52 protein-coding genes and 1 riboswitch (1 of these 53 running past the window's edge) are annotated in these 55091 nt (G+C 64.6%); of the genes, 26 read left to right on the top strand and 26 right to left on the bottom strand.

Annotated elements, in window-relative coordinates; translation table 11 throughout:
- The 4 genes in view from ACB033_RS17005 to hemC are tightly spaced (at most 46 nt apart) and all read right to left on the bottom strand, a layout consistent with a single transcriptional unit that may run on beyond the window.
- Positions 1–1078 carry the 5' portion of a heme biosynthesis HemY N-terminal domain-containing protein gene (locus ACB033_RS17005; protein WP_139726484.1) on the bottom strand. The gene continues 86 nt to the left of window position 1, outside the view, so 1078 of the gene's 1164 nt are visible here — the first part of the coding sequence; its start codon is at positions 1076–1078; the stop codon falls past the left edge of the window.
- A gap of 10 nt (positions 1079–1088) precedes the next feature.
- On the bottom strand, positions 1089–2165 hold the full coding sequence (locus ACB033_RS17000; protein WP_024942163.1) for a uroporphyrinogen-III C-methyltransferase: 1077 nt from the start codon (positions 2163–2165) through the stop codon (positions 1089–1091).
- The gene (locus tag ACB033_RS16995) at positions 2162–2896 is read right to left on the bottom strand and encodes a uroporphyrinogen-III synthase (protein ID WP_124250136.1); all 735 of its coding nucleotides are present in this window, start codon (positions 2894–2896) and stop codon (positions 2162–2164) included. The genes ACB033_RS17000 and ACB033_RS16995 overlap by 4 nt, the downstream gene beginning before the upstream one ends.
- 46 nt (positions 2897–2942) lie before the next feature.
- Positions 2943–3872 (bottom strand): hydroxymethylbilane synthase, encoded by a 930-nt coding sequence (hemC, locus tag ACB033_RS16990; RefSeq protein WP_010635311.1) that lies wholly within the window; start codon positions 3870–3872, stop codon positions 2943–2945.
- 322 nt (positions 3873–4194) lie between these two features.
- Here hemC and ACB033_RS16985 point away from each other — a divergent pair, with 322 nt between their 5' ends.
- Positions 4195–6729, top strand: a complete 2535-nt coding sequence (locus tag ACB033_RS16985) for a class I adenylate cyclase (RefSeq protein WP_139726483.1) — start codon at positions 4195–4197, stop codon at positions 6727–6729.
- 124 nt (positions 6730–6853) lie between these two features.
- On the opposite strand, the gene ACB033_RS16980 is transcribed toward ACB033_RS16985, so the two are convergent.
- Together ACB033_RS16980 and cyaY are read right to left on the bottom strand one after the other, a co-directional pair.
- Entirely contained in the window at positions 6854–7507 is a 654-nt protein-coding gene (locus tag ACB033_RS16980) for an alpha/beta hydrolase (protein ID WP_017786026.1), read from the bottom strand.
- Positions 7504–7818, bottom strand: coding sequence for an iron donor protein CyaY (cyaY, locus tag ACB033_RS16975; RefSeq protein WP_139726482.1), 315 nt, complete (start codon positions 7816–7818; stop codon positions 7504–7506). Before cyaY ends, ACB033_RS16980 begins: the two co-directional genes overlap by 4 nt.
- A 73-nt stretch (positions 7819–7891) precedes the next feature.
- On the opposite strand from cyaY, the gene ACB033_RS16970 reads away from it, so the two are divergent.
- From ACB033_RS16970 to ACB033_RS16945, 6 genes are all read left to right on the top strand, one after another.
- Positions 7892–8068 carry a lipoprotein gene (locus ACB033_RS16970; protein ID WP_139431278.1) on the top strand — a complete coding sequence of 59 codons (177 nt, stop codon included), beginning with the start codon at positions 7892–7894 and terminating at the stop codon, positions 8066–8068.
- A gap of 20 nt (positions 8069–8088) precedes the next feature.
- Positions 8089–9339, top strand: coding sequence for a diaminopimelate decarboxylase (gene lysA / locus ACB033_RS16965; protein WP_139726481.1), 1251 nt, complete (start codon positions 8089–8091; stop codon positions 9337–9339).
- Between the two features lie 65 nt (positions 9340–9404).
- Complete coding sequence (gene dapF, locus ACB033_RS16960; RefSeq protein WP_042009001.1) at positions 9405–10235, top strand: diaminopimelate epimerase; 831 nt, start codon at positions 9405–9407, stop codon at positions 10233–10235.
- Between the two features lie 79 nt (positions 10236–10314).
- Positions 10315–10995: a DUF484 family protein gene (locus ACB033_RS16955; protein ID WP_005308258.1), complete on the top strand. Its 681-nt coding sequence runs from the start codon at positions 10315–10317 to the stop codon at positions 10993–10995.
- Positions 10988–11965, top strand: coding sequence for a tyrosine recombinase XerC (gene xerC / locus ACB033_RS16950; protein WP_139726480.1), 978 nt, complete (start codon positions 10988–10990; stop codon positions 11963–11965). The genes ACB033_RS16955 and xerC overlap by 8 nt, the downstream gene beginning before the upstream one ends.
- 38 nt (positions 11966–12003) lie before the next feature.
- Positions 12004–12714, top strand: coding sequence for an HAD-IA family hydrolase (locus tag ACB033_RS16945; protein ID WP_139726479.1), 711 nt, complete (start codon positions 12004–12006; stop codon positions 12712–12714).
- A gap of 98 nt (positions 12715–12812) precedes the next feature.
- On the opposite strand, the gene ACB033_RS16940 is transcribed toward ACB033_RS16945, so the two are convergent.
- Together ACB033_RS16940 and ACB033_RS16935 are read right to left on the bottom strand one after the other, a co-directional pair.
- Positions 12813–13214: an STY0301 family protein gene (locus ACB033_RS16940; protein ID WP_139396871.1), complete on the bottom strand. Its 402-nt coding sequence runs from the start codon at positions 13212–13214 to the stop codon at positions 12813–12815.
- Positions 13215–13255: 41 nt separating this feature from the next.
- On the bottom strand, positions 13256–14782 hold the full coding sequence (locus tag ACB033_RS16935; protein ID WP_139726478.1) for a mechanosensitive ion channel family protein: 1527 nt from the start codon (positions 14780–14782) through the stop codon (positions 13256–13258).
- Between the two features lie 115 nt (positions 14783–14897).
- Between ACB033_RS16935 and ACB033_RS16930 the strand changes: the two genes are divergently transcribed.
- Positions 14898–15311, top strand: coding sequence for a hypothetical protein (locus tag ACB033_RS16930; RefSeq protein WP_017783688.1), 414 nt, complete (start codon positions 14898–14900; stop codon positions 15309–15311).
- Positions 15312–15320: 9 nt separating this feature from the next.
- Here ACB033_RS16930 and ACB033_RS16925 read toward each other — a convergent pair whose 3' ends face one another.
- From ACB033_RS16925 to ACB033_RS16915, 3 genes are all read right to left on the bottom strand, one after another.
- On the bottom strand, positions 15321–16091 hold the full coding sequence (locus ACB033_RS16925) for a gamma-glutamyl-gamma-aminobutyrate hydrolase family protein (protein WP_017764614.1): 771 nt from the start codon (positions 16089–16091) through the stop codon (positions 15321–15323).
- 362 nt (positions 16092–16453) lie between these two features.
- Positions 16454–17263, bottom strand: a complete 810-nt coding sequence (gene yidA, locus ACB033_RS16920) for a sugar-phosphatase (RefSeq protein WP_017779779.1) — start codon at positions 17261–17263, stop codon at positions 16454–16456.
- A 114-nt stretch (positions 17264–17377) separates the two neighbouring features.
- A complete protein-coding gene (locus ACB033_RS16915; RefSeq protein WP_017779778.1) occupies positions 17378–19048 on the bottom strand; it encodes a DUF342 domain-containing protein in 1671 nt (556 codons plus the stop codon).
- Between the two features lie 249 nt (positions 19049–19297).
- Here ACB033_RS16915 and ACB033_RS16910 point away from each other — a divergent pair, with 249 nt between their 5' ends.
- The 3 genes from ACB033_RS16910 to ACB033_RS16900 all read left to right on the top strand — a co-directional run bounded on the left by ACB033_RS16910 (position 19298) and on the right by ACB033_RS16900 (position 22466).
- Positions 19298–20272, top strand: a complete 975-nt coding sequence (locus ACB033_RS16910) for an HlyD family secretion protein (RefSeq protein WP_139726477.1) — start codon at positions 19298–19300, stop codon at positions 20270–20272.
- Complete coding sequence (locus tag ACB033_RS16905; protein WP_139726476.1) at positions 20265–21194, top strand: ABC transporter ATP-binding protein; 930 nt, start codon at positions 20265–20267, stop codon at positions 21192–21194. Before ACB033_RS16910 ends, ACB033_RS16905 begins: the two co-directional genes overlap by 8 nt.
- 177 nt (positions 21195–21371) lie before the next feature.
- Positions 21372–22466, top strand: coding sequence for an ABC transporter permease (locus ACB033_RS16900; protein WP_010635297.1), 1095 nt, complete (start codon positions 21372–21374; stop codon positions 22464–22466).
- A gap of 56 nt (positions 22467–22522) precedes the next feature.
- Here the strand turns inward: ACB033_RS16900 and ACB033_RS16895 are convergent, their stop codons facing one another.
- Positions 22523–23668 carry a competence/damage-inducible protein A gene (locus ACB033_RS16895; RefSeq protein WP_371140639.1) on the bottom strand — a complete coding sequence of 382 codons (1146 nt, stop codon included), beginning with the start codon at positions 23666–23668 and terminating at the stop codon, positions 22523–22525.
- Positions 23669–23726: 58 nt separating this feature from the next.
- Complete coding sequence (locus tag ACB033_RS16890; RefSeq protein ID WP_005308285.1) at positions 23727–24965, bottom strand: HD-GYP domain-containing protein; 1239 nt, start codon at positions 24963–24965, stop codon at positions 23727–23729.
- A 144-nt stretch (positions 24966–25109) separates the two neighbouring features.
- On the opposite strand from ACB033_RS16890, the gene metA reads away from it, so the two are divergent.
- A complete protein-coding gene (gene metA, locus ACB033_RS16885; RefSeq protein WP_005308287.1) occupies positions 25110–26057 on the top strand; it encodes a homoserine O-succinyltransferase in 948 nt (315 codons plus the stop codon).
- On the opposite strand, the gene ACB033_RS16880 is transcribed toward metA, so the two are convergent.
- Complete coding sequence (locus ACB033_RS16880) at positions 26058–26576, bottom strand: cyclin-dependent kinase inhibitor 3 family protein (protein ID WP_162519991.1); 519 nt, start codon at positions 26574–26576, stop codon at positions 26058–26060.
- A gap of 149 nt (positions 26577–26725) precedes the next feature.
- Here ACB033_RS16880 and ACB033_RS16875 point away from each other — a divergent pair, with 149 nt between their 5' ends.
- Positions 26726–27196, top strand: a complete 471-nt coding sequence (locus tag ACB033_RS16875; RefSeq protein ID WP_005308292.1) for an Lrp/AsnC family transcriptional regulator — start codon at positions 26726–26728, stop codon at positions 27194–27196.
- Positions 27197–27253: 57 nt separating this feature from the next.
- Here ACB033_RS16875 and ACB033_RS16870 read toward each other — a convergent pair whose 3' ends face one another.
- The gene (locus ACB033_RS16870; protein ID WP_054543974.1) at positions 27254–29218 is read right to left on the bottom strand and encodes an LTA synthase family protein; all 1965 of its coding nucleotides are present in this window, start codon (positions 29216–29218) and stop codon (positions 27254–27256) included.
- Positions 29219–29477: 259 nt separating this feature from the next.
- Between ACB033_RS16870 and ACB033_RS16865 the strand changes: the two genes are divergently transcribed.
- From ACB033_RS16865 to ACB033_RS16855, 3 genes are all read left to right on the top strand, one after another.
- A complete protein-coding gene (locus ACB033_RS16865) occupies positions 29478–29735 on the top strand; it encodes a DUF2442 domain-containing protein (RefSeq protein WP_139726473.1) in 258 nt (85 codons plus the stop codon).
- A gap of 245 nt (positions 29736–29980) precedes the next feature.
- A complete protein-coding gene (locus tag ACB033_RS16860) occupies positions 29981–31948 on the top strand; it encodes a TonB-dependent copper receptor (protein WP_139726472.1) in 1968 nt (655 codons plus the stop codon).
- A gap of 125 nt (positions 31949–32073) precedes the next feature.
- Positions 32074–33693, top strand: a complete 1620-nt coding sequence (locus tag ACB033_RS16855) for an alpha-amylase family protein (protein ID WP_162519990.1) — start codon at positions 32074–32076, stop codon at positions 33691–33693.
- Positions 33694–33743: 50 nt separating this feature from the next.
- Here ACB033_RS16855 and ACB033_RS16850 read toward each other — a convergent pair whose 3' ends face one another.
- A complete protein-coding gene (locus ACB033_RS16850; RefSeq protein WP_010635289.1) occupies positions 33744–34271 on the bottom strand; it encodes an MgtC/SapB family protein in 528 nt (175 codons plus the stop codon).
- A 24-nt stretch (positions 34272–34295) separates the two neighbouring features.
- Positions 34296–35738 carry a RimK family protein gene (locus tag ACB033_RS16845; protein ID WP_139726470.1) on the bottom strand — a complete coding sequence of 481 codons (1443 nt, stop codon included), beginning with the start codon at positions 35736–35738 and terminating at the stop codon, positions 34296–34298.
- Positions 35739–35924: 186 nt separating this feature from the next.
- On the opposite strand from ACB033_RS16845, the gene ACB033_RS16840 reads away from it, so the two are divergent.
- From ACB033_RS16840 to ACB033_RS16830, 3 genes are read left to right on the top strand one after another with little or no spacing between them, the layout of a single operon-like run.
- Entirely contained in the window at positions 35925–36383 is a 459-nt protein-coding gene (locus ACB033_RS16840) for a GNAT family N-acetyltransferase (RefSeq protein WP_005308308.1), read from the top strand.
- A gap of 17 nt (positions 36384–36400) precedes the next feature.
- Complete coding sequence (locus ACB033_RS16835; RefSeq protein WP_139726469.1) at positions 36401–36646, top strand: DUF3624 domain-containing protein; 246 nt, start codon at positions 36401–36403, stop codon at positions 36644–36646.
- Positions 36647–36702: 56 nt separating this feature from the next.
- Positions 36703–37449 (top strand): SDR family oxidoreductase, encoded by a 747-nt coding sequence (locus tag ACB033_RS16830; protein WP_139726468.1) that lies wholly within the window; start codon positions 36703–36705, stop codon positions 37447–37449.
- Between the two features lie 61 nt (positions 37450–37510).
- Here ACB033_RS16830 and ACB033_RS16825 read toward each other — a convergent pair whose 3' ends face one another.
- On the bottom strand, positions 37511–38983 hold the full coding sequence (locus ACB033_RS16825) for a C69 family dipeptidase (RefSeq protein WP_139726467.1): 1473 nt from the start codon (positions 38981–38983) through the stop codon (positions 37511–37513).
- A gap of 467 nt (positions 38984–39450) precedes the next feature.
- On the opposite strand from ACB033_RS16825, the gene ACB033_RS16820 reads away from it, so the two are divergent.
- Both ACB033_RS16820 and ACB033_RS16815 read left to right on the top strand, forming a co-directional pair.
- On the top strand, positions 39451–39903 hold the full coding sequence (locus ACB033_RS16820; RefSeq protein WP_005308316.1) for a hypothetical protein: 453 nt from the start codon (positions 39451–39453) through the stop codon (positions 39901–39903).
- Between the two features lie 167 nt (positions 39904–40070).
- Positions 40071–41246, top strand: a complete 1176-nt coding sequence (locus ACB033_RS16815; protein WP_082179402.1) for an iron-containing alcohol dehydrogenase — start codon at positions 40071–40073, stop codon at positions 41244–41246.
- A gap of 139 nt (positions 41247–41385) precedes the next feature.
- On the opposite strand, the gene ACB033_RS16810 is transcribed toward ACB033_RS16815, so the two are convergent.
- The 3 genes from ACB033_RS16810 to ACB033_RS16800 all read right to left on the bottom strand — a co-directional run bounded on the left by ACB033_RS16810 (position 41386) and on the right by ACB033_RS16800 (position 43700).
- Positions 41386–42015 (bottom strand): glutathione S-transferase family protein, encoded by a 630-nt coding sequence (locus ACB033_RS16810; protein WP_017783632.1) that lies wholly within the window; start codon positions 42013–42015, stop codon positions 41386–41388.
- A 109-nt stretch (positions 42016–42124) separates the two neighbouring features.
- Positions 42125–43393, bottom strand: coding sequence for an O-acetylhomoserine aminocarboxypropyltransferase/cysteine synthase family protein (locus tag ACB033_RS16805; protein WP_010635281.1), 1269 nt, complete (start codon positions 43391–43393; stop codon positions 42125–42127).
- 130 nt (positions 43394–43523) lie between these two features.
- Positions 43524–43700 (bottom strand): hypothetical protein, encoded by a 177-nt coding sequence (locus ACB033_RS16800; protein WP_017764594.1) that lies wholly within the window; start codon positions 43698–43700, stop codon positions 43524–43526.
- A gap of 100 nt (positions 43701–43800) precedes the next feature.
- Here ACB033_RS16800 and sgrR point away from each other — a divergent pair, with 100 nt between their 5' ends.
- Genes sgrR through ACB033_RS16785 form a run of 3 tightly spaced genes read left to right on the top strand, consistent with a single transcriptional unit; the run spans position 43801 to position 46710 of the window.
- Positions 43801–45534: an HTH-type transcriptional regulator SgrR gene (gene sgrR / locus ACB033_RS16795; RefSeq protein WP_371140638.1), complete on the top strand. Its 1734-nt coding sequence runs from the start codon at positions 43801–43803 to the stop codon at positions 45532–45534.
- 35 nt (positions 45535–45569) lie between these two features.
- On the top strand, positions 45570–45965 hold the full coding sequence (locus ACB033_RS16790) for a thioesterase family protein (protein WP_017783630.1): 396 nt from the start codon (positions 45570–45572) through the stop codon (positions 45963–45965).
- Between the two features lie 31 nt (positions 45966–45996).
- Positions 45997–46710, top strand: coding sequence for a hypothetical protein (locus tag ACB033_RS16785; protein ID WP_371140637.1), 714 nt, complete (start codon positions 45997–45999; stop codon positions 46708–46710).
- A 64-nt stretch (positions 46711–46774) separates the two neighbouring features.
- Here the strand turns inward: ACB033_RS16785 and ACB033_RS16780 are convergent, their stop codons facing one another.
- Together ACB033_RS16780 and ACB033_RS16775 are read right to left on the bottom strand one after the other, a co-directional pair.
- The gene (locus ACB033_RS16780; protein ID WP_371140636.1) at positions 46775–47518 is read right to left on the bottom strand and encodes a lipase secretion chaperone; all 744 of its coding nucleotides are present in this window, start codon (positions 47516–47518) and stop codon (positions 46775–46777) included.
- The gene (locus tag ACB033_RS16775; RefSeq protein ID WP_005308335.1) at positions 47515–48426 is read right to left on the bottom strand and encodes a triacylglycerol lipase; all 912 of its coding nucleotides are present in this window, start codon (positions 48424–48426) and stop codon (positions 47515–47517) included. Before ACB033_RS16775 ends, ACB033_RS16780 begins: the two co-directional genes overlap by 4 nt.
- 291 nt (positions 48427–48717) lie before the next feature.
- On the opposite strand from ACB033_RS16775, the gene ACB033_RS16770 reads away from it, so the two are divergent.
- Both ACB033_RS16770 and ACB033_RS16765 read left to right on the top strand, forming a co-directional pair.
- Positions 48718–49143, top strand: a complete 426-nt coding sequence (locus tag ACB033_RS16770; protein ID WP_010635274.1) for a hypothetical protein — start codon at positions 48718–48720, stop codon at positions 49141–49143.
- 21 nt (positions 49144–49164) lie between these two features.
- Positions 49165–49779: a superoxide dismutase gene (locus ACB033_RS16765; RefSeq protein ID WP_336289802.1), complete on the top strand. Its 615-nt coding sequence runs from the start codon at positions 49165–49167 to the stop codon at positions 49777–49779.
- A gap of 53 nt (positions 49780–49832) precedes the next feature.
- On the opposite strand, the gene ACB033_RS16760 is transcribed toward ACB033_RS16765, so the two are convergent.
- From ACB033_RS16760 to ACB033_RS16750, 3 genes are all read right to left on the bottom strand, one after another.
- Positions 49833–50771: a vancomycin high temperature exclusion protein gene (locus ACB033_RS16760; RefSeq protein ID WP_371140635.1), complete on the bottom strand. Its 939-nt coding sequence runs from the start codon at positions 50769–50771 to the stop codon at positions 49833–49835.
- Positions 50772–50937: 166 nt separating this feature from the next.
- Positions 50938–53685 (bottom strand): collagenase, encoded by a 2748-nt coding sequence (locus ACB033_RS16755; RefSeq protein WP_371140634.1) that lies wholly within the window; start codon positions 53683–53685, stop codon positions 50938–50940.
- 488 nt (positions 53686–54173) lie between these two features.
- On the bottom strand, positions 54174–54497 hold the full coding sequence (locus tag ACB033_RS16750; protein ID WP_005308345.1) for a hypothetical protein: 324 nt from the start codon (positions 54495–54497) through the stop codon (positions 54174–54176).
- 93 nt (positions 54498–54590) lie between these two features.
- A riboswitch (cyclic di-GMP riboswitch) is annotated at positions 54591–54676 on the bottom strand.
- Positions 54677–55091 lie beyond the last annotated feature (415 nt).

The following is a 55091-nucleotide window of genomic DNA, read 5'->3' as shown; positions in this document are numbered from 1 at the left end:
CGTGGTAGACGGCGGCATTCGGCGCCTTGGCGACCTCCTGCTCCAGCAGGCGCTGGGCGTCGTCCAGCTGACCGGCCAGCAGGTAGACCTGGGCCAGCGCGGCATCGACGTCCGGTTGATCCTGGATCTTCTGCAACAGGGTCAGCATCGGCTGGTAGCTGTCGAGCTTGAGCTTGGGCAGACGGGCCAGCAACTGGGGCGAGACCTGCTTGCGCAGCGCATCCAGCCACAGCTCGGCGGCTTCATTGTCGGCCCCCAGCTGGCGCAGGCGATCGCCATAGGCGGCCAGCAGATCCGGATCCTGGCGCAGCTTGCGCGGCAGCTCCTGCCAGATCGGGCGCAGGGTCTCGAGGGCGCCGCTGGCGGCGTTCAGGCGACCACGCCAGGCCTGCTGCAGCAGATCCTCTTCCTGTTTGGGGGTCAGCTTGCCCACCTTGTGCAGCACCGGAATGAGGTCGATGAGGGTGGTCCAGTCCTCGCGGGCCAGGTGCACCTGGCGCAGCTGGTCCAGCACCATGGGGTGGCGCGGGTTGAGGGAGTAGACGGATTCCAGCATGGCCAGCGCGGTGTCGTACTGGCCCTGCTCGATCTGCAGCTGGGTCTGGGTCAGGGTCAGCGCCAGCTCGGCCTTGGGGTTCTCCTCCTGCGCTTTTTGCAGGTATTGATCCCGGCGCACGTCATCGCCCCGTGCCTGGGCCGCCTTGGCGGCGCTCAGGTAGTTGAGCAGTGGGGTGTCGCTGTTGCTGGCGCCCTTGAGCATCAGCTTCTCGGCCTGGCTGTAGTGTCCCTCGGCCATGGCCAGGGTAGCGGCCACGGTCTGCTGGTTGGCCTTGCGACGCCGGCGCGAGCCATACCAGCCCAGCGTCTTGCGGCGCAGGCCGAATACCCGGCCCAGCACCCACTCGACAATGAGCAGCAGACCGTAGAACAGCACCGCCAGGATCACCGCGCTGGTGACCGAAGACTCCACCGTGTAGTTGCCCAGCGAGATCAGCACATAACCCTTGTTGCCGGAGGCCTGCGGGCCGAAGATGAGGCCGGCCACCATCACGGCCACCAGTACAATCAGACGAATCATGGTGCCCTCCTCAGTTGCTGGCCAGAATGCGCTGCAGGCGCTCGGTCAGCACCTCTTCCAGCATGGCCTGGGTCTTGAAGCGATCCGGGTAGTTGAACTGGATCTGCTCCCCCTTGAGCTTGTCCAGCTCGGACTGCATGTAGTGGGTGGCGCTGTTGTCGGTGTCGAAATACTGGGTCAGCCAGCGCTGGGCCTTGTCCAGGCTGTCGTCATAGAGAGCCTGCTGCTCACGGTAGACGGCGAGCTGGGCCTGCAGCAGCTTGGTCTTGAGGTTCTCGCGCAGGAAGATCTCCTGCTGCGGGGAGAGCAGGGCCTCCACCGCGCCGTCGCGACGGCGGATGGTGATGAAGTTTTCGGTGAACTTGACCCAGTTCTTCTTCAGGTTGCTTTCCCACTCGTCTGGGTTGGTGCTGACGGTCTGATCCGGCTCTGCCTTGGCTTCCGGCATGCTGACGGTGGAGAGCGGCAGCAGCTCGATCTGATCGGAGAGGGCGGCCAGTTTCAGGGTCAGCCCCTCGCGGTCGATGCGCGGCATCCCCTTGAGCTGGGCGATGTCTTCGGCCAATGCCTTGCGGATGGGCATCAGGCTGGGATCGTTGAGCGCCCTGATGCGCTCGTCGGCATTGCCGAGCAGGGTGATGGCGGAGACGAGGTCGTGTTCCAGCCAGAGCTTGCGACCGGCCATCCGCACCAGGTATTCGGATTCGGCCAGCATCCAGTCGTTGGGGCGCTTGTCGTTGAGATCCAGCACCCGGGTCTGCAGACCCTTGAGCTCGTCCTGCAGCAGTTGCTGCTGCTTGCCGAGGGCGGCCAGCTGTTCGCCATCCTTGCTGTTGCTCTGATCCAGTTTGGCCATGGCGTCAGCCAGCTGTTGCTTGAGGGCGCCAAGTTCGGCCTGCTGGGCCACCGCGTTCTGGTGGCCGTGCAGATAGAGTCCGCCGGTCAGGCCGAGGGCCAGCAGGATGGCGATACCGCCGAGCACTGCACCCGAGCCGCCCTTCTTGTTGTTGCTGACCTGCTGGCCGGGTTGCTTGTTGTCGGCCACGGAGGCCGCGGCACTCGGCTGGACTTCTTGCTGTTCAGTCATTCCATCTTCCTCAGTTCCAGAGCGGCCGTCAGGGCCTGGTTGGATGCACCCTGGGCAATCGTGATATGGGTAAAGCCCGCCGTCGCGGCCAGCTCGGCCACCCGCGGGCTGGGGACCACCAACAGGCGGTCGTGCAGCCAGGGCTGCTGCCGGTCCGGGACCAGTTCCAGCAGCCGTTGCAGCAGTTCGCCACTGGTGACGAGCAGGCTGTCGAGCCCGGCCGCCTGCCAGTGGCGGGTCAATGCGTCCCCGTCCAGTGCGGGGTAGTGGCGCTCATAGGCCGCACAATAGTGCACCAGTGCGCCGCGTGAGGCCAGCGTCCGGGCGATGAGATCCCGGCCGCCATTGCCGCGCAGGATCAGCACCCGCTTGCCATTCACCTGTTGCAGACCGGGCAGGGCCAGCAGCCCCTCGCTGCGCGGATCCTCCGGGCAGGCTGCCGTGATGCCGACGGCCGAAAAGGCGTCCGCGCTGGCCTGGCCGACTGCAAAGTAGTCAATATTTGGCCAGGTCTGACCAGTTTGCAACAGAAAATGATGAGTGAAATTAACTGCATGCATGCTGACGGCGATGACGATGTCGGCCTGGGGCAGCAGTTCGGGCAGGCGCTGCAGCTCGCCGCCCGCCACGGTTTCCAGCAGCGGGCAGCAGAGCGGTGCGTGGCCGTGCTGGCGCAGCAGTGCCACCAGTTCGGCGGCCTGGGCGGCCGGGCGCACCACCAGCGGGACCATCAGGGTTGGCTCCGGCATGGCGGCCATGCTTCGACCCGGCCCGCACTCATGCCCGGTAGACCTCGGCCAGGATGGCATCGGCACCATCGGCCAGCAGGCGCTGGGCCAGGGTGTGACCGAGGGCCTCGCCGTCGGCCAGCGGGCCGCGGATCTCGTCGCGGATGACGCGGCTGCCATCCGGACTGCCCACCAGGCCGCGCAGCCACACTTCCTCTCCCTCTACCAGGGCGTAGGCCCCGATGGGGACCTGACAGCCCCCCTGCAGGGCACGGTTCATGGCGCGCTCGGTCAGCACCCGGATGCGGGTCTCGGGGTGCTCGAGCGGTGCCAGCAGGGCGTGCAGCTCGTGATCGTCGAGGCGGCACTCGATGCCGACCGCGCCCTGGCCGTTGGCAGGCAGGCTCTGTTCCGGCTCGATGAAGGCGGTAATGCGGTGCGCCATCTCCAGCCGTTTCAGGCCGGCGGCGGCGAGGATGATGGCGTCGTATTCACCGGCGTCCAGCTTGGCGAGACGGGTGTTGACGTTGCCGCGCAGGTCGCGAATGACCAGATCCGGGCGTGCTGCGCGCAGCTGGCACTGGCGACGCAGGCTGGAGGTGCCGACCACGGCGCCTTGCGGCAGCTCGTCAATGGCGGTGAAGCGGTTGGAGACGAAGGCATCGCGCGGATCTTCGCGCTCGCAGATGGTGTGCAGGCCGAGCCCCTCGGGGAACTCCACCGGTACGTCTTTCATGGAGTGCACGGCGATGTCGGCCCGTCCCTCCAGCATGGCCGTTTCCAGCTCCTTGACGAACAACCCCTTGCCGCCGACCTTGGCGAGCGGGGTATCCAGGATCTTGTCACCCTGAGTGCTCATGGGGACCAGCTCGACCTGCAACTCGGGGTACAGGGCTTCCAGCCGGTCTTTGACGAAGTTGGCCTGCCACATGGCCAGGGGGCTCTTGCGAGTGGCAATTTTCAGGGTTCGGGCTGCCATATCAATCAGTTGTTTCATCTTTAGAAGGAAAACGATCTTACCACCCTTTGCAGGGGCTTTCATGGCACAGCCGGCAAAAGCGGGGCCAAGCTCAAAAACAGCGGCTGAAAATGATTTTCATTAAACTAAAATGCAAGGTTAATTTATTGAAATTTAAAAAAATTATTGCTTTCCAATGATACTGTTTAGTGACTTGTCATAAATAATCCGGCGATTGTGTGCGGGCTTGTTTACCACCGCTGTTTGCATTGTTAACATGATCACACTTTTTTGACGTCTCCCCGTTTTGGTGCGTCATTTATCACCTCGTATAGGCAGGGCATTGCTGGTAAAACTCGACACGCTGGTGGCGCGCTACGACGACATCAATCGTCTCAAGACGCAGCGGGCGTTAGGTCTCATGAGTCGCTACGGGCAGCAGGTCTTCCAGCTGTTACCCGTCATGCTGCACTTCAATCACCCCCTGCTGCCCGGTTATGTGGCGGGGGATGTGCCGCACGGCATCTGGAGTTTTACCGCCAACGAAGCCCAGCAGGCCTTCATTGAGGATCTCTGCCAGAACGCCAACTGCCAGAACGGCCTCACCACCCATGACAAGTCGATCCAGGGGCTCTACTCCATGGGCAGCACCTCGTCCATCGGTCAGTGCTGCCATTCGGATCTCGACATCTGGGTCTGCCACGTGGCCGGTCTGTCGCAGGAACGGCTCGCGCTGCTGGATCTCAAGTGTCAGCAACTCTCCAAGTGGGCAGAGCAGCGGGGGGTCGATCTCAACTTCTTCCTGATCCCCGAGGACAAGTTCCGCCAGCGCAACGACGCCCAGATGCAGGGGGAGAGCTGCGGCAGCGCCCAGCACCTGCTGCTGCTCGACGAGTTCTACCGCAGCGCCATGCACATCGCCGGCAAGCGGCTGCTCTGGTATCTGGTGCCTGCCGAGTATGACGATCACTACGACGACTACGTCAACGGCCTGTTTGCCCACGGCAAGCTGAGCCAGGATGACTGGCTCGATCTGGGGGGCTTCAACCGCATTCCGGCCGAGGAGTATTTCGGCTCCGCCCTCTGGCAGCTCTACAAGGGGATCGACTCCCCCTACAAAGCGGTGCTCAAGTCGGTGCTGATGGAGGCCTACTCCCACGAGTACCCCAACACCCGCCTGCTGTCGGTGACCAGCCGCGACTGGTTCCAGCACAACGAGGGGATGCACTACCGGCTCGACAACTACTGCCTGATGCTGGACAAGGTGACCAACTACCTCAAATCCATCGGCGACATGCAGCGGCTCGATCTGGTGCGCCGCTGTTTCTATCTGAAGGTGTGCGACGGCCTCAGCCATCCGAAAGAGGATCACTCCCCGGCCTGGCGCCGCGAGCTGATGACCCAGCTGGTGGACTACTGGGGCTGGAGCCGGGAGCGGCTGCAGCATCTGGATCACCGCCAGGAGTGGAAGGTGGAGGACGTCAAGGTGGCCTACGCCGAGCTGCTGGAGGCCCTGATGCAGAGCTATCGCAACCTCATCCAGTTCGCCCGGCGCAACAACATCAGCGAGTCCATCAACCCGGAAGACATCGGCATACTGTCGCGCAAGCTCTATGCCGCGTTCGAGAGCCTGCCGGGCAAGGTGCAGCGCATCAACCTCAAGATAGCGCCGGACTTGAGCGAGCCGGATCTCAGCTTCGTGCAGGTGCCGCACGGCCGCCTGAACCGCGCCGGCTGGTATCTCTACAAACATTCGCTGGAGCCGGTGGACATCATAGGGCGGGCGCCGCTCGAATATAACGGCTACATCAGCAAGCTGGTCTCCTGGGCCTACTTCAATGGCCTGCTGACGCCCCAGTCCCGGGTGCACCTGTTCAACCAGGGCTCGGATCTGCACATCGACAACCTGCACCAGTTCTGTCGCGATCTCTCCGGCACCTTCCCGGTCAAGTATCCCCGTGCCACCAACCTGGCCCTGAGCCGGCCCTGCGAAATTCGCCAGCTCTCCATCTTCCTCAACCTGGAGACGGACCCGACCAGCCACTGGGTGGGCCAGGTGATCGAATTCGACGCCAACGCCGCCGACGTCTTCTCGTTCGGCCGCAACCTGGAGTGCCTGGTGGGCTCGGTGGACCTGGTCTATCGCAACTCCTGGAGCGAGATCCGCACCCTCCACTTCCAGGGGGACGAAGCCGTGGTAGACGCCCTCACCACCATCCTCGGCAAGATGCACCAGGATGCCGCCGCCCCCGAGATGATCGAGGTGTTCTGCTACAGCCAGCACTTCCGCTCCCTGGTGCGCAGCCGCTTCCAGCAGCTGGTGGCCGAGTGCATCGAGCTGCGTCTGGCCCGCGACAAGCAGCAGCTGGTCAAGACGCTGGCGCTCGGCAAGGAGAAGTACGGCATCTTCTTCGAGCGGCGCGGGGTGTCGGTCAAGAAGCTGGAGAATGCGGTCGACTTCTACCGCCACATCTCCCACAACAAGCTGGATCACCTGCCGCTGCGGCTCGACAAGACCCACAGCCAGCACCTGCCCGGCATCGTCGACGCCTACGCCAGCGAGGGGCTGGTGCAGTTCTTCTTCGATACCCGGGATGCGGGCACCAACATCTATATCCTGGACGAGGCGAACCGGGTGGAGATCTACCAGCACTTCGCCGGCAACAAGGATGAGCTGGTGCAGGGGGTGAACCGCTTCTACACCTCCAGCCACGAGCGCTTCAGCGACGCGGGCCAGTTCAGCAACTTCAACCTGCCCCAGTACTACGAGATAGTGCAGATCAATGGCGAGCTGGAGGTGATCCCCTACCGCAGCCAGGGTCAGCTGCGCGATGGCGGTCAGGGGCGCGAGCTCGGCTCCGCCGCAGGCGCGGGGTAGGGCAGGGGCCCGCCCGGCGTGCGCGCAAGCGCCCCGGTCTCGGCCCCCTGCTGCACAGGATCATCGCCCATATTGAATGAAAACGGCCTGCATCTGCAGGCCGTTTGGCTATTCGGGAACTGGCTCAGCCCGCGAGGCGGGCCAGCAGCCACTGGCGGATGTCGTCGAGCTGCGGGCGGCAGATCTCGTGGCGCATGGGGTACTCGTGCCACTCGGGGGAGAGTCCGGCCGCTTCCAGCCGGTTCTTGGCGTCCCAGCCCATGGAGAGGCTCACCACGTCGTCATAGATGCCATGCATGTAGCAGATGGGCAGACTGCGAGAGGCTTCGCTCATCTCGCCAAGCAGGGCATCGGGCGCCGCCAGGTAGGTGGACATGCAGAGCAGGCCCGCCAGTTGCTGCGGCAGGCGCAGGGCGGTGAAGGAGGCAATCACGCCCCCCTGGGAGAAGCCGGCCAGCACGATGCGCTCGGGGGCGAAGCCCTCGGCCACCAGCTGCTCGATCAGCGCGGCGATGCGGGCCGCAGACTCCCTGACGTGGGACTCCACGGCGCGATCCGCCGGATCCTCGAAGCTTCTGATGTCGTACCAGCCGCGCATCTTGTAGCCCATGTTGATGGTGATCGGCCGCTCGGGCGCATCGGGCAGCAGGTGACGCACCGGCAGGTCGGCGGGCAGGGTCAGCGCATCCACCAAGGGGGCCAGGCCGGCGCCGGAATCCCCCAGCCCGTGCAGCCAGATCACCGCATGACGGGCATCGGCAGGGTGCAGATCGATCATGGGAACTGGACGGGCTCGCCCGCCTGGGTGCTACAGGCCTGGCTCAGCAGGGTCTTGAGCTCATGGCCGAAGCGGTTGTCGATCCAGCTCTCCCCTTGCAGCTCGAAGTGGAAGCCGTTCTCGCGGGTGGCGACCCAGATCTGGTGCAGGGGCTCCTGCTTGTTGATGATGACCTTGGTCTTGTTCTCGAAGCTCAGGGTCAAGACCCCGCCAGCGCGTTCGCAGTCGATATCCGGATACCCCTCGTCGATGGTGTCTTCCACATACTGGAAAAAGGTGTCGGTCAGGGCGTGATACTCGTGATCCTTCATCGGTTTATCCTGTTGCTTTTAACAATGTGAGTGCGATTATAGAGGGCCAAAAATTTTTTCGCAGCGAACCATTATGATTACCCAGCTTACCAAGTGTCTGCTTGCCACTCTTCTGTCTCTTGGTTTGGCCGCGTGTGGCCTGACGGGACCGCTCTACATGCCACCCCCCGAGCAGCCCCAGACCCAGAGCACACAGCAAGCACAGACGCCTGCGACCGCCGAGGCAGCCCCAGAGGCCGCGCCGCAATAATTTAGGAAGGAACCGCCCCCTTGGATCACTTTAACTACGACGCCGATGGCCAGCTTCAGGCCGAACACACCTCGCTGCAACAACTTGCCGAGCAGTACGGCACCCCGCTGTACGTCTACTCCCGCGCCACTCTGGAACGCCACTGGCACGCCTTCGACAAGGCAGCGGGCGACATCCCCCATCTGATCTGCTACGCGGTCAAGGCCAACTCCAACCTGGCGCTGCTCAACCTTCTGGCCCGCCTGGGTTCGGGTTTTGACATCGTCTCCGGCGGCGAGCTGTCGCGGGTGCTGGCGGCGGGCGGCGATCCGGCCAAGGTGGTCTTCTCCGGCGTCGCCAAGAGCGAGGCCGAGATGCGCCTCGCGCTGGATAAAGAGATCCTCTGCTTCAACCTGGAGTCGGAAGCCGAACTGGAGCGTCTGAACCGGGTGGCGGGCAGCATGGGCAAGAAGGCCCGGGTGTCGGTGCGGGTCAACCCCGACATCGACGCCGGTACTCACCCCTATATCTCCACCGGCCTCAAGCAGAACAAGTTCGGCATTCCCATCGAGCTGGCGCCCGCCATCTACCGCAAGGCTGCGGCGATGGAACATATCGAGATTGTCGGGGTGGATTGCCATATCGGCTCTCAACTCACTGAATTGAATCCCTTCATGGAGGCGGCCGACAAGCTGCTGCGGCTGATCGACGGCCTGGCGGCGGAAGGCATCCATATCCACCACCTGGACGTGGGCGGGGGCCTGGGGGTCAACTATGGCGCCGAGCAGCCACCGCACCCTACCGAATATGCCGAGGCGCTCAAGCAGAAGCTGGCGGGCCGGGATCTGACCCTGCTGTTCGAACCGGGTCGTGCCATCGTCGCCAACGCCGGCGTGCTGCTGACCCGGGTCGAGTACCTCAAGCCGGGCGAGAGCCGCAACTTCGCCCTGATCGATGCCGGCATGAACGATCTGCTGCGCCCCTCGCTCTACGGTGCCTGGATGAACATCATCGAGGTGGACAGCCGCGCGAGCCACGAGCAGGCGGTTTACGACGTGGTCGGCCCGGTCTGCGAGACCGGTGACTTCCTCGGCAAGGAGCGCACCCTGGCGATCGCCGAGGGCTCCTTGCTGGCGGTGCGTTCCGCCGGTGCCTACGGCTTTACCATGTCCTCCAACTACAACACCCGTCCGCGCGCCGCCGAAGTGCTGGTGGACGGGGCGCAGTCGTTCCTCATCAGAGAGCGCGAGCAGTTGGCGGATCTCTGGCGCGGTGAGCATTTGCTGCCCTGATGGTTGATGGATTTCTCTAAGCGTTCCTCCGGGTGAGAGCGTGAACAAGGGTACAGGAACGCACGATGTTGATAGATTTTTCCAAGATGCACGGCCTCGGGAACGACTTCATGGTGGTGGATGGCGTCACCCAGAAGGTGTTTTTCAGCAATGACGTCATCAAGAAGCTGGCGGATCGCCACTTCGGCATCGGCTTCGACCAGCTGCTGCTGGTGGAGCCGCCCTATGATCCCGAGCTCGACTTTCACTACCGCATCTTCAATGCCGATGGCAGCGAGGTGGAGCAGTGCGGCAACGGTGCCCGCTGTTTCGCCCGCTTCGTCCGCCTCAAGGGGCTGATCAACCGGGATCGCATCGCGGTGAGCACGGCGCGCGGTCGCATCGTGCTGCAGTTGGAGGGGGAGAACCAGGTCACGGTCAACATGGGGGTGCCCCAGTTCGAGCCGGGCAAGATCCCGTTTCGGGCCCAGAAGGCGGAAAAAACCTACCTGCTGCGGGCCCAGGAGCATACTGTGATGTGCGGGGCCGTCTCCATGGGCAATCCCCACTGCGTCATCGAAGTGCCCTCGGTGGCCGATGCGCCGGTGGAGGTCCTGGGTCCCATCATGGAGCGCCATGAACGCTTTCCCGAGCGGGTCAACGTCGGCTTCATGGAGACGGTCAACGCCAGCGAGATCAAGCTGCGGGTGTTCGAGCGCGGGGTGGGCGAGACGCTCGCCTGCGGCACCGGCGCCTGTGCCGCCGTGGTGATCGGCATCAGCCAGGGCAAGCTCAAGGAGCGGGTCACCGTCACTCTGCCGGGGGGCAAGCTGACCATCGCCTGGAAGGGGCCGGGTCAGCCGGTCTACATGACAGGGCCGGCCGAGCACGTGTTTGACGGCCAGATAGAGTTATAGGCACGGGCGGGGAGCCCCCGCACTGCCAAGCACTAATGTCGGGGCCCTTGGCCCCTTTTTCGGATGGACCAACCAAGTTATGAGCGAACTCAAACGGCAGGAACCACTGGTGGATGAAGCCACAGTGCTGGAGTACCTGGCCCGTTATCCCGAGTTTTTCCAGCGCCACGCGGCCATGCTGGACCGGATCCGCATTCCCCATGAACAAAAGGGCGCCATCTCCTTGGTGGAGCGCCAGCTTGACCGCCAGCGCGAGCGTATCGAGCAGCTGGAGCAGGAGATCACCGAGCTGATGGGGATTGCCAGCGAGAACGAGCGGATCTTCCGGGTCTATGCCGATCTCTACGGCGAGCTGTACGGCTGTCGGAGCCTGTTCGAGGTGAGCGCCGTGATGGGCAAGGCGTTCGTGCAGCGGCTGCGACTGACCGGCCTGCGGCTCTGGCTCAGCCCGAAAAAATTCCAGTTAAGCGGCCCCGAGCAGAAGTTCATGGCGGAGGGCAAACAGCTCGAGCAGCTGCTGGGTCAGCGCCTGCCGGGTCAGGATTATTACTTCGGCCGGCTCAACCAGAGCGAGAAGCAGGCATTGTTCGGTCACGACGTGCTGGTCAACTCGGTGGCCCTGATGCGGCTCGGCGATCTCGGCGTGCTGGCCTTCGCCAGCTCGGATCCGAGTCACTTCACTCCCCACAACGACACCCTGCTGCTGGGTCAGCTCGGCCGCCTGCTGCAGCTGCGCCTGCCCGAGCTGGCCCGTGGCTAAGGCGCCGGCCAGCCCCTCCACCAAGGCGGCGCCTGCCGCCGAGCTCCTGCCGGCCGCGCTGGCGGGGGAGCTCGCGGCCTTCATCGAATACCTGCGGGTCGAGCGCCAGCTCAGCCCCCACACCCGCAGCAACTACCAGGCCCATCTGGAAGCCATGGCCGCCGAGCTGGTGAAGCTCGGGGTCGATGACTGGGCCCGGCTCGAGGCGAGCCAGGTGCGCAGCCTGGTGACCCGGATGCACAAGGCCGGGTTCGCGCCCCGCTCGCTCGCCACCAAGGTCTCCGCCCTGCGCAGCTTCTGTGACTGGCAGGTGCGCCAGGGGCGGCTGGTCGCCAATCCGGCCCGCGGCATCGTCACCCCCAAGCAGGGGCGGCCGCTGCCAAAGAACCTGGACGTGGACGAGATGTACCAGCTGCTCAACATCACCGACGAGCAGGATCCGCTGGCGGTGCGGGATCGCGCCATCATGGAGCTGATGTACTCTTCCGGCCTGCGCCTCGCCGAGCTGGTGGGGCTCAATCTGGCGGACGTGAAGCTCGACGAGCGCCAGCTCAGGGTGACCGGCAAGGGCTCGCGGGAGCGGGTGTTGCCGGTGGGGCGGATGGCGGTGGAGTGGCTGCACAAATGGCTCAAGTTGCGCCCCCTGCTGGCCGGCGATGAGCTGGAGGCGCTGTTCGTCTCCAAACGCCGGCAGCGGCTGTCGGCTCGCTCGGTGCAGGAGCGGCTCGACGGCTGGGGCAACAAACAGGCGCTCAACGCCCATGTCCATCCCCACAAGCTGCGCCACAGCTTCGCCACCCACATGCTGGAGTCCTCCGGCGATCTGCGGGCGGTGCAGGAGCTGCTGGGGCACGCCGATCTCTCCACCACCCAGATCTACACCCACCTCGACTTCCAGCACCTGGCCAAGGTGTATGACAGCGCCCATCCAAGGGCGAAGCGGGATCCCGCTACCCCGGACGACGAATGACGGGGGCCGGGTAGCCGGCCCCGACAAGAGGAGAGACCATGCAGTTCTATCGCCGCTGGCAGCCGGTGGCCGCCATCTCGTTTGACCTCGACGACACCCTCTATGACAACGGCCCGGCCATCGAGCGAGCCGAGCAGTGGATGCTGGCCCACCTGCGCAGCGAATACCTGGCCACCGCCATGCTGGACAAGCCGCGCTGGCTGGAGCTCAAGCGCAACCTGCTGCTGGAACAACCGGCGCTGCGCGACGACGTCAGCCTGGCGCGCCGGCACGGCATCCAGGCCGCGCTGATGGCCGGAGGCATGGCCGAGACCCGGGCCGCGCAGGAAGCTGAGTCGGTGTTCGCCGCGTTTCTGGCCGAGCGCTCGAAGATAGAGGTAAGCGACCAGACCCATGCCCTGCTGGCCCGGCTGGCGGCACGCTACCCGCTGGCGGTGATCACCAACGGCAACCTGGATCTGGTCCAGGCTGGCCTCGCGGATTACTTCACCCTGGTCTGCAAGGCTGGTCTTGGCAGCAGAATGAAGCCGGCGCCGGACATGTTCGTGCAGGTGCAAAAGACCCTGAGGCTCGCCCCCGACCGCATTTTGCACGTGGGGGACCACCCGCAGACCGACGTGCTGGGGGCCAGGCTGCACGGCTTCAAGGCCGCCTGGCTCAACGAGCATCAGCAACCCGGAGAGCGGCTGCAACTGCTGCCGGACGTGGAGCTGGCCGCGCTGGGCGAGCTGGCCGACCTGCTGCTCTAGTCAGACCTCAACAGCCGCCAGTTCACAGCCGACATGCATCCCTTGTCGGCCGCTCATTCACTGTTGGTCGAAACCGTCACACGGTCATGCCGGAGCGGTCACTCGCTGCGGCAAATCAGACCACGGAGATCGTAAGGGGCGGGCTGGTTGACCCGGCAGTAGCTTAACCCGGCGGGCAGCGCCTGTTGCAGGGTGATGGCAGTCTCCCGGTAGTGGCAGACCAGATAGAAGGAGCGCGGATTGTGGCGATCCAGGCTCCAGTAGTGGATGGCGTGGCTGTCGCCGTTGTCCGGCTTGAGCTGGGCGCGCTCGTCGGGGTCGCCGTCGAACAGGGACAGGTTCTCCAGCCGGTGGCGAAGGGGCTGGTGCTGTTCCCCCAGCTCGTTGCGGGTGACGGCATGCCACCCCTGGGCCGTGCCCAGCAGTTGCTGGCGGGTCTCGATGGTGGCGGGGCAGTCAAATTGCAGGGTGGCGCTCAGGGCTAGCGCGGTCAGCAGCATGAAACACGTCTCGAATGGAAAGTATGGGCTCCCATGCTACGTCATCGCCCGCCAAACAGCGCCATCAGTTTGTCCAGCAGATCCCGTGGCGGGGCGATCTGCTTCATGGCCTCCGCCTCCCGCGCCAGCAGCTCCTGCTGCTCCTGCTGACGGGCGCTCAGCACCTTGTAGAGCGGCTCGAGCAGGGAGCCACGCTGGGCCACCAGCTCCTGGAACATGGCCTGATTGATGCGATAGGTTTCGACGGTCCCCTGGGCCCGCACCGTGAACGGGCTGGGCTCGCCGGTGAGCAGGCTCAGCTCGCCGAAAAAGTCGCCGGCATTGAGGGTGCCGAGCGTCAGCTCGCGCCCCTCCACCTCTACCAGCATCTGGGCATCCCCCTTCACCAGCACGAACAGCCAGCCGGAGATCTCCCCCTGGCTCAGCATCCGATCGCCGTTGACGAAGGGGGCGAATTTGACCTGATCCGCCAGCCGCAGCAGCTCCTCCTCCTGCAGCATGGCGAACAGCGGCAGGCGGCGCAGGGTATCGGTCCGCTCGGCGGTATGGCGCTTGTGGCGCTGATCCTTGTGATCCTGATCCGAGGTCATGAAGACGTTGAAGATGGGCGGGGTGAGGCGCCGGTCGTTGCGGCGCAGGGCGGCATCGATCAGGGTGCGCACCGCCGAGTCGGTGGGGTCGTCCACCGCCAGATCGGTGAGCCAGTAGCGCACCGCGTAGCGGGCGATGCCGTTCTCCACGTTCATCAGCAGGCAGTCCGGTTGCGGGCTGGCGGAGACGTTGCGGATCCGGGTCTCCCTCAGTGAGTGTTCCACCAGGGCGATGATCTGGGTGGGCAGGGTGTCCAGGGTGATGTCGAACCAGACCCAGCGGCGCCACTGCAGGGGGGCGTCGCGGCGCCGCCCGAGCACGGTGAAGCGCTGCTTGAGCAGGTGGCTGTTGGGGATCACCACAGTCTCCCAGTTGCGGGTCTCTATGGTGGTGGCGCGCCAGTTGATCTCCACCACCCGGCCCTGGGTGGTCTCCACTTGTAGCCAGTCGCCGATGGCGATGGAATTGTCGAGCTGGATCGAGACCCCGGCCAGCAGGTTGCCCAGGGTGTCCTGCATGGAGAAGGCGATGACGGCGGTGATGACGGCGGAGGTGGTGACGATCTCGCCGAGGGCCATGCCGGAGGCGTAGAGGCGGAACAGGCACCAGCCGATGTAGCCGACCGTGATGACGATGTCGGCGATGATGCGCGGGATGCGGACCTGGCACAGGGGCAGCAGAAACTGGAACAGCAGGATCCCCCAGATCTTCACCAGCACCAGCCCGGCCAGCAGGCTGGAGATCTCCACCAGCCAGTGGCGGGGCAGGGGCAGGCGAAACCAGCCCCCCTCGAGCTGGATCAGCAGGATCACCACCAGGCTTATCATCACGAAGCCGAGCTCGCTCACCAGCTCACGGCGGCGACCCGGGCTGCGCAGGAAATGGGTGAGGAGCAGGAACAGGGTCAGCAGGGTCCAGAACGGGTGGTCGCCAATCCACAGCATGGTAGGTAGCGCAACGAGGTTATCGCCAAACATAGCAGCCCCTTATCATTGGTTATTTCCAGCATAGTTGGTTTCAATCCGCTAAATGGATGCGGGGTCGAGGCAATTTCTTTATGCTGGGCACCTGTCTGACAAGGGAGTGGAGCGCGTGCGCAAGTGGAGCAAGGTGGCCTGGATTGCCGGGGCCTGGCTGCTGGTGGGTTGTGATCAGCTGGCCGACAAGTATCGGGTCGAGTTTCGTGATGGATCCTGGCGCGAGATCGCCATCACACCCTTTTCAGACGAGGCTCGCTGGCGCGAGGGGTGCGCCACTGGCGAGGTGCTGAGCGACATGACGCTGCCGCTCAAGCGCGGCAAGACGGTCAACGGCCGCGAGCAGCTCTTGATCGGCGGCGAGCTGTTCGAGCTGGACGACAACGCCCTCTATCGCAGCAACGGCATGGTGTTTGGCCACACGCCGGATCACATCCAGCGCGGGCTCAAGGGAATGGATGTGTGCCGTACCCTGCGCCCGTCTCGCGGTGCGCTGCCCAAGCTCAAGGCGCGCGGGTTCGGCGACTAGCCGGCGTCGTCAGACGCCGCTCAGGCGGGCCCGGCAGGCGTCGCCAAAGGCCTCGAAGATCTTGATGGAGTGAGGGTTCTGGCTCGCCTTCCACTCCGGATGCCACTGCACCGCCAGCAGGAAGGGGGAGAGGGCGGGGGCGTGGATAGCCTCGATCAGCCCGTCTTCGGCATGGGCCAGCGGCACCAGTCCCTTGGCCAGCGTTTTGATCCCCTGGCCGTGCAGCGAGTTGACCGGGATCGATGGCTGTCCCATCAGCTCCGCCAGCCAGCTGCCCGGCACCAGTGTCACCTGATGGCTCTCACCATACTGGTCGTCCACCGGATCGTCCGCATCCTCCCGATGATCGTCATAACCCGGCTCGCTGTAGACCTTCTGGTGGATGTCTCCCCCCAGCGCCACGTTGATCTCCTGCATGCCGCGGCAGATGCCGAGGATCGGCAGGCCGCGGTCGAGGGCGGCGCGAACCAGCGCCATGTCGAACAGATCCCTGTCTCTGTCTTGCTGCTTCTCCGGGGTGAGGTTCTCCTGGCCGTAGAGGGTTGGATCTATGTTGGATCCGGCGCCGCTCAGATAGACCCCATCCGCCAGATCCAGATATTGCGCCAGATCCTCGGTGCCGCAGCAGGTGGGCACCAGCAGGGGGACGCAGCCGCTGATCTCTACCAGTGGCTGAATGTATTTGTGGGTCATCACCTGATAGGCATGACCATTGCGGGGCTGGGCGCCCATGGTCATCAGTACGACGGGTTTACGCGGGGTGTGGGTGCTGCGAGTCATGATTCACCTTGGCTGTCCTTAGCGGTCCTGCGCCTTGGGCAGACCCTTGCCAGCGCAAGGGCATGCCTCAAGGCATGGTCGTGGGATCGGGGTCGTGCCGCAGTACCAGAATCGTCGGTCAGCCTGGGCAACGACAGCCTGGATCCTGACCCCAGTCTGCCAAGGCCGTTCAATATGTCAAACGAAATGATGCCAAAATGTTAAATATATTCTGCGCTCGGCTGGCTTGAGTCCCATTAAAAGGGGGCTGTAGCGAAGGGGAAGCGAGGGGAGGGTATTGTCGTGGTGGATATATTAAACATGTGGCCCCGCTGCCCGGACAGACCCAGACAGCAAAAGGGGCCCGCAGGCCCCTTGTCGACTCAGGCGTTCAGGATGAAATGCTCGATCACCTGGGCGACCCCGTCTTCATCGTTGCGCCCCGTGGTGTGCTGGGCCAGCGCCTTGATGTCGTCGGTGGCGTTGCCCATCGCGACCCCCAGCCCGGCGTACTCGATCATGTGGTGATCGTTGCCCGCATCCCCCACCGCGATGACCTGGGAGGCATCCAGCCCCAGGTGCTCGGCCAGAGCGGCGACGCCGGTCCCCTTGTTGCTCCGCTTGTTCATGAACTCGAGGAAGTAGGGGGCGCTGCGCACCACAGTATAGCGCTGGTAAAGCTCGGCCGGCAGCTTGGCGATGGCCGGGGAGAGCAGCGGCTCGGGATCGATCATCATCACCTTGAGGATCTGCTCGTCGGCGGGCAGGGTGGCGAAGTCGAGCAGCTTGATGGGCATGCCGATGAGGCGGGATTCGTGCTCGGTGTAGGGGCTGACCCTGGGGCTGATGAGCCCCTGGCTGACCGAGAAGCCGTGCACGTTGACGCCCAGCTCGTCGGCCAGGGCGGCGATGGCGCTGGCGTCGCTGCCGCTGAGCAGCTGGCTGCGGATGATGCGCTGATCGGCCACCTGCTGCACCAGGGCGCCGTTGTAGCAGATGACGTAGTCATCCTGGCCGGTGAGGCCGAGCTCGGCCAGATAGCGGCTCATCCCCTCCAGCGGGCGGCCGGAGGCCAGCACGACCGTGACTCCCCGGGCGCGGGCGGCGGCGATGGCCGCATGGGTGCGGGGGGAAATCTGGCCCTGGGAGTTCAACAGGGTGCCATCCATATCCAATGCGATCAGCTTGTACATCTCTCACTATCCTGCAGTCTGGCTGGCCCGCACTATGGGGCCAATGGGAGAGGGAGTGTAGCGAAATTCACCGTCCGGATCACGGCCGGAGGTGTACGACGGGGGCGGCGGTGCTCACTTGTGGGGTTCGTAAGGGGTCAGCTGCAGCTGATCCTCGCGGATGGCGAAGTGGATGGGGCCGTGCTCTATGTCGACCCGATAGTGGTGGTGGGCCATTTCCACCTCGACCCCAGGGAAAGCGTGCTGGGTGGCGATGATGTCCATCTCCGCCATCAGTTTCTGCAGCTCTTCCTGCGCCGCCTCCAGCTGCTCGTCGAGCTGCTTGCTCTCCTCGAGGCGCTGGACCCGGATCAGTTTGATCTTCTGCAGGGTCTGGGGATTGCGCTTGTCGCTCGGCAGCTGCAAGAGCTTGAGCAGCAGATCCTGCAGCTTGTCCAGCTGCTCCCGGCACTCCTGCTTGCGCTGGCGCAGCGCCTGCTCCTGCTCCTTGTGGGTGAAGTAGCCACCGAGGATCTGCAACCGGGTCTGGTTGTGGGCCGAGGCCCCCAGGATCGGCGCCATGATGAGGCGGTTGGCGATGCTGATGCCCCCCAGCAGGTGGCCCTTGCGCATGGCGCTGTCGCCCACCTTGAGGTCCTGGCCGCTGCGGCTGTAGCTGTGGCTGAGCTGGGTCAGGACGTGGATGTCGCCGCCGGCCTCCAGCTTGGCGTACTGGGCATAGCTGGCATGGATCTCCCCCTGGGCGTTGAGGTGGCAGAGGTACTCGTTGCTCTGCTCCAGCTTGCGGCCGATGACGCCGTTGCGCACCGTGATGGTACCGCCCGATTCGATGTAGCCCCCCTCCACGAAGCCGCCGATCACCACGTCGCCGCTGGTCTTGACCTTCATGCCGGGGGTGACGTCCCCCGCCACGATCAGCGCCCCCTCGAAGATGATGTGGCCGTGGCGGATATCCACCTGCTTGACGCTCAGCACGTCGTCCACCTTCATGCCGCTCTTCTCCTGGCGGGGCAGGCCCGGGCGACTGGCCAGCAGCAGATTGGGATCATCCGGCGAGATGAAGGTGCCTTCGCCGGCCACCATGGGGCTCTCCTTACCATGTTTGGCGGGCAGCTCCTGGCCGGTGACGGTGAAGCCCGGCACGCCGGTGGTGGCCGGGTGGCGGCGCATCAGCTGGGCGCCGGCCTTGACTGTGAGCATGGTGCCGAGGTCGCGCATGTCGACCCGGCCGTGATCCAGCTCCTGGGGCTTGAGAATGCGCTCGGCCGGGGTCTCCACCAGCCGCTCGAAGCGGGTGTCCTGACCGTTGACGGCGGCCTTGCCCTGCGCCACCGGCAACCTGAGCAGGGTGCCTGGCGTCGCCTCCTTGGCCGCCAGCACGGCGGCGGCGATGAGCTGGGGTTGCACCCCCTGCTTGATCTCGCTGGCCTGGATCGCCTGCTCCAGCTGTTCGCTGGTGAGGTATTTGCCGCCCCAGTCGGCGGTGATCTGGGCGGTGGCGCTCATCCGGTCCTTCTCCACCAGCAGCAGGACGCTGGCATCGTGGCGCTGGGCGATGGGCACCGGGTTGCCGGGCAGGGGGGCGGCCGGATCATTGAACAGGGTGTTGAGTAGGCTGATGGCCTGCTTGATCCCCTCCGCCAGCGGCTGATAGCGGCGGCAGTTGGAGGCCAGCAGCAGGGCCTGGATATCGTTTTCCGAGATGGGTTTGGTCAGCCCCGGCGCGATGCGCAGGCAGGCGTATTCCATATCGGCTGACAACAGTAACCACTCTGTGCTTAACACCGGATCCCTTCCCTCGCTGGCATCCCTGTCGGGATGGCTGCCTGTTTCCAGTTAATCGGCATCTTGTTAAAAATGCTGATGATCAACATAGTGCTGGTCTGCAGTATCCAGACATTTCTCCTTTTTGGTCAATGAGCTAAGCACAAATGGGTGAACTGGAGCGAGGAAATGAAAAGTAACAGCGAGTATGCTGACGGCACCGGGAGTCCGTCTGCAGGCCACCACTGGCCGTCGCCCACCGGGAAAGGAGTGTCAACCTTGCGTCATTGTCTGTTGCCCCTGGCCCTGACGGGCCTGCTCAGTGCCTGCCAGCCGCAGGCCCCCGCCACCGCCCTCGGCACCCTGGAGCGGGATCGGGTGCTGCTCACCGCCACCGCCGGCGAGATCATCCGCGCCCTGCCGGTGGCGGAGGGCAGCCAGGTGCAGGAGGGTACCCTGCTGGCCCGCCTCGATGACAGGCGCCAGCAGGCGGTGCTGGCCCAGGCGCGGGCGCGGGAGGCCCAGGCACGGGCCGCCCTCGCCCGGTTGACCAATGGCGAGCGGCCGGAAGACATCGCTGCCGCCAGGGCCAGCCTCGACAAGGCGCAGGCCGCCGTCAGGGAGAGCGAGCGCAACTTCGAGCGGGTCGACCGGCTGGTGCGCCAGAAGCTGGTGAGCCCGGCGGATCTCGACAAGGCCCGTGCCCAGCGCGACAGCGCCCTGGCCGAACAGGATGGCGCGCGCCAGCAGCTCGACAAGCTGACGCGGGGCGTGCGGCGCGAAGATATCGACGAGGCGCACGCCGCGCTGCAGGCCGCCACCGCCGAGGTGGCGCTGGCCGAACGGGAGCTGGCGGATCTCTCCATCGTCGCCACCCGCAGCGGCCGGCTCGACAGCCTGCCCTATCACCTCGGCGAGCGGGTGGCGGTCGGTGCCGTGCTTGCTGCCATCCAGGCAGATCAGGCCCCTTATGCCAGGGTCTATGTGCCCGAGCCCTCCCTCGCCGGCTATGGCGTCGGCCAGCCGGTGCGGGTGCAGGTGGACGGGGTGGCCGAGCCCTTCACCGGCCGGCTGCGCTGGATCTCGAAAGAGCCAGCCTTTACCCCCTATTACGCCCTCAACGAACGGGATCGGGCCCGGCTGGTCTACCTGGCGGAGATCGATCTGCCAGCGACGGCGCAGGATCTGCCGAGCGGTCTGCCGCTGCAGGCCGAACCCGCCGCGCAGGGAGAGGGTCATGAGTGAGCTGGCGATCCGGGCGCTGGGGGTGAGCCGCCGCTTCGGTAATTTTCTGGCGGTGGACGGGCTGGATCTCTGCGTGCCCAAGGGGCAGATCCACGGCTTTCTCGGCCCCAACGGCTGCGGCAAGTCCACCACCCTGCGCATGCTGACCGGCCTGCTTACCCCCTCGGCGGGGGAGGTGGAGGTGCTGGGGCTGAGCATCCCCCGCGAGGCCGAGACCCTGCGCCGGCGGATCGGTTACATGACCCAGAAGTTCTCCCTCTATGACGAGCTGACCGCCTGGGAGAACCTGGAGTTCATGGGGCGGATCCACGGCATGGGCGGCGCCGGGCTTGCCGCCCGTCTGCACGAGCTGCTCGCCACCTATGAGCTGGTGCCGCTGGCACGGCAGCGGGCCGGTGCCATGAGCGGAGGCCAGAAGCAGCGGCTGGCGCTGGCGGCGGCGGTGATCCACCAGCCGGCTCTGCTGTTGCTCGATGAACCCACCTCGGCGGTGGACCCGCAGAACCGGCGCGATTTCTGGGAGAAGCTGTTCGACCTGAGCGAAGGGGGCACCACCATTCTGGTCACCACCCACTACATGGACGAGGCGGAACGTTGCCACCAGCTGGCCATCATGGAGGCGGGCCGGGTGCGGGCCCAGGGGGCGCCACAGGCGCTGATGGATGCCATGAGTACCCGGGTGGTGGAGGTGCAGGCTGCCGATCTGCGGCTGCTCAAGCAGCAACTGGTGCAGCTGGCACCGGTGCGCTCCGCCGCCCAGCTCGGCCAGCGCCTGCGGGTGCTGGTGGACAAGGAGCTGGCGGAGCCGGTGGCCTGGCTGCAGCAGGCCTGTCCGGCGCTGGCTGGCGCCAGCCTGGCGCTGGTCAGGCCGAGTCTGGAGGATGTATTCGTCAGCTGCACCGGTCAGGAGCCTAGGGCATGAACGGCTGGCAAGGGCTCTGGGCCATGCCCCGGCAAGTACTTCGCCAGCTTGCAGGAGCGAATCGATGAACAGTCTGCGACGGCTCTGGGCCATTACCCAGAAAGAACTGCGCCAGCTGGCCAGAGACAGACTGACCTTTGGTGCGGTGGCGGTGATGATCCCGGTGGGGGGGAATCGATGAACAGTCTGCGACGGCTCTGGGCTATCACTCAGAAAGAACTCAGGCAGTTGGCACGGGACCGGCTGACCTTTGGCATGGTGGTGATGATCCCGTTGATCCAGCTGCTGCTGTTTGGCTACGCCATCAACACCGACGTGCGCCAGATCCCGGTGGGACTGGTCGACATGAGCCAGAGCGTGCCGGGTCGGCTGCTGGTGGAGGCGGTGAAGGCGAGCCAGGTGGTGCACATCAAGCAGCAATATGTCGGGGTGCAGCAGGCCGAGGCGGCGTTGACCCGGGGCGAGGTGCGCGCCGTGCTGGTGCTGCCCGCCGATCTGAGTCGTCGGCTCAGCGCCGGCGAGACGGCGGGCCAGTGGCTGGTGGATGGCTCGGACACCATGATCGCCGGCGCCCTGCTCGGCCTTCGCAACATGCCGCTCTCGGATCTGAGGCCCGACCTCAAGCCGGTACCTCCCACCTTCGAGACCGTGCTCTACTTCAACCCGGCGCGCCGCTCGGCGGTCAACATAGTGCCCGGCCTGCTCGGGGTGATCCTCACCATGACCATGATCATGTTCACCTCGGCGGCCATCGTGCGGGAGCGGGAGCGCGGCAATCTGGAGCTGCTCATCACCACCCCGGTCAGCTCGATGGAGCTGATGCTGGGCAAGATCCTGCCCTATATCGGGGTGGGGCTGATCCAGGTGGCCATCATCCTCGGCCTCGGCCACTTCATCTTCGCGGTGCCCATCAACGGCGCCCTGAGCCAGGTGCTGCTGGCGACCCTGCTGTTCATCGCCGCCAGCCTGACCCTGGGGCTGCTCATCTCCACCCTGGCACAGACCCAGTTGCAGGCGATGCAGATGACGGTGTTCATCCTGCTGCCCTCAATCCTGTTGTCGGGCTTCATGTTCCCCTACGAGGGGATGCCGCTGCCGGCCCAGTGGATTGCCGAGGTGCTGCCGGCTACCCACTTCATGCGGTTGATCCGGGGCATAGTGCTGCGCGGCGGTGAGCTTTCCGAGCTGCTGCCGGACGTGCTCTGGCTGGCGGGTTTCACCCTGCTGGTGCTGACCCTGGCCGCCCATCGCTTCAAGAAGAGTCTGGATTGATGCCCCGCGAGGGGTGAGAGCCTGGCTGCTAGCTGCTAGCTGCTAGCTGCTGGCTGTTAACGGCTGGCGGTGCGGGCCAGGGTGCGGTAGTCGCCGAGCACCGGCAGCCCCAGCAGGTGGCGGCGCAGCATGTCGAGGGCGGCGAAGGCGAGGATCCGGCGGCCGCTGTCGGGATCCGGGTGGCTGACCTTGAGGGTCTGGCCGTGCAGTTGCCCGTCGGCGCAGAGCAGCAGCGGCACGCCGTCCGGGCTTGCTCGGCCCAGGGTCAGGCTCAAAGGGGCCGCAGGCGCCGCCAGTTGCATCAGGTCACTGCTCAGGGTGTGGCTGAAGCCGGCCGCCAGGGCCGGGTGCTCGTGACACATGGCCAGCAGGGCGCCCCGGCTCTCCCCCTCCAGCAGCGTCAGCGGTCTCTCTCCCAACAGATCCAGGATCTGCCGCGCCGGCTCCTCGTCTCCCCGTCCCACCAGCCAGGGCTCGATGGCCGTTAGCAGCCGCACCTCGGCGGCGTCCATGTCCGCCGTGCTGGCGCCGTGGCCGATGAGCTTGAGCTCGATGAGGGGCATGGAGGAGCGGTAGCCCAGCTCGATGCCGGCGGGCCAGGGGGCGGCATCCAGCATGTCGCTGAGGGCCGACTCCGAGACGCCAAACGTGTAGAAGCGGCGCAGCTCGGTGTCACTCTCTGTACCGGCCAGCGCCTTGAGGCGCGGCAAGATCTGTTCGCGCACCATCTGCTTGAACTCGAACGGCACGCCCGGGGTGAAGAAGAGCCGGCTTGGGCCCGCCTGCACCAGGAAGCCACAGGCGGTACCCACCGGGTTGTCGAGGATCTCGCACCCCTGCGGCAGCCAGGCCTGCTTGGCGTTGCTGGCGGGCATGGGTCGGCCACGGCTGGCGTAGCGCGCTTCGATAGTGGCGAGCCAGTCCGGGAACAGGGTGAGCGGCTGGTCAAAGGCCTCGGCGGCGGCCTGGGCGGTGAGGTCGTCGGCGGTGGGGCCGAGCCCGCCGCACACCAGCACCACCTCGGCGCGGGCGGCACTCTCTTGCAGCACAACCTTCAAGTCCTTGAGGTTGTCCCCCACGGTGACGCGGCGGCGCACCTGCCAGCCCTGCTCCAGCAGGAGGGCGCTGAGCCAGGCGGCGTTGGTGTCCACCACCAGGCCCGTCACTATCTCGTCGCCGGTGCTGATGATTTCGATGCGCATGAAGGGCTCCTCGGGGCTGGCGGTGGGGTTGGGGTGGCCACCTAGGTGGCCGGGTCAATCAGGGCTTGTTGTGTTCGAAGTAGTAGCTGATGCGGGTGCGCGGATTGAGGTACTCAAACACCGCCGGCGGCAGTCGCTTGGGGTGGATCACCTTGGCGATGGAGAGCTCGGCCTGCTGCAGGTCGATGATGGCCGCCTCCTGGCGCGGAATGCGCGGATCGTACACCAGCACCGAGGGGTAGAGCAGGCGGGAGGTGTTGACCGACATCACCAGCCCCACCTGACCGTTGGAGAGCTGCACCACGCTGCCCGGCGGGTAGATCCCCATCAGCCGGATCAGCATGCCGAGGTAGTCCGGGTTGAACTGAGCCTTGCGCTGCTTGTAGAGGCCGCTCAGAGCCGAGTAGGGCACCTTGGCCTGCATGTGGCAGAGGTTATCGTACTCGTTGATCAGCGAGACTATCTGGGTCAGCGGGTCGAGCTGCCCCTTCTTGAGCCCCTCCGGCCCGCTGCCGTCCAGGTATTCGTGGTGGTGCAGCACTATCCCCTTTGCCTCGGCCGGGAAGTCCTTGGCCAGGTTGAGCAGATCCAGCCCGTAGCGCGGGTGCTGGGCCATCAGGTTGCGCTCGGGCTTGGTCAGCGGCTCGGTCTTGCGCAGGATCTGGCTCGGGATCTTCAGCTTGCCGATGTCGTGGAACAGAGCCCCCATGCCGACCCGGCGGATTTCGTCAGCCGACATGTTGCACTCCTTGGCCAGCAGCATGCTGAGCACGCTGACGTTGAGGGAGTGGAAGTAGAGGTTGTTGCCATCCTCGCTGTCGGAGACCAGGTGCAGCACCATCTCGTCCACCGACAGCAGCTGCTCGGTCATGGCGTTGATCAGCTCCTGCGCCTCGCCGATGGCGTTGAGGGGGCGGGACTGGATCTTGCCCATCACGTTGCGCACCTGGGCCAGCGACTGCTGGAACTGCTTCTCGCACTGCTGCAGGTCGCGGCGGTACTGCTGCAACTGCTCGATGCGGCGCTCCTTCTCCTGCTGCATCTCGGCCTGACGCTGGGCCGTGTCTGGCGCCTCCTGCGGCTGGGCCTGAACCTGGTTCAGCGGCTTGGGCGGGGCATCGCTCTTGTCCGGGATGATGGTCACGAGCTTGAGACCGAGCCGGCGAATGAGCTCGATCTCCTCTTCGTTCTTGAGTTTGAAGCTGGAAAACAGGAAGGGGTGTTCGCGCCAGCCAAGTGGCAGAGAGACGTAATTGCCGACTTGCAGCCGGTCTACTGAAATCTTGATACCTGTCATTGTCTTGGATGCGAGAGACACATTGAGCCGTATGCTAGTCAAAGGTGGGGGTGAATACAAAAGGTATCTGATGACAGGGTAGTCGCTTTATTATAGGCTTCTGGATGTCCAGACATATTTACCGATGCAGTACAGGGAGTAAGCATGCCGATCAAGATCCCGGATCAGTTACCCGCCGCCGAAGTGCTGGGGCAGGAGAACATCTTCGTGATGACGGAGTCCCGGGCCGTCACCCAGAACATTCGCCCGCTGCGGGTGCTCATCCTCAACCTGATGCCCAAGAAGATAGAGACCGAGATCCAGCTGATGCGGATGCTCTCCAACTCGCCGTTGCAGGTGGACGTGGATCTGCTGCGCATCGACGATAGGGAGTCGAAGAACACCCCACAGGCGCACCTGGAAAACTTCTATCACGACTTCGAACAGGTGCGGGGCAACAACTACGACGGCATGATCATCACGGGGGCGCCGCTCGGGCTGGTGGAGTTCGAGGAGGTGGTCTACTGGCCGCGTGTCGTCGAGATCATCGAGTGGTCCCATCAGCACGTCACCTCCACCCTGTTCCTCTGCTGGGCGGTGCAGGCGGCGCTGAAGGCTCTGTACGGCATGGAGAAGCAGACCCACGGCGAGAAGCTCTCCGGGGTCTATCGTCACCACCGGCTCGATGAACACGAGCCGCTGCTGCGCGGTTTCGATGACGAGTTTGTGGCGCCTCACTCCCGTTACGCGGCGTTTGACGGAGATCTTATCCGTGCCAACACAGATCTGCAGATTTTTGCCGAATCGGCAGAGGCGGGGGTCTATCTGGCGGCCACCAAGGATTGTCGCCAGGTGTTTGTCACCGGCCATCCCGAATACGACGCCCTGACCCTGGATGGCGAGTATCAGCGGGATCTGGCCGCCGGGCTTGAGCCCGTCATTCCGGTCAACTACTACCCGAACAACGACCCGAGCCAGACCCCGCGCGCCAGCTGGCGCAGCCACGGCCACCTGCTGTTTGCCAACTGGCTCAACTACTACGTCTACCAGCTCACCAGCTATCGGGTGGAGGATATCGGCAAGGTCTTCACCTACGACCAGGGTGGCAAGTAATCAGGCGTACTGATCCAGCCGCTCGGCCAGCTGGTCGAGCCATTGGCGGTGGCAGGCCAGGGTGAACGCCTTGGGTCTGTGAGCCTTGATGGAGGCCATCGCCTCCTGTCGGGGCTGGCCCAGGCTCATCATCAGAGCCGCTGCCACCAGCCCGGTGCGACCGCTGCCGCCCTTGCAGTGGATGGCCAGGTGCTGCCCCTCGCGCAGCAGGGCCAGCAGCTGTGGCAGCGTCTGTTGCCAGGCGAGCTCGAAGGTGGCGTCTGGGGCCTGGTCATCCTCGATGGGCAGGTGAAACCAGCGCAATCCCTCGCGCTCGACCGCCTCGCCAAGGTGGGCCAGCTCGAGGCGGGCCAGTTCGGCGTCAGTCATCAGCGTGATGACGGCGCGGGCGCCGGCCAGCCTGAGCTGATCGAGGGCCAGCGGCAACGCAACCTGCTGGGTGCCGGGGCAGGGGGTCAGCAGCAGCTGGCCGTCGAGGCGCGGCACCTCCTGGCTCCAGAAGGGGTGGGAGGGGTGCATAAAGCTCCTTATGAAGCCAGTGGCTGCGGGCGTGAGCCGGGTTTTGAGTGCGCCAAAGCATAGGGGGCGCGGCCCCGATGTCAATCTGCGTTGTGTTCAGCCCGGTTTACGGGCAGAGTCTAAAAAATTGAGCGGTTCAAGGAGTAAAGATGAGAAACCTGGATCAACTGGATTTGGATATCCTGGCCCATCTGTTTCGCGATGCGGGCATGACCAACAAGGATCTGGCCGCGCTGGTCGGGGTGGCACCGTCCACCTGTCTGGAGCGGGTGCGCAAGCTGCAGCAGGATGGGGTGCTCAAGGGCGCCCACTGCGAGGTGGATTACCAGGCCCTCGGCGGTCACATCCAGGCCATGGTGTCGCTGCAGCTGGCCCGCCACAGCCGCCAGATCATCGATGCGTTTCGCGATGCCATCCTGGCGCTGCCCGAGGTGATCAGCCTGTTCCACATGGGGGGCAAGGATGACTTCCTGGTGCATCTGTGCGTCTCTGACACCGAACACCTGCGCAACTTCGTGTTCGATCACTTCACCTCCCGCGAGGAGGTAGTGCACCTCGAGACCTCGCTGGTGTTCGAGCACAAGTTCAGCCGCTCGCTGCCCTGCTTCCTCAACACCTGATTCCCCGTTTGACCCCAACAAAAAACCCGCCAATCGGCGGGTTTTGTTTTATGGCGCTCAGTTCAGCACGGTGCGGGTGTCCGGCGCCGTCCGGTAGAGCCCCTGCTGATAGGCGAGGCTGCCCCAGAGCGCGAGGCCGAGGGCCGCATCCTTCATGGTGGCCGGCTGCGGCGCCGGGGTGAGTGTCTCTGTCGCATCCTCATAGATGAAGCCTTCCGGCGCTCGTTCCGGCTGCAGGATCACCACGTCCTTGCCGCGCATCAGGGCGAAGTTCTTGTCGTACTGCATGATGGCGCGGCCCGGCCAGTCGGCGGGCATGCGGGTCAGATCCTTGCCGAGCATGGGGTAGTCGGCGCTGATCCCCATCAGGGAGAGCAGGGTCGGTGCCATGTCGATCTGGCTGACGATGCGGGGATCCTGTCTCGGCGCTATGCCGTCACCCACGATGACGCCCGGAATGTGGAAGCGGGGGATGGGCACCAGGCTGGCGCCGCTGACCCGGCTGTCGTGATCGGCGATGACCAGGAACAGGGTGTCCTGCCAGTAGTCCGACTGCTTCGCCTTCTTGAAGAACTCGCCGATGGCGTAGTCCGCATACTTGGCGGCGTTGTTGCGGGTCTGCTTGGGCTGCTCATAGAGGGCGATGCGATCGTCGGGAAACTCGAACGGATCGTGGTTGCTCGAGCTGAACACCAGGCTGAAGAAGGGCTTGCCCTGTTTGTGCAGGGCCTGGAAGGTCTGGTCGGCCTTGGCCATCAGATCTTCGTCAGAGGCGCCCCAGGAGCCCTCGAACACCGGGTTCTTGAAGTCTTTCTGCTCGACTATGGTGGTGAAGCCGTTGCCGAGGAAGAAGCTGCGCATGTTGTCGAAGTGGCTCTCGCCGCCGTAGATGAAGCTGGTGTCGTAGCCCCGCTGCTTGAGTAGATCGGCGATGGTGAAGAAGTTGGTCTGGCTCTTGCCAAGCTTGACCACGGCCTGGGCCGGGGTCGGCGTGAAGCCGGTCAGCACCGCCTCGATGCCGCGCACCGAACGGGTGCCGGTGGCGTAGAGCTGCTCGAACGCCCAACCCTGTTTCGACAAGGCATCGATGTTCGGGGTGAGCGGCAGGCCGCCGAGGGAGCCGACGAACTGGGCGCCCAGGCTCTCCTGCAGCAGGATCACCAGGTTCTTCGGCTTGCCGCCGTAGCTGGCCTCGTTGAAGGTCTGGCTGGGCAGGGTGTCGGAGCTGAACTCATGGGATTCGCGGCCGCTCTCCTGGCGAACCAGATCCAGAATGCGCTGGCGGGGCAGCTCGCCGTAGAACTGGCCGGCATCCTCCTCGGCCCGCATCTGCTTGATGGCGAAGAAGAGGGAGTAGGAGGAGTTGACGGTGAGCGCATTGACCAGGGGATCGCTGGCAAATGCCACCATGGCCGGGTTGAGGGCGCGGTGGCCCAGGCTGGAGCGGGCACCGAGAAAACCTATGGCCAGGATCAGCAGGGCAAACGCCGGACGCAGATACCAGCGCGGGAAGCTGATGCCGCGCAAAAGGCGGCCGCTCAGCCACCAGCCGCCCGCCAGCACGGCGCAACTGAACACCAGCGCCAGCAGCAGCTCGCCCTTGCGGCCGGCCCACAGCATGGCGAACACCTCTTTGGGATAGATGAGGTACTCCACGTAGAGGCGGTTGGGCCGCACCCCGTACTCGGTCACGAAGGAGGGGGTGGAGATCTCCAGGAAGAGCAGCAGCCAGAGCCCCAGGGTCAGCCAGACCCGGATGAACTGCAGCCAGGCACGGCCCACGGCATGGGGGCCGGCCAGCAGCAGGGTGAACACGGCGGGTACGCCCCACAGCCAGCAGAGGGTGGCGAAGTCGACCCGCACTCCCTGCAGCAGCATCTCCTGCCAGCCGGCGACGGCGTCGACCCGCTCCAGTTGCCAGAGGCCGAGGGCGAGCCGGCTGATGGAGAGAGAGACGAGCGCGATCAATGAAAAAACGGCGATGGGCCAAAACGGTCCCAGCCATCGTCTGATAGTGGTCATTGTTGTTCCTACAAGCCTGTTTGCACCCGTCCACGGGCGCATTGTTTTTATATTGCAGGGTTATGACAGTGGTGGCGGGCAAAGGTTGCGTCGGGATCGTGCGAAAGCGCAACTTTTGGCACGTTTTATGATTTTTCTGTGATGGCGGACAAGGGTTGCAGACAGCAGAAACGACTGGAAAAACTGTGATCCTGCCTGCAAAGCGAGGGCGGGGGCTTATCTATAATGGCGCCGATTTTTCTCAATCGGAGCCGAAGGGATGCCGGTCTTTATCGATGTGGAGTATTTGCAGGGGTGGAGCCTGTTCGTGGTGCTCTCAGACGGTACCACAGGAGCGCTGGATCTCGCCCCCTGGCGCACCCAGCCGCTGTTTGCGGCGCTGGATTCGGAGCGACGCTTCGCCCGGGTCTTCATCAATCGTCACCATCAGCTGGAGTGGCCCGCCGGCTGTACTCTGTCGGCTCACGAGATCTACCACCTGATCAAGCCCATCGACGAGCGGGAAGCTTTCAGTTAACTCCCTGTTTTTGTGAGCCATCACAAGATTCCTGTAACGGGAATGTTTGAGCGTTTGCCTTCCTCACCCAATTTGGGTAAAACCTGCGCAACATTTTGCCAACCCTAGCCTGGTTTCGCTTCTCAGGGCTTGCCGCCACCGCGCCGCAGGCCTTTTTTGCAGCCTGACGGCAAACCTTCTAGCAGCTGAATGGTTTGGCAATTGGAATTAAAACAACAACATAAACAGAGAGATAAGGAAAGAGTATGGCTTGTCATATGCGCACCCCGCTGGCCCTGCTGGTGGGTGGCCTCGCCTGTCACGGCGCCGCCGGTCAGGAGACCGTTCAGCAGCTGGAACCCATGGTGGTGGTCGCCAGTCGCCCCGCCAGCACCCTGGAGGTGACCCTGGATCCCAAGAAACCGGGCTCCCCCATGCCGGCGGCCGATGGCGCCGGTTACCTCAAGAACGTCACCGGCATGAGCATGGTGCGCAAGGGGGGTCTGGGCGGCGATCCCGTGCTGCGGGGGATGGGCATGTCCCGCCTCAACGTGCAGATGGATGGCGGCATGCTGGCCGGCGGCTGCGGCGGCCGGATGGATCCGCCCACCGCCTACGTCTTTCCTCAATCTTTCGACCGGATCCGGGTGCTGAAGGGGCCGCAATCCCTCGAGCAGGGGGCGACGCTGGCGGGGACCGTGCTGTTCGAGCGGGACAGGCCCGAGTTCACTGCCCCCGGCGTCAAGGCCGAGGCGTCGGCGCTCTATGGCAGCTTCGGGCGCGACGACCAGATGCTGGATGCCACCGTGGGGGCACCGCAGGGTTATCTGCGCGGCCAGTTCACCCACTCCGACAGCGATGACTACCGCGACGGCCACGGCGACAAGGTGCGCTCCTTCTACCGGCGTGAGAACGGCACCGCCCAGCTCGGTTGGACGCCCAGCGAGCACACCTGGCTCGAACTCACCGCCGAGCGCAGCAACGCCCGCGCCGCCTATGCGGATCGCACCATGGACGGCCCCATGTTCGATCGGGAGTCTTTCGGCCTCAAGCTCAGGCAGGAGCAGATCACCACCCACTGGCAGCGCAGCGAGCTGACCCTGTGGGACAACGACATCGACCACATCATGGACAACTTCAGCCTGCGGCCGAACAGCGGCATGAAGATGCTCTCCAACCCGGATCGGCGCAACACCGGCGGGCGCTGGGCCAACGACATAGCGCTGCCGGCCGACTGGCTGCTGACCGCCGGCATCGATGCCAACCGGGATCAGCACAGGGCCCGCAGCGGGGTGGATTACGCCAGCCAGCCGCGCCAGCGCACCCTGCGTTTCGAACAGCAGGGGGGCTTTGCCGAGCTGGGCCGTCAGCAGGGGGCCCACAGCTACAAAGGGGGCTACCGGCAGGACAGGGTCGAGACCACCCGTTACGGCGCGGGGGATCAGACCCTCTACAGCGATACCCTGACTCTGGACAGCGGCTTTGGCCGCTACGAATACCAGTGGTCGCCGGCCTGGTCGAGCTACCTGGCCTGGGGTCAGGCCAAGCGTGCGCCGGACTACTGGGAGCGCAGCAAGGACAGCGTGCCCTTCACCCTCAACCCGGAGCGCAGCCGCCAGTGGGATGCGGGACTGGCCCTGCGCAGCCGCGATCTGGACCTGACCCTCTCCCTGTTCAGCGCCGACATTCGGGACTATCTGCTCTACAACAACAAGTCGAACAAGGTGCGCAACATCGACGCCCAGACCCGCGGCGGCGAGCTGGAGGGGCGCTGGCAGTTCGCCGAGCAGTGGCGTCTCGATGGCGGCCTGGCGGTGGTCTACGGTGAAAACCAGAGCGACAACAAGCCGCTGGCCCAGATGCCGCCCCTCGATGGCAAGCTGGCGCTGGGTTGGCAGCCAGCCGAGGCGTGGAACCTGACCCTGCTGGGCCGCGCCGTGGCCGCCCAGGAGCGGGTGGATGTGGGTTCCGGCACCGTAGCCGGCCAGGATCAGGGGGAGACCCCGGGCTTCTTCACCATGAACCTGAGCGCCGCCTGGCAGTTCCACCCGGGCTGGCAGCTGTCGGCCGGGGTGGACAATCTGTTCGACACCTTCTACTACGAGCACCTCTCCAAGTCGGTGCACGCCAGTCAGGCCGGGCTGGGCTACGAGCAGGTGGGGCGCATCCCGGAGCCGGGCCGTGCTTACTGGCTCTCCCTAAGCTATCGCTTCGCCTCAGCCGGCGTGCTCTGAGCGGGGATTAGCTAACCGGCTGAATCGGGTAACGTTTTCAGTCACAGACCCGTGCGGGCTGGGCCGCTATCATGGCCCCAGTGCGGCGCTTTGGGCGTCGATACCACCACAGCGGGAACATAACAATGAAACAAGGAACGTTGCGTCGTGGCGGCCTCATCGGGGCCGCCCTGTTACTGACGGCTTGCGGCAGCGGAGGCGGGAGCGGTTCCAGCGAGCCCCAGCAACCCCCGGTCACCAACCCGCCGCCGGCCACCGCCAGCCGCGCCTGCTACGGCGATGATCAGCCGGCCTGCAACCTGCGCACCTACCAGGTGATGGTGGAGTCCTTCGTCGATGGCGACGGCAGCGCCAACTACGGCGTCGGCTACGGCCCCTCCCAGCACAACGGCGATCTGCAGGGGATCATCGACAGCCTCGACCACATCAAGAGCCTCAACGTCAATGCCATCTGGCTGACCCCGGTGTTCGACTCCTGTGCGGGGCAGGGCGGAGACGACAGGCTGGATGCCACCGGTTACTTCGCCTGCGACTTCTTCAACGTGGACCCCAACTTCGGCAGCAACGCCCAGCTCAAGAAACTGGTGGACGGGGCGCATCAGCGCGGTCTCTACGTCTTCCTAGACGGGGTGTTCGGCCACGTGGGCAAGGTGGGGGTGAGCAAGCCCTCCCCCGCGGGGCGCCTGCCCGCCCTCAAGAGCGGCGGTGCCGGCTACCCGGGCCAGCTGGTGGATTACAGCCAGCCAGAGAGCCTCGCCTACTTCAAGGAGGTGGCCCGCTACTGGGTCGAGCAGTACGGCATCGACGGCTGGCGCCTCGATCAGGCCTATCAGCTCGATCTTGACGACTGGCGCGCCATTCGCAGCGAGGTGGAGCGAGCCAGCGCGGCGCGCAAGGCCGCCGGCCAGCAGTGGGGCACCCTCGGCTATATGGTCGGGGAAGTGTGGAAAGGGGCCGACGAGATCCGGGCCCAGGCGTATGGGCCGAGCGACAACCCGGCGCTCTCCTCGGCGTTCGACTTCCCGCTGCGCTACGGCCTGGTGCAGGCACTGGCGGTGGAGGAGTCCGGCAAGGGCGGGCAGGGGGCCAGCGTGCTCGACGCCAGCTGGAACAAGGTGGAGAACTACCCGGACCACGCCATGCCCAACCTGATGCTGGGCAACCACGATCTGGTGCGCTTCGGCGATCTGCTGGAGCGCGGCAACTTGAATCCGGCGGACTACTGGCAGCGCCACAAGGCGGCCTTCAGCTTCCTGGCGGCCCGCTCCGGCCCCATCACCCTCTACTACGGCGAGGAGTTTGGCGACGAGGTGCCTGGCTTTGCCCAGCAGGTGGGTGGCGACTGCGCCGCCCAGGGGCTCTGTGACGATCACGTGGCCCGCAGCGATGGCAAGGTGCCCGGTGTCACCGGCTTCGTGCCGAACACTGAGCAGAGCGAGCTGAAACAGTGGCTCAGCCAGCTGCTGGCCCTGCGCGCCGCCCATCCGGCCCTCTATCAGGGGGAACGGGTCAAGCTGGTGGCCGAAGGCAGCGTCTATGGTGACATCAAGCAGACGGCGGGCGAGCAAGTAGTCTACCTGCTCAACGTCTCCACCACGCCCCAGAGCTATGCGGTGCCGGCCAGCAAGCTGCGCAGTGCCAGCGCCCTGGTGGATCTGCAGAGCGGCGAGCGCCTGGCCATCGGCGGCAGCAGCGTGACGGTGGACTTGCCGCCCCTCACCGGCCGCTTCCTGCTGGTGCGCTGAGGCTGGTAAACAACAAGGGCTCCGTGATGGAGCCCTTGTTCATTGGGACGTTACTTCTCGATGCCGCTGCCTAGCTCGTCCTGATGGGGATCGGCCCGGCCGTTGCCGTGCCGCCAGCTCTCCAGCCGGTTGTGTACCCCGCGGCGCAGGCCTTTGAAGCTGGTCTCCAGGTAGTCCACCCCCACCAGGATGGAGAGAGTGACGCCGGTGAGCAGCAGCGCTTGGTGCAGCATCTGCATGCCGATGAGGGCGCCGAGGGCCGCCAGCATCCAGACGGTGGCGGCGGAGGTGACACCCAGTACCTGGCCATCCCGGGTCATCATCACCCCGGCGCCGAGAAAGCCGATGCCGGTGATGAGCTGGCCCAGCACCCGCGCCTGATCGGCGCTCTGGGGGCTGACGGCGGCACCGATGGCAAGAAAACAGTAGGTGCCGAGGATGATGAGCGAGGAGGTGCGGATGCCGACCGGCTTGCCGCGCAACTGCCGCTCCAGCCCCACCAGGGTGCCGCACACCAGACAGACCAGGATGTTCTCCCAGCCAAGGGGCGCTATGTCCCACCAATCAGTCGTCATCATATCCACCTCTGCTCTCGATGCTTGTTATCCGGCCGCGCTCTGCCCCCGGTTTTCCAGCCGCTGGCGGAAGGCCCGGGCGAGGCGCTCGTAGAGGTCCTTTGCCTCTCGGTCTTCAATATCGCCACGTATCCAGGGATTGTCGATGATTTCCAGCAGCACGTAGTCACGCCCCTGCTGGCGCAGATCGACCCCAAACAGGCCGTTGCCGAGCTGATGGACGGCGCGGCGGGCGGTCTGCAACACCCGCTCCGGCACCTCGTTGAGCGGCAACGCCTCGATGCGGCTCATGTCGAGGGGGTGTTTGCGGCGGCGGATGCGGTTGCCGGGTTCGGGGCGGAAGCGGCGGCAGGCAAACAGCGGCGAGCCGTCGAGAAAGCCGATGCGCCAGTCAAACTCGGCGGGGATCTGGCTTTGCACCAGCAGCAGGGCGGAGCGACTCAGCCCCTCGTCCAGCAGGCGGGCCAGCTGCTGCTCATCGCTGGCCATGGCCAGATCGCGCCCCTGCGCCCCATCGGGCACCTTCACCATCAGCGGTAGGCCGAGTCGCTGCACCAGTTCGTCCACGTGGTGGCGGCCGCGGCGGGTCACCACCATGGTGGGCGGCATGGGCACGCCGCTGCGCACCATCAGCTCGTAGAGGTAGAGCTTGTTGCTGCAGGCGAGGATGGCGCGGGAGCTGTCGATCACCGGCATCTTGAGCTGCTCGGCGCGGCGGGCAAACTCGAAGGTGTAGTGGCCCACCGCCGTCTCGGATCGCAGCCAGAGAGTGTCGAACTCCGGCAGCCGCTCGATGGCAGACGGCGCCAGGATCTCGGCCCGGATCCCCTGGGCCGCGGCCGCCTGGATGAAGCGCTCCAGCGCCAGCGTATCGCTGCTGGCGCGACCGTCGTTGGGGTCAACCAGGATGGCGAGTTGGTAAAGAGGCGCCGCCTGCTCCTCGTCACCTGTGCCCACCAGCGCCTGGGCGTGGTGCAACATCAGCGTCTGCTCGCTTGGGCTCAGCGCCAGCGGCGACAGGCTCTGCTGCTGGCGCACCGACCAGCCGTGACGGCCGCGCTTGAGGGTCAGCTCCTGCAGCGGCAGCTGGTTGAGGCCGTAGTAGTAGCGGGCCAGGCCGGCCAGCTCGCTCTGCTCGCACTGGCCGAAGATGGCGCGCACCCGGATCCGATCCTCGCTCTGCTGGGCCAGCCAGCCCTGCAGCTTGCGCCACAGCTTGGCCGGCGGCTGCTGGGGTTGCAGCTGGCTGATGGCCTGCAGGCCCGGCAGGCAGTGGTGACCGCGGGCCTGGGCCAGCAGCGAGCAGTAGTAGCCGGCGCCGAGGTGCTCCAGATTGCGGCAGAGGTTGATGATGCGGGGGCGGCCGCCGGTGGTGGGCACCCCGTGTTGCAGGTAGGTGCGGGCGGTCAGCAGATAATCGGCATGGCAGGGCCAGTCGCCAAGCTCTTCGACGATGACGTAGGTACTCATTTTTTCGGCTCCACAGATGAAACTGCCTTAAGCGGCAGGATCCCCAGTGGGCTTCGATGCACCGACAAGCACGACAATGGCGCGAGGGGAAACAAGAGGTTACAGTGCCTAATATGCCGCCTTGGTAACTTGTGATACAAGTCGCATTTTTGGTGATGAAGATAAATAACCGAACAAGGATTCCCCGTGTTGACCGTGCGCGCGGCCCGGACCGATGATCTGGGCGCCATCGTTAAGCTGGAACGCTACTGTTTTCCCCCCGAAGTCGCCTTTGGCCGCAGCCGCTGGCACTATCTGCTGACCCAGGCCAAGGGGCGTACCCTGCTGGTGCTGGACCAGCAGGAGCAGCTGATGGGCTACCTCTGTTTGCTGGAGCACAGGGGCTGGGATCGGCTGATCATCCAGACTCTCGCCATCCGCTGGACCATCCGCCGCCAGGGCTGGGCCCGCCGCCTGCTGGAGCAGGTTATTCAGGAGGGCAAAGAGGCCGGCTGGGGGGCGATCCGGCTGGAGGTGGGCGATGCCAATGAAGAGGCGCAGGCGCTCTACCGCGGGCTGGGTTTTCGGCCAAGGCAGAAGCTGCTGGATTATTATGGCCACGGTCAGCATGCCCACCGGCTGGTGCTGGCGCTGAAGCAGGCCTGAGTGAAGGGAGAGAGGGGATGAGCTGCGACAACTGCCTCGCCACTGCCATCAGGGCCAAGCTGGGGCGCTGCCCGGTCTGCGCCGGCCAGACCTTAGCCATCGGCCTGGTCGGCTGGCTGGTCTGGTGGTGGTGTGGCGCCGACACCTCGGTCAACGCCCTCACCGGCCTGCTGTTCGCGCTGGGGGGCTCGGGCCTGTTCCTGCTCCACCTGCTGGTGTTCATCTGGCGCAAGGCGAGCGGGCGTGAATTGAGCGACGAATAGAGCAGATTGATTTCAAACAGATAAATAACAATAGCGCTGTAGATATGGAGGTTCAGATGATTGCAATGGTAACGGGCGCCTCGTCCGGTTTTGGTGAATCCATCAGCCGTCAGCTGGTGCAGGCGGGCTACAAGGTGATCGGCACCGGCCGCCGCGCCGAACGGCTGGCCGCCCTGGCCGACGAGCTGGGCGCCCAGTTCCTGCCGCTGGTGTTCGACGTGCAGGACAAGGCGGCCACCCGCGCCGTCATCGACGGGCTGCCGGCCGAGTGGCGCGAGGTGGATCTGCTGGTCAACAACGCCGGGCTGGCGCTGGGGCTGGAGCCGGCCCACAAGGCAGACCTTGAGGACTGGGAACAGATGATCGCCACCAACATCAGCGGTCTGACCCTGCTGACCCGCCTGTTGCTGCCGGGCATGGTCGAGCGCAATCGCGGTCACGTCATCAATATCGGCTCCATCGCCGGCACCTACCCCTATCCGGGCGGCAACGTCTACGGCGCCACCAAGGCGTTCGTGAAGCAGTTTAGCCTCAACCTGCGCGCCGATCTGGCGGGCACCGCCATCCGCGTCACCAACGTGGAGCCGGGTCTGTGCGGTGGCACCGAGTTCTCCAACGTGCGCTTCCACGGTGACGACGCCAAGGCGGCCACCGTCTATCAGGGCGTGCAGGCGATCCAGCCGGAAGACATCGCCAATACCGTGCTCTGGATCAGCCAGCAGCCGGCTCACGTCAACATCAACAGCATCGAGATCATGCCGGTGGCGCAGACCTTCGGCCCGCTCCATATCAGCCGTCGCTGATGGCTGCTGCGGATGAAACAAGAGAGGCTCCAAAGGGAGCCTCTCTGTTTTGGTGGCCGGTTTACAGGCTCATGATCTTCTTGAACTCCTCCGGCGAATACTTCTGCTCGGTGCGCTTGGTGAGATCCGTCATCAGCTTGTAGCGCAACTCTTTGGCCATCTGATAGCTCTTCTCCAGCTGGCCATAGGAGTAGTCGGATGCCAGCCCGATGGCGGTGGCCTTGTCGCCGGCATAGGCCTGCTTCAGGCTCTGGTCGAGCAGGGCCACCTCCTTGTAGAGCTTGCTGCTCTCCTTGCTCCAGATGCCGCGCAGCAGCGGCAGGTATTTGTCCGGATCGGCGCTGGCCAGCGCGGTCAGGCTGCGGAACTGCCAGTAGGCGGAATCATCGGAGTAGCTGTCGCTGCCGCTGCGATAGGGCAGGGGATAGGACTCCAGCGTGTTGTAGAGCGGCACCATCACGGATTCGGCCAGCACGCCGTAGCTCTGCCAGATGAGCCCCTGCAGCTCTTTGGGCATCTCCTTGCGCAGCTGGATGACGTGGGATTCGAGCTGGCGATCGATGCGGATCGGCCGCTCTGCCTTGCCCGCCAGCGGGGTGCCCTCATAGGTGGCGCTCAGCAGCCTGGCCACGTCCGGCACGGCGATGGGGGCATCCGGCTTCATAAAGAGCGGGTACTGCGCCTGGCGGGTTGGCTGCTTGTGAGAGGCCGTCAGCATCTGCTGGCCGAGCCACTCCCGATCCACGTTGTAGGGGTCGGCAATCACCCCGAATGCCTTGGCGAAGTTGAACTCTTTCGGGTCGGCCTTATCCAGCAGTTTGTGCTCGCGCACGAACTCCAGCAGTCTGGGCGAGTGCAGCACGTCGGCGCCGTCGAGATTGACGCCATGGATGCGCAGGCCGTTGGCCACTATGGCGTAGCTGTCGTCCGGCACCCGCACCGCGATCCAGTGGTGGCCGGAGCCTATCTCCATCAGCCAGGCCTCGTTCACATCCGCCAGATAGAGGCTGTTGCCCTCACCGGCGCCATATTGCTCCACATAGCGGCCAAGCAGCTCGACCCCCTCTTTGGCCGTCCTGGCCTGCGGCAGGATCAGGGTGGGGATGATGGCCTCGATGACCCCCTTCTCAATCAGCGGATCGGCTTTCCGGGCCTTGTCGTTGACCTCGGCACTGGTGGTGGCCGAAATGGCGACGTTGAACTCGTTGATGCCGCGCTCCTCGTAATACTTGCCGTCCGGGTCGCTGCCGGCGGCATCCCAGTCACGGATGGCGGAGTAGGCCAAGAAAGTCTTGGGCATGGGCACTTCCAGCCCGTTACCCAGTTTCCAGGTCTTGCCCTCGTTCTGCTGTGCGGGCCGGAAGGCGAGGTACTTGTTCCAGTTGTTGACGCCAAAATCCTCGTTTCTGGCGATCATCACGCTGCCATCGGCACTGGCACCCTTGCCGACGATAAGGCCGGTACAGGCGTCGGCACTGGTGCCAAGCAGGGTGAGCAGGGTGGCGGAGAGAAGACTCAAGGTGTGTTTTTTCATGGTTATGCCCGAAAGGTTGCGGTGGATGCGCGTCAGGGGGCGGGAGAAGCGGCCGGGAGTGACCGGACTGGGGTCGGGGATCCGACGGTAGACAGGTCTGCATCTGGTTGATTTCGCAAACATATCATCCATAACGCTGCTTGCTTGCCCGATGGTGCGCCAAAATTGTATGCCTCACTGGTTGTTTGTTTTGTGATCGGCAAGGCGTTCCTGCTGTTTATGTGGCGAGGAGTTTTATAGGTAGTTGTATGTGTCGGAAATCGGGATGAAAGCAGCGGATGAGTCATGATTCTGACGCCGTCATCTGGGCCGTGACCGGCTGCGGGCTCGCCACGGTGGGGATTTCGCCCAGCCTGACAAGTTGGCCTGCAACTTGCTGGTTTTATTGCCAATGATGGGGCCTGGTGCCTCATACCATCGAATCAGCGACCTCGTCATGCCGGTTTGGCATGCAGACTGGAGCCCCCATGGATATCAAACCCTACAGCCAGCAGCTTGCCCAGAGCGCCTCCAACAATCGCGCCCTCGCGACCCTCAGCAGCGCCGACAGCGGTCAGGGTGGCGGCGGTTGGGAAGATCTGGTCAACCTCTCCTCCCAACGGATAACCGGCCAGGCCCAGCAGGCGCTGACCTATGAACACCTGGCCAAGAACAGCAAGCTGCCGCCGGCGCTCGACATGAGTTCCGACAAGGGGGGCGTGCTGCAGCAGCTGGTGGACAAGGCGCTCGGCTTTGATCGCAAGCAGTTCAACGAGATAGAAGAGAAGCTCAAGGCGATTGCCGACAACAAGCAGCTGAGCGCCGAGGAGCGGGCGGAGCAGAGCAAGCCGTTGAACGAGCAGCGGGACGCCATGCTGCAAGACGCCATGGACCGCCTCACCGGCAAGAAGAGCAGCAAGGAAGAGAGCAAGAGCGCCTGAGCAGCGGAATGACTCGAACGGCAATCCATGGTCAGCGGGGGCAAGCCCTTGCCCCCGCTGACCACAGTGGATGAGCGGCCCTGCCGGCAACCCGCATCCGCGGTGCAATGTGAGGGCGTGCCCGCGTTCTTTGACCTGTGGGGGCCACAGGCGCACAATCCCTCTGCATGCATTCAACCGAGGGCTTTGCCGTGTACAACTTCCAATATGCCAATCCCACCCGCGTCTGTTTCGGTGAAGGCCAGATCGCCAAACTGCCCGAACTGATCCCGGCCGGCAGCCGCCTGCTGGTGCTCTACGGCGGCGGCAGCATCAAGCAGAACGGGGTCTATGACCAGCTGACCCAGGCGCTGGCAGGCCGGGAGTGGCTGGAGTTCCCCGGCATCGGGGCCAACCCCCAGTACGACCAGCTGATGGAGGCGGTGGATCTGGTCAAGCGCGAGCGCATCGACTTCCTGCTGGCGGTGGGTGGTGGTTCAGTGGTGGACGGCAGCAAGTTCGTGGCCGCCGCGGCCCGCTTCGAGGGGGACGATCCCTGGGAGATCCTGTTGCACAAGGCCCCCGTCAAGGCGGCGCTGCCGCTCGGCTGCGTGCTGACCCTGCCGGCCACCGGCTCGGAGAGCAACCCGGCCGCCGTGGTGAGCCGGGGGGAGGCCAAGCTCTCCTTCATGAACCCGTTGGTGCAGCCGGTGTTTGCGGTGCTGGATCCCACCACCACCTACAGCCTGCCGCCGCGCCAGGTGGGCAACGGGGTGGTGGATGCCTTCGTCCACATCCTCGAGCAGTACCTCACCTTCCCGGTGGGGGGTGAGGTGCAGGATCGGCTGGCGGAAGGCCTGTTGCAGGTGCTGGTGGACAACGGCCCGCGGGCGCTGGCGGAGCCCACCAACTACCAGGTGCGTGCCAACCTGATGTGGGCGGCCAGCCTGGCCCTCAACGGCCTCATCGGCCGTGGCGTGCCGCAGGACTGGTCCACCCACGCCATCGGTCACCAGCTCACCGCCCTGCACGGGCTGGATCATGCCCAGAGCCTGGCGGTGGTGTTGCCCTCCCTGCTGCGGGAGCAAGCGGCCCAGAAGCAGGAGAAGCTGGCCCAGTTCGCCGAGCGGGTGTGGCACTCCAGCCGCGAGGACAAGGCGCTGCGCATCGAGGAGGCGATCATCCGCACCGAGCAGTTCTTCCAGCAGATGGGGGTGGGTACCCGCCTCGCCGACTATGGCCTGGATGCGCGCTGCATCCCGGGGATCTGCTCCAACCTCAAGCTGTTCGGCCTGACCGCCCTCGGGGAGCAGCAGGACATAGATCCCGACAAGGTGGCGCGGATCCTCTCTCACGCCCTCTAGGCCTGAGGCCCTTGGCCAAGGGGCGATCCGGACAACAAGTGCAGCCAGGATCCTCTCTCACGCCCTCTGCTCACCGGCTGACCTACGGAAAAGAAAACGCCCCGATCATCGGGGCGTTTTGCATGGTGGCGACGAACGCTTACTCGGCGCTGCGGTCCAGCTCGCGCTCCAGCGCCGCCGCCTTCTGGCGTGCCGGATGAGTGTTGAGCCGCTGCCAGTAAGCCTGCAGGTGCGGGAACTGGGCCAGCTGACCGCTTTGCGCCAGCAGATCCACCAGAAAGGAGTTCAGGATGTCGGCGCCGGTGAGGCGATCGGCCACCAGATAGCGGCGGCTTGCCAGCACCTCATCGAGATAACCCAGCACCTTGGCGCACTCGGCTTTGGCGTAGTCCGGCAGGAAGCGCATCGGGCTGCCGTCCTTGCGCACGAACATGTCGAGCAGCAGCGGCAGAATGCCGGAGCTCTCGGCGAAGTGGAGCCACTGCAGGTACTCGGCATAGTCCGGGCTGTCGGCGGCCGGCGCCAGCCGGCCCGGGGCGTGGCGGGCGATCAGGTATTCGGTGATGGCACCGGATTCCGCCAGCACCCGGCCGTCAAACTCGATGACCGGCGACTTGCCGAGGGGGTGGACGGCCTTGAGCTCGGGCGGTGCCAGAAAAGTGGCGGCATCGCGCTGGTAGGCCTTGATCTCATAGGGCAGGCCCAGCTCTTCGAGCAGCCAGATGATGCGCTGGGAGCGGGATTTGTTCAGGTGGTGCAGGACTATCATGAATACCTCGACGCAGTGACAAGAAGCGGTAGTACGCAGCGGCGCGGCGACGGGTTCACCGCTGCAGCTAAAAAAAAGCGGGCTGATGCCCGCTCCCGCACCGATTGCGTCAGGCCTCCAGCGCCTGATCCAGATCCGCCAGTATGTCCTCGATGGCCTCGATCCCCACCGACAGCCGGATCATCTCAGGTTTCACCCCGGCCTTAGCCTGCTCCTCTTCGCTGAGCTGGCGGTGGGTAGTGGAGGCGGGGTGGCAGGCCAGCGACTTGGCGTCGCCGATGTTGACCAGCCGCTTGAAGATCTTGAGCGCATCGTAGAAGCGCACGCCCGCCTCATAGCCCTCCTTCAGGCCGAACGAGAGGATGGCCGAGGGGCGGCCGGCCATGTACTTCTCCGCCAGCAGGTAGTGGGGGTGACCCGGCAGCCCGGCGTAGCTGACCCAGGCCACCTTGGGGTGATGCTTGAGGTGGTGGGCCACCTGCAGGGCGTTGTCCACGTGGCGCTCCATGCGCAGGCTCAGAGTCTCCAGCCCCTGCAGCAGCAGGAAGGCGTTCATCGGCGCCAGCGCCGCGCCGGTATTGCGCAGCGGCACGGTGCGCACCCGCCCGATGAAGGCGGCCGGACCAAAGGCCTCGGTGTAGACCACCCCGTGATAGGAGGGCTCAGGCTGGGTCAATTGGGGGAAACGCTCGGCATGATCCGCCCAGGGGAACTTGCCCGAGTCGACCACCACGCCCCCCAGCGAGTTGCCGTGGCCGCCGACATATTTGGTCAGGCTGTGCACCACGATATCGGCGCCGTGCTCGATGGGTTTGCACAAGACCGGGGTGGCGACCGTGTTGTCGACGATGAGCGGCACGCCGCGGGCGTGGGCCACCTTGGCCAGGGCGGCAATGTCCACTATGTTGCCGGCCGGGTTGCCGATGCTCTCGCAGTAGACCGCCTTGGTCTTGTCGTCGATGAGGGCGGCGATGGCCTCGGCGCTGTCATCCTTGGCGAAGCGCACCTCGACCCCGAAGCTTGGCAGCATGTGGGCGAACAAGGTGTAGGTGCCGCCATAGAGCTGGGGGGTGGAGACGATATTGTCGCCGGCGGCGGTCAGCGCCTGGATGGCATAGGTGATGGCGGCGGAACCGGCAGAGACCACCAGCGCGGCAATCCCGCCCTCCAGCGCGGCCATTCGCTGCTCCAGCACATCGTTGGTGGGGTTCATGATGCGGGTGTAGATGTTGCCAGGCACCGCCAGGTTGAACAGATCCGCCCCGTGCTGGGCGCTCTCGAACTCGTAGGCCACCGTCTGGTAGATGGGCACGGCAACGGCCTTGGTGGTGGGGTCGTTGGCAAAGCCGTGGTGCAGGGCCAGGGTCGCATCTTTCATCACACACTCCTTGTTGGATGTTGCTGGATAGCAGTCATAGATGGATAGACGTCCAATCTATCAGGCCCTTGGCCGATGTAAACCATCAGATCCGGCAAAGCAATCTCGTCGGGGCGTGGGGGAGGTCGGCTCAGAGGCGGCGGCGATACTCCTTGTCGTCGATCTGGTGCATGTCCCACTGCATCAGACGGTTGAGCTGGCTCATGGGATCCTCGATCAGCGGCAGCGGGCGGGGCAGGATCCGCTTGAAGTAACGGCGCAGGATCTGCTGGATCCGGTTCGGTTTGATGGGGTTGGCGTGGCTCATGATGATGCTCCTGTGCTGTGGTTCTCACGTTCGCCAGCAGTATTGAGCTAAAATGCGGAAGTAAAAACTGATGACTTTCAGAGCAAGGATTTCCTCTTTTATGCCCACCAGCCGCCTCTACCAGCAATTCCAACGGCTCGCCCAGCAGCTCGGCTGCGACGAGCGGGAAATCAGCCTCGCCGAGGTAGCGGATCTGCTCTGCTGCACCCCGCGCAACGCCCGCCTGCTGCTGCGCCGCATGCAGGAGCAGGGCTGGCTCGGCTGGTCCGCCGAGGCCGGGCGGGGGCGGCGCTCCCGCCTCACCCTGCTGGACAACCAGGAGAGCCTGACCCGGCGCCGACTGCGGGAGCTGCTGAGCCAGGGCCAGCTGGCTCAGGCGGTGCGGCTGGCGGAAGATCGCCTCGATCTGCTCACCCCGCTGCTTATCGAACAGCTCGGCCAGGCCACCCGGGCAGGGCGCCAGATCCTGCGGGTGCCCTACTACCGGCCACTGCCCCAACTGCTGCCCACCGGCCCGCTGCGCCGCTCCGAAATCCACCTGAGCCGCCAGATCTTCAACGGCCTGACCCGGCGAAATGAGGAAAATGGGGAAATCGAGGGGGATCTCGCCCACCACTGGGAGTGCCTCGGCCCCTGCCACTGGCGCTTCTACCTGAGGCCGGCGGTGCGCTTTCACCACGGCCGCGAGCTGGTGGTGGAGGACGTGACGGAGAGCCTGCAGAGCCTGCGGGATCGTCCGCTGTTCGCCCATCTGGCACGGCTGGAGAGCCCCTGGCCGCGCACCCTGGATCTGCACCTCGACAGCCCGGATCCCCTGCTGCCCCACCTGCTGGCGGAGCCGGTGGCCGTCATCCTGCCGCGCGAGCTCAAGGGGGAGGCGGGCTTTGCCCTGCAGCCGGTGGGCACCGGCCCCTATCGGGTGACCGCCAACGATCCCATGCACCTGTGCCTGGAGGCATTCGACGACTACTTCGGTCTGCGCGCCCTGCTCGACGAGATCGACATCTGGATGCTGCCAGAGTTGGCGGAGCGGCTGGAGAGCCACCTGCAACTGGGGCGTGACAGCCCGGAGCTCGGCACCATGCGTGGCGAGTCCGAGCTCGAATCGGGTTGCTACTTCCTGCTGCAGGATGAGCGCTCCGGTGCCCTGCAGGATCCCGCCCTGCGCCAGTGGCTGGCCGGCCTGCTCAACCCCATCGCCCTGATGGCGCGGGTCGCCCCCGAGCTGCAGCGGGGCTGGACCAGTGCGCTGGGTCTCTTGCCCCACTGGCGGGAGGCGCAGCCGGCCCCGTTGCCGGCGCCGGCCGGGCGGCCACGTCAGCTGGTGCTGGCCTGCTTCAACCAGCACCTGGAGTTCAACGAGTGTGCCAACGCCATGAGCAGCCTGCTGGCAGAGCAGGGCATCGAGCTCGAGGTACGCACCCTGGATTACGGCCGCTGGGTGAGCGGGGCGGACGAGGACGTGGATCTCTGGCTCGGCACCCTCAACCTGGAGCACGAACACGCCTTCGCCCCCTACGCCTGGTTGCAAGGTACCCCGCTGCTGCGCAAGGTGTGGGGCGGCCAGCATGGCCTGTGGCAGGGGCTGACGCAGTGGCGTGCCAGCGGCGAGGAGCCGGGGCCGCGGGCGCTGCTGGCAAATGTGCAGCGGCAGGGCTGGTTCGTGCCGCTGTTTCACCACTGGCTGGAGCTGGAGAGCCGGGTCGGCGTGCACGGGGTGCGGATGACGGCGCTCGGCTGGTTCGATTTTCGCAGCGCCTGGCTGCGCCCGGAGCTGGCCGTCGGCGCCGGCGATACGACGGGGGAGCTTGAGTCCAGAGGCGGGCCGCGTTAGCCTGAGCGCGGTCCAACGACAAGGAGTCGATATCCATGCTGGAAATGCAGATCCAACCCCGTTTTCAAGAGACAGATGCCCTCGGCCACATCAACAATACGGTGCCGGCGGTCTGGTTCGAGTCGGCCCGCGACCCGCTGTTTCGCATCTTCTCCCCCGAGCTGGATGTGCACAACTGGCATCTGATCATCGCGGGCTACACGGTACAGTTCAAACGGGAGCTGTTCTACGGCCAGCAGGTATTGATCAAAACCGGGGTACGCCGCATCGGCTCCAGCTCCTTCACGCTCTGGCAGGAGGCCTGGCAGGAGGGCGAACTGGCGGTGACCGCCGAAACCACCCTGATCCATTTTGACTACCAGTCCCGCCAGTCCATCCCCCTGAGCGATCGCCACCGGGAGGAGCTGCGGGCCTGGCTGATAGAAAGCTAACCTTGGCCCTTCGGCCAATCACAGGACACTTATGCGCAATACCGTGATCGCCCTGAGCCTCGGCCTGGGACTGGGGCTCTGCTCCCTGCCTTCGATGGCGGCCTCCCTCGCCGAGCAGTTCTCCCTGATGGAAAAGGGGGCCGAGAGCGCCCTCGATACCCGTTTGTTCAGCCACGACGGCATAGACATCAAGGCCTGGGTGGATGGTGCTCCCGTCATCATCGCCGTGCCCATCATGAACGAGCAGGGCAAGCAGGAAGGGGAGAGCCGTTACTACTTCAAGGGCGGCAAGTTGTTCGGGGTGAAGGAGCCCGCCGCCCAGTTTGCCTTTGACGACAGCGGCAAGCTGACCCGGTGGCTGGACGAGAAAGGACAGCCCGCCGAGTTCGTCAGCAAGATGAGCATGCAGCAGCGGGAAGTCTGGCTCACCAAACGGGCGGCCGAGCTGGGCCAGCTGTTTGCGCCGAGCGCCGCCGAACAGAAGGCGGCCAAGGGGGGCGTCAAGCTCAAGGGGGCGGAGCTCGCCCACTGGCTCTGCAACGGCAAGCTGATGGCGCTGGCAGGTGGCGACAAGGTGACCTTCGAGCAGGCCAAGCTCAAGGGCCGTGCCGAGGGCATCGAGGGGGAAGTCTCCCTGCGCCGTGACAAGGGGTGGCAGGATCTGAGCCTCAAGTGCGAGGTGCAGGGAGCCCAGGTGACCCGCCTCACCTGGCAGCCGCTGCCGGGGGCCAACAAGCCGCAGTAAGTACGGTTGCAGCAAAGCAAGGGGCCCAGATGTGGGCTCCTTTTTATTTTGGTTATTTTGGCGGTTACTCACCCAGCCTGAGCCGGGTGAGGGCTTCCACCCGTCGCCACTGGCCGGGCTCGAACCAGCGCGCCAGGATCTCCGGCTGCTGTTCGGCCCGCCGCTCGGCGGGTAGAGGCTTGAGTTCGGCCAGATAGCCGGCCAGCTGCTGCTCGAACCCCTGCTGACTCTCCGTCAACTGGTGCAGCCGGTCCGCCGCCTCCGGCCCCAGCTGCTCGCGCAGCATTGTGTCGCGCTCGGCCGCCGGCAGCCGCTCCAGACTCTGCAGATCGCCGAGCAGGCGGCTGTTGGCCTCCGCCTCCCGAAACCACTGGGGCTGCTCCGCCAGCCAGAGTTCGAGCTCGCTCGCCAGCAGCGGCTTGTCGGCATCGCTGGCCTCCGCCAGCGCCTTGCGGCGCAGGGTCCACAGCTCCATCAGCCGATCCTCGGCAAACAGCTGCTCCTGCTCGGCCGGGGTGAAGCTCTGCTGGCGCAACTGCTCGCGCTCGTCGAACAGCACCTGCAGGCTGGCCAGGCCCGGATCGGTCGGCACCGTCAGGCTGCTTTCGGCGGCAAGAAAGGCCTCATAGCGAGCCTGCAGAGAGTGCTCATCGGATGAGGAGGCGGTCTGCCGGGCCAGGGGGGAGACCGGCTCGGCCTCTTGCGCCAAGGGGGCGGCCGAGTCGGGGCTCGGGGCGGGCCACAGCTGCCAACCCCCCAGCAGCAGGGCCGCTCCCAGCAAAGCAGCCATCAGCCATGCCTTGTTCATAGCCCCAGTCTCTGCAGGCGGTTGGCGTGCTGGCGATAGAGGCCGACCGGGTCGGTTTCGAACAGGTGGCGAATGCCAAACGACTGGTTCACCTCGTCCAGATGGTTCATCCGGTAGTCGGTGCCGATCACCTTGCCGAGGTGGCTGCTGCACACTCCGACCAGGCCGTCGTTGGGCTCCTTGAAGAAGCTGCCGGTCAGCGCCAGCGCCGGATCCACCGGATCCAGGATGTTGGTCATGGTGCCGCGCCCGCTCCAGGAGAAGTAGTAGACCCCGTTGGCAGCCTGCATGGGCCCTTCGCCGCAATACTGGCTGGGCAGCCCTTCCGGATAGCGCTGGTTGAAGCGCTGGGCGCCGGCGCTGGTGAGGGCGTCGAGGGCGGCGAGGGGATCCTGCGGCAGCTGGCTGCCCCCGGAGAGCAGCGAGATGACCCCGGACAGGGCCGAGGCGGCGGCCACCGCCAGCTTCTCGGCCACCGAGCCCGGTGCCACGTTGGCGCGCACCAGATCGGCGATCTCCGAGCCGTAGTTGACCCCGCCCACACTGGTGGCGGAGGCGACCAGCTCGGGGGCGACCGAGGCGACGTAGCGAATGGTGGGGCCGCCGTGGGAGTGGCCGATGAGGTTCACCTTCTCCGCCCCGGTGATGGCGAGCACCTGCTGTACCTGCTTGAGCAGCTGCTCACCGCGCAGTTCCGAGCTCTGGGTGGCGGAGACCTGGGCCACGTAGACCCTGGCGCCGTCCCGGGTCAGCGCCTGGGGGATGCCGTAGAAGTAGTCGACCCCGAGCAGCTTGTCGAAGCCGAACAGGCCGTGCACCAGCACTATGGGGTAGCGGGTCTGGGTATAACCTGCCGCCTGGCCCAGCATGGGCAGGGCGCACAACAGCACCAATAGCCATTTTTTCATCTTGTCCATCCTTGTGAAGAGAGACTGCCGCAGCGGCAGCCACCGGCATCATGCCGATACCGACCAGCATGGCGGAACGGGACGTTTGCATCTGTGCAAATGATCACCAAATAGACAGATTCAAAAAAGCCCTACCCATATGGGCAGGGCTGTTGGCTGTGCCAGCACAACTATCCCTTGTGTTCGCCCCTCACATAAGTTAAATAATAATTATTATCATTTGTGGTGTTGGAGCCTATGTCGGCAAGCTGGGTAAGAGGTTGGGTAGGGACGGGGGAGAGCGACAGCAGCATGGTGCACTGGAAGGTGCAGACCATGAGCGGCAACCGCCATTTCGATGCCGGTGAGCACGCCAAGGCGCTCTCCTGCTATCAGCAGGCGCTGTGGCTGGCCCGCCAGCAGTTTGCCGACTGGCACGATGTGGACGAGGCGGTGGCCGCGCTGGTGGTGGCCCACCACAACCTGGCGGATCTGCTGGTGGCGATGGCGCTGCCGGATCGGGCCGCCGACCTGCTGTGTCACATCCACGACTGCCTGCTCGCCACCAGCCAGTCCCCCGCCAGCTCCGGCGCCCTGCGGGATGCCGCCCTGCGCCACACCCGCAGCACCCATACCGAATTGCTCGCCTTCGTGCGCAAGCACGGCAGCCACGACGGCATCCGCCGCTGCCTCGGCCAGTGTCTGTGCCAGACCGAGCCAGCCCCGCAACTGCATTAATCACAATAAACAGAGGTGACCATGAGCCATACCCTGCCTGCCCTTGCCTATGCCTACGATGCACTGGAACCCCACATCGACGCGCTGACCATGGAGATCCATCACAGTCGCCATCACCAGACCTACATCAACAACCTCAATGCGGCGCTGGCCGATCACCCCGAACTGGCGGCGTTGCCGGTGGAGGCGCTGCTTGCCCGCTTCGACAGCCTGCCTGCCAAAGTGCAGGGCGCCGTGCGCAATCACGGCGGCGGCCACGCCAACCACAGCCTGTTCTGGCGGGTGATGAGCCCGCAGGGGGGTGGCGAGCCGGCCGGCGAGCTGGCTGCGGCGATCCAGCGGGATCTGGGCGGGTTTGAGGCCTTCAAACAGGCCTTTACCCAGGCCGCCCTGAGCCGTTTTGGCAGCGGCTGGGCCTGGCTGGTGGTCGATCGCAGCGGCAAGCTGCAGGTAGTGAGCAGCGCCAACCAGGACAGCCCCCTGCAGGATGGGCTGGTGCCCATCTTGGGGCTGGATGTGTGGGAGCACGCCTACTACCTCAAGTACCAGAACAAGCGCCCCGACTACATAGCCGCGTTTTACAAGGTGATCGACTGGAATGAGGTGGCGCGGCGCTACGTGGCGGCGCTGGCCTGAACGCTGGAAATACCAAGCCCAATAAAAGAGACCCGCCTGATGGCGGGTCTCTTTTATTGAGGGGTCTGCACGCTGCCGGTTGGCGGGGCCGCACTGGCGGCAGCCGGAGTTTCTAAGGGAGTGGCTTCGCTCGGCACGGCTGCACTGGTGGCCTGGGCACCGCTGGTTGCGGCCGCCGCACTGGTGGCAGTTGCTGCACTCACCACCGCTGCCGGCTTGGCCTTCGGCTGATGAGAGGGCGGCTTGATGGGCAGGCAGGGTTGGCTAGCGCCTATGGTGCTCAACGCCTGGCAGGGAACCGGGCCGCCGATGACGATGGGCTCGCCGAGGAACTTGGGTCCCTTGTCCAGCACGTAGAGGTCGAGCAGCCCCATCAGGCGGGCGAACACCTCGCGCACCCGGGTCTTGATGCCCTGATAGGCGCTGGGATCCACGGCGTTGAAGCCGACCGCCTCGATGCCGAAATGGCGGGCGATGAAGATGGCGCGCTCGTTGTGAAAAGCCTGCGAGACCACGGTGAAGTGGGCCTGGCCGAACACCTCCTTGGCCCGCACGATGGAATCCAGAGTCCGGAAACCGGCGTAGTCGCTATAGATGGCGCTGGCCGGGATGCCGGCCTGGATCAGGGCCCGCCGCATCTGGCGCGGTTCGTTGTACTGCACGGTGGCGTTGTCGCCGGAGACCAGGATGTAGTCCACCTTGCCGTTGTTGTAGAGCTCGGCGGCGGCCTTGATCCGGTATTTGAAGTAGTGGTTCGGGCTGCCGCCAATCAGGTATTTGGAGGTGCCGAGCACCAGGGCGACCCGGTTGTAGGGCACCGCATTGACGTCGTCATAGGTGTAGTGACGGGCGTCCGAGACGGTCCACTCGCTGTAGCCAAGCAGGGCGGCGGCAGAGGCCAGCAACAGGCAGAGGCAGGCGAGCAGGATCTTGGCAAACTTCTTCATGCGCGGTGCGGTTCGGGTCTGAAGTAAGAGATGACAGGGGGTCATTCTATTACAAGTTGCCGCCGCGCGTCAGGCTTGATGACCGCAGATGGCGTCACTCGGGCAGAGGTTGTCGCATGGCGGGAGTGGCTAACTGATTGATCCTGTGCCGCTTATCATCCTCCAATAAAAAGGGCGGCCATGGCCGCCCTTGAGTATTGATGCCAGCGTCTCAGTGGGAGGAGTCGTTGGCCTTGCACTCGTCGGAGTCCTTGTTGGCCTCCCACCAGGGCAGCAGCTCGCGGCCGAGCCACTGCTGGTAGGCCTCGCTGTCATTGGCAATCAGCTGGTCCAGCTCGGCTTCGAAGGCGCTCATCGCCTGCTGTTGATCCGGGTTGCGCAGGGCCTGGGCCATGGCCAGCCAGCTGGCGCCGCGACCGGTCTCGTTCAGGAAACGATGCACCGTGTAGGACCAGGAGTAGACCATCTCGCCGCCCTTGTCGTAATCCAGGTGCAGGATGTCGGCCAGGGCCGGACGATCCCCTGCCGGGCGGCCGGCGACGTTGTCCAGACCGCGGGCGAAGCACTGGCCGTGGGCGATGAATTCCGCCAGCCCTTCCGACCACCAGGTGGTGCGGTTGAGCGGGTAGTGGCCGAAGCTGCCGTACTGGTTGAAGCGGCCGTCCAGGTAGTGCACGTACTCGTGGCGCAGGTTCCACACCTGGAACGAAGGACGCTTCCACTCCGCCTCGTAGGCGAAGAAGCGGGCCTGGTTGCCGGGGCGAGCCGGATCTCCCTCAATGTAGATACCGCCGTTGTCGGTGGAGACGCCACCAAACAGGGCGCTGCCGTAGCGTTTCCAGTCGGCGGAGGAGTCGAAGATCACCAGCTCCAGTGCCTCGTTGTGATCGTCCGCCACCGGTTGCCAGCCGGTTTCCATCTGCTGGTGGAACTGCTGCTCTTCGGCGCCCAGTTCACGGCAGATCCCCTCGGCCTGATCCATGGTCAGATCCTGGGCTCGCAGGCGCAGGGTCGGCGAGCAGGTGTGCTCGAACGGCAGCACGTCCTCCACCCGGATCGGGGTGCAGAGCCCGGCGAAGTCACCGCTGATGCAGGCTTCGCTGGTGCGGTCCGTGTAGGTCAGGTAGTAGGTGGAGAGGGTCAGCGACATGTCTTCCAGCAGATCCTGGCTCTGCTGACCACCGGGGATCAGGTCGTGGTGGCGAACAAGGGCGATGACGGAGTCATCCAGCAGCTTGCGGTAGCCGTCGAGCTCGTCCGGGCGGGTATAGCGGGCGACCCGGTAGAGGCGGGTGTAGGCATCCAGCACGTTGTTGAGCAAGAACAGATCGGCGCCATCCCGACCTTTCCACAACGCGAGCTCGCTCATGCCGAGGGCGTGCAGCTGCTTGCGCAGCTCGCCATCCTGCTGGCGGAAGTCGTTGGCGAAGGGATCACTGTAGTCGCTGGCGAAGTCGAGGAAGTTGAGCAGATCGAACAGGCCGGTCGCCCAGGCGTGCTGGCCGTTGATCTCGCTGGCATGGCGGGTGCTGTAGGCCAGCATCTGGTTGAACTCACCGAGCAGGGTGCCAAAGCGGCTCTGCACTGCCGGGCTCTTGAACTGGCCGTGCAGGGCGATGCTCCAGGCACCGATCACGGAGCCCACCTCATCGGTGGCTTGCTCCGGGAAGAGCAGCGGATGGGCACCGAGCGCGGTCAGCGCCTCGGCCAGCGCCTCGGCGGCGGCCGGGCCGTCTTCCTTGTGCTTGCCGTAGTTGTGGTAGTTGTGGGCACGCACGTATTCCAGCAGCAGCTTCATGGCCGGATGGGCCGGCTGATTGGCCGCCAACAGGCTCTGGATGCCGCGGGACACGGCCAGCAGCTTGGCATCGTCGTGACCATAGTTCTCCTGCCAGACAGGGGCGGGCTGGCCACTGGCATCCTGCACTATCCTGGCCGCTTCGGCGTCCAGCAGATCGGTATCGGGCAGATCCGGCTCGGAGCAGGCGCGGCCGTCGGCACGGCGGCAGTCGAGCTGCTCCTCCTTGCTGGCCAGCATGATGGGGCGATTGAGCACCCGGCTCTCCTGCCATTCGGTTGTTTCCGGCAGGGTCTGCCATTCGCTGCCCCCCACCGGGTATTGATAGCCGGTGTCCTTCAAGACCACCTGTACCTCGCTGCCGGCGGGCAGGGTCTGGCGGCACACCCGATAGCTGATGGTCTTGTCCCCTTCCTGACGGGTCTGGGGTTCATCGCACTCCTGCTGGGTCTTGGCCTGTTCCAGCAACCAGGTGTACTGGCGCCAGACGTGCAGCTCGCTCACCTGACGGGCGGCCTGGCTGCCCGCAACCGGCTGCAGGCGGAAGAAGATCTGCTCGAGGCGGCCATCCCGCTCGTTGGGGGTCTCTTCCAGTACCTTCAACTGTTGCCAGTTTTGCGGCTGGTACTGCCATGCCTGCTCGGCGCAGCGCCCCTCGGCGTTGAGCTCGCAGCGAGCCAGCTCCTGCTCGCTGTGACCCAGGATGACCCGCTCCGCCAGCGGCAGACGATCCTGACGCGGCGCGGTCGGGGTACCTGCCAGGGGCTCCCAGCGGCCCTGCTTCATGCCGTAGCCAAAGTCATAGCTGCTGGCCGGGACAGCCTTGCCGGCCGGTACCACCTCTTCACAGCTGAGGTAGCGGATCTGCCAGCCCTGCTCGATCTTGAGCTGGGGTTCGCCGCACTGCTGTTCTGCCAGTGCGGCCAGGTTGGCTTCGCTCCAGTCGAAGCGACGATACACCCTCAGCTGTTGATAGGGGGCGTCGCCACTGCGGGCGCTCAGCTCGTAGGTCACTTCGGTGAGCTGATCCCCCAGCTGACGGCTGGATTCACCTTTGAGTTGATACTGTTGCCAGTCGGAGGGGGAGTAGTTGGCCAGCGCCGAAGTGGCAAGCAGGCCCGGTGCTGCCAGCAGCAGCAACCTGGTACCCAGATTGTTCATTTTTATCCCTTTGCTTGATTGTCTGCGTGATTGACGCGTGCAATCTATTCAGCTCCAAAAGGATATCAACCCACCAATCAGGCCATATAAATCATTTATTTAGATTGAATCAAAACAAAGTGAGCCCCATTGGGGGCCTGGTTGATAGCAAGGACTCATCTGCCATCTGGGGGGGATCTCAGTCTGAGGCTGGCAACTGTGATCAAAGTCTCGTTTGAGATGTGCTGGTCATGTGGCGTCGCGACAATGCGAAGCCGGCTAACACGCAGAAAAAGTGCTGACTTGTCTGAGCAGAAAGTTGGGGGGCGTAGTGAGAAGGCAGCTGGCTGCGCTCGGTATGGACGCAGAAAATGGGAGAGTGATGGCGAGTGGCGAGCAGGTGTTAACAGCCGCTGCCTGAACATGGCAGTGGGTGCTCACCCTTCACGGAGCGAGCAGATCCGCCCGAGGCAATGAACAACCTCGGGCGGGTGACAGAAGTGACGGGATCAGAGGTAGCTGACGGTCACTATGGCCATGTTGCTGCTGCCGGCAGACAGCTTGTACTGCATGGTGCTGCTGATGGTATTGAGGCTGCCAGCTTGCTGCAGGCTGGCCAGATCCATGGTCTGACGCTGGGTGCCCGAGTAGCAGGTCACGCTGTTGTCGGCGAAGTCACAGGGGGCTTCGTAGATGGTACCGGTGAAGGTGACGCTGCCATCGTAGGCGGAGGCAGTAGCAGGCAACAAAGCGGCACCCAGCAGCATGGCTGCGGCGGCAGAAGAGGCAAAACGGATGGCGCTGTTGCGAACGGAAGCGGTGGAAGTGTTCATTTTTATGTCCTTTTCGTCACATGTCGTTGTACGAAAAGGGCAACGCAATCAAAGAGAATGACACAGATACAGCTGATGACATCGCTCTTCTCAGATGGCAGCTCCGCTGTCTTAGGTTATGAACCCTTAGACCGGTGGCTTTGCGTCCCGACCTTTCGATCGGTTTGCCCTTTACTCTATGTCTAGATGATAACATCGCACTTTGAGAAATCAATCACACATAAAAAAGTGTGGGGTATCGGTCACAAATAGTTTTTTATTCTCCATTCTCAAGGGTAAACGGCTGTTTTTATTGATGTTATTTTTGAATGAATATCTTGAGAAATTCATTGTTATCCCCTTTGTCAATATTGATAACAGTCGAGTTAGACAGTTCTTTGTCGACGACCATTAATATTAGCAGGTGTAACCTTTTGGTTGAGCAAGGGGACAATGCAAGGTGGCTTATTTGTATTTCACATCGTACACGGAACCTGGTTAGAATGATTACCTGATTACCTGATTACCTGATTACCTGATTACCTGATTACCTGATTACCTGATTACCTGATTACCTGATTACCTGATTACCTGATTACCTGATTACCTGATTAC

It is taken from the genome of Aeromonas sp. S15(2024), assembly GCF_041402265.1.
GTDB classification, from domain to species: domain Bacteria; phylum Pseudomonadota; class Gammaproteobacteria; order Enterobacterales; family Aeromonadaceae; genus Aeromonas; species Aeromonas dhakensis.
This window is presented reverse-complemented; position numbering and strand designations above follow the sequence as displayed.

Bases quoted from the DNA above. Each gene is read 5' to 3' on its own strand.
- ACB033_RS17000 (WP_024942163.1), bottom strand. From the start codon at position 2,165: ATGACTGAACAGCAAGAAGTCCAGCCGAGTGCCGCGGCCTCCGTGGCC.
- ACB033_RS16995 (WP_124250136.1), bottom strand. From the start codon at position 2,896: ATGGTCCCGCTGGTGGTGCGCCCGGCCGCCCAGGCCGCCGAACTGGTG.
- hemC (WP_010635311.1), bottom strand. From the start codon at position 3,872: ATGGCAGCCCGAACCCTGAAAATTGCCACTCGCAAGAGCCCCCTGGCC.
- ACB033_RS16980 (WP_017786026.1), bottom strand. From the start codon at position 7,507: ATGATCGATCTGCACCCTGCCGATGCCCGTCATGCGGTGATCTGGCTG.
- cyaY (WP_139726482.1), bottom strand. From the start codon at position 7,818: ATGAAGGATCACGAGTATCACGCCCTGACCGACACCTTTTTCCAGTAT.
- ACB033_RS16970 (WP_139431278.1), top strand. From the start codon at position 7,892: ATGATTACCCAGCTTACCAAGTGTCTGCTTGCCACTCTTCTGTCTCTT.
- dapF (WP_042009001.1), top strand. From the start codon at position 9,405: ATGTTGATAGATTTTTCCAAGATGCACGGCCTCGGGAACGACTTCATG.
- ACB033_RS16955 (WP_005308258.1), top strand. From the start codon at position 10,315: ATGAGCGAACTCAAACGGCAGGAACCACTGGTGGATGAAGCCACAGTG.
- ACB033_RS16945 (WP_139726479.1), top strand. From the start codon at position 12,004: ATGCAGTTCTATCGCCGCTGGCAGCCGGTGGCCGCCATCTCGTTTGAC.
- ACB033_RS16940 (WP_139396871.1), bottom strand. From the start codon at position 13,214: ATGCTGCTGACCGCGCTAGCCCTGAGCGCCACCCTGCAATTTGACTGC.
- ACB033_RS16935 (WP_139726478.1), bottom strand. From the start codon at position 14,782: ATGTTTGGCGATAACCTCGTTGCGCTACCTACCATGCTGTGGATTGGC.
- ACB033_RS16925 (WP_017764614.1), bottom strand. From the start codon at position 16,091: ATGACTCGCAGCACCCACACCCCGCGTAAACCCGTCGTACTGATGACC.
- yidA (WP_017779779.1), bottom strand. From the start codon at position 17,263: ATGTACAAGCTGATCGCATTGGATATGGATGGCACCCTGTTGAACTCC.
- ACB033_RS16905 (WP_139726476.1), top strand. From the start codon at position 20,265: ATGAGTGAGCTGGCGATCCGGGCGCTGGGGGTGAGCCGCCGCTTCGGT.
- ACB033_RS16900 (WP_010635297.1), top strand. From the start codon at position 21,372: ATGAACAGTCTGCGACGGCTCTGGGCTATCACTCAGAAAGAACTCAGG.
- ACB033_RS16895 (WP_371140639.1), bottom strand. From the start codon at position 23,668: ATGCGCATCGAAATCATCAGCACCGGCGACGAGATAGTGACGGGCCTG.
- ACB033_RS16890 (WP_005308285.1), bottom strand. From the start codon at position 24,965: ATGACAGGTATCAAGATTTCAGTAGACCGGCTGCAAGTCGGCAATTAC.
- metA (WP_005308287.1), top strand. From the start codon at position 25,110: ATGCCGATCAAGATCCCGGATCAGTTACCCGCCGCCGAAGTGCTGGGG.
- ACB033_RS16880 (WP_162519991.1), bottom strand. From the start codon at position 26,576: ATGCACCCCTCCCACCCCTTCTGGAGCCAGGAGGTGCCGCGCCTCGAC.
- ACB033_RS16875 (WP_005308292.1), top strand. From the start codon at position 26,726: ATGAGAAACCTGGATCAACTGGATTTGGATATCCTGGCCCATCTGTTT.
- ACB033_RS16870 (WP_054543974.1), bottom strand. From the start codon at position 29,218: ATGACCACTATCAGACGATGGCTGGGACCGTTTTGGCCCATCGCCGTT.
- ACB033_RS16865 (WP_139726473.1), top strand. From the start codon at position 29,478: ATGCCGGTCTTTATCGATGTGGAGTATTTGCAGGGGTGGAGCCTGTTC.
- ACB033_RS16860 (WP_139726472.1), top strand. From the start codon at position 29,981: ATGGCTTGTCATATGCGCACCCCGCTGGCCCTGCTGGTGGGTGGCCTC.
- ACB033_RS16855 (WP_162519990.1), top strand. From the start codon at position 32,074: ATGAAACAAGGAACGTTGCGTCGTGGCGGCCTCATCGGGGCCGCCCTG.
- ACB033_RS16850 (WP_010635289.1), bottom strand. From the start codon at position 34,271: ATGATGACGACTGATTGGTGGGACATAGCGCCCCTTGGCTGGGAGAAC.
- ACB033_RS16845 (WP_139726470.1), bottom strand. From the start codon at position 35,738: ATGAGTACCTACGTCATCGTCGAAGAGCTTGGCGACTGGCCCTGCCAT.
- ACB033_RS16835 (WP_139726469.1), top strand. From the start codon at position 36,401: ATGAGCTGCGACAACTGCCTCGCCACTGCCATCAGGGCCAAGCTGGGG.
- ACB033_RS16830 (WP_139726468.1), top strand. From the start codon at position 36,703: ATGATTGCAATGGTAACGGGCGCCTCGTCCGGTTTTGGTGAATCCATC.
- ACB033_RS16825 (WP_139726467.1), bottom strand. From the start codon at position 38,983: ATGAAAAAACACACCTTGAGTCTTCTCTCCGCCACCCTGCTCACCCTG.
- ACB033_RS16820 (WP_005308316.1), top strand. From the start codon at position 39,451: ATGGATATCAAACCCTACAGCCAGCAGCTTGCCCAGAGCGCCTCCAAC.
- ACB033_RS16815 (WP_082179402.1), top strand. From the start codon at position 40,071: ATGCATTCAACCGAGGGCTTTGCCGTGTACAACTTCCAATATGCCAAT.
- ACB033_RS16810 (WP_017783632.1), bottom strand. From the start codon at position 42,015: ATGATAGTCCTGCACCACCTGAACAAATCCCGCTCCCAGCGCATCATC.
- ACB033_RS16805 (WP_010635281.1), bottom strand. From the start codon at position 43,393: ATGAAAGATGCGACCCTGGCCCTGCACCACGGCTTTGCCAACGACCCC.
- ACB033_RS16800 (WP_017764594.1), bottom strand. From the start codon at position 43,700: ATGAGCCACGCCAACCCCATCAAACCGAACCGGATCCAGCAGATCCTG.
- sgrR (WP_371140638.1), top strand. From the start codon at position 43,801: ATGCCCACCAGCCGCCTCTACCAGCAATTCCAACGGCTCGCCCAGCAG.
- ACB033_RS16790 (WP_017783630.1), top strand. From the start codon at position 45,570: ATGCTGGAAATGCAGATCCAACCCCGTTTTCAAGAGACAGATGCCCTC.
- ACB033_RS16785 (WP_371140637.1), top strand. From the start codon at position 45,997: ATGCGCAATACCGTGATCGCCCTGAGCCTCGGCCTGGGACTGGGGCTC.
- ACB033_RS16780 (WP_371140636.1), bottom strand. From the start codon at position 47,518: ATGAACAAGGCATGGCTGATGGCTGCTTTGCTGGGAGCGGCCCTGCTG.
- ACB033_RS16775 (WP_005308335.1), bottom strand. From the start codon at position 48,426: ATGAAAAAATGGCTATTGGTGCTGTTGTGCGCCCTGCCCATGCTGGGC.
- ACB033_RS16770 (WP_010635274.1), top strand. From the start codon at position 48,718: ATGGTGCACTGGAAGGTGCAGACCATGAGCGGCAACCGCCATTTCGAT.
- ACB033_RS16765 (WP_336289802.1), top strand. From the start codon at position 49,165: ATGAGCCATACCCTGCCTGCCCTTGCCTATGCCTACGATGCACTGGAA.
- ACB033_RS16760 (WP_371140635.1), bottom strand. From the start codon at position 50,771: ATGACCCCCTGTCATCTCTTACTTCAGACCCGAACCGCACCGCGCATG.
- ACB033_RS16755 (WP_371140634.1), bottom strand. From the start codon at position 53,685: ATGAACAATCTGGGTACCAGGTTGCTGCTGCTGGCAGCACCGGGCCTG.
- ACB033_RS16750 (WP_005308345.1), bottom strand. From the start codon at position 54,497: ATGAACACTTCCACCGCTTCCGTTCGCAACAGCGCCATCCGTTTTGCC.